This window comes from Micromonospora sp. H61, assembly GCF_018070325.1.
Classification (GTDB): domain Bacteria; phylum Actinomycetota; class Actinomycetes; order Mycobacteriales; family Micromonosporaceae; genus Micromonospora; species Micromonospora salmantinae.
The window spans coordinates 1-55,506 of sequence record NZ_JAGPXY010000029.1 but is presented as its reverse complement, the minus strand read 5'-3'; the positions used below and the strand labels follow the sequence as shown (position 1 = coordinate 55,506).

General features: G+C 70.7%; 58 protein-coding genes (1 of these 58 only partly in view). 28 read left to right on the top strand and 30 right to left on the bottom strand.

Features of this window, described 5'->3' with window-relative positions:
- A protein-coding gene (locus KBX08_RS34745) for a GNAT family N-acetyltransferase (protein ID WP_210784449.1) crosses the window boundary here: on the top strand, positions 1-766 show its 3' portion. The gene continues 194 nt to the left of window position 1, outside the view; the window shows 766 of its 960 coding nt (coding positions 195-960); its start codon lies off the left edge, out of view; its stop codon occupies positions 764-766.
- A gap of 75 nt (positions 767-841) precedes the next feature.
- On the opposite strand, the gene KBX08_RS16930 is transcribed toward KBX08_RS34745, so the two are convergent.
- Positions 842-1,297: a gamma-glutamylcyclotransferase gene (locus KBX08_RS16930; RefSeq protein WP_112588201.1), complete on the bottom strand. Its 456-nt coding sequence runs from the start codon at positions 1,295-1,297 to the stop codon at positions 842-844.
- A gap of 106 nt (positions 1,298-1,403) precedes the next feature.
- On the opposite strand from KBX08_RS16930, the gene KBX08_RS16925 reads away from it, so the two are divergent.
- Positions 1,404-2,807, top strand: a complete 1,404-nt coding sequence (locus KBX08_RS16925) for an NAD(P)H-quinone dehydrogenase (protein WP_210784448.1) — start codon at positions 1,404-1,406, stop codon at positions 2,805-2,807.
- Here KBX08_RS16925 and KBX08_RS16920 read toward each other — a convergent pair.
- The 4 genes from KBX08_RS16920 to KBX08_RS16905 all read right to left on the bottom strand — a co-directional run bounded on the left by KBX08_RS16920 (position 2,785) and on the right by KBX08_RS16905 (position 4,929).
- Entirely contained in the window at positions 2,785-3,405 is a 621-nt protein-coding gene (locus KBX08_RS16920; RefSeq protein ID WP_210784447.1) for a DUF998 domain-containing protein, read from the bottom strand. The genes KBX08_RS16925 and KBX08_RS16920 overlap by 23 nt on opposite strands.
- 152 nt (positions 3,406-3,557) lie before the next feature.
- Positions 3,558-3,890 carry a helix-turn-helix domain-containing protein gene (locus KBX08_RS16915; RefSeq protein WP_124823083.1) on the bottom strand — a complete coding sequence of 111 codons (333 nt, stop codon included), beginning with the start codon at positions 3,888-3,890 and terminating at the stop codon, positions 3,558-3,560.
- Positions 3,887-4,255, bottom strand: coding sequence for a type II toxin-antitoxin system RelE/ParE family toxin (locus tag KBX08_RS16910; RefSeq protein ID WP_210784446.1), 369 nt, complete (start codon positions 4,253-4,255; stop codon positions 3,887-3,889). Before KBX08_RS16910 ends, KBX08_RS16915 begins: the two co-directional genes overlap by 4 nt.
- Positions 4,256-4,299: 44 nt before the next feature.
- Entirely contained in the window at positions 4,300-4,929 is a 630-nt protein-coding gene (locus tag KBX08_RS16905; RefSeq protein WP_210784445.1) for a DedA family protein, read from the bottom strand.
- A 508-nt stretch (positions 4,930-5,437) separates the two neighbouring features.
- Between KBX08_RS16905 and thrS the strand changes: the two genes are divergently transcribed.
- A complete protein-coding gene (gene thrS / locus KBX08_RS16900) occupies positions 5,438-6,655 on the top strand; it encodes a threonine--tRNA ligase (protein WP_210784444.1) in 1,218 nt (405 codons plus the stop codon).
- Positions 6,656-6,694: 39 nt separating this feature from the next.
- Here the strand turns inward: thrS and KBX08_RS16895 are convergent, their stop codons facing one another.
- Genes KBX08_RS16895 through KBX08_RS16880 form a run of 4 tightly spaced genes read right to left on the bottom strand, consistent with a single transcriptional unit; the run spans position 6,695 to position 11,478 of the window.
- On the bottom strand, positions 6,695-8,800 hold the full coding sequence (locus KBX08_RS16895; RefSeq protein WP_372494909.1) for an ABC transporter ATP-binding protein: 2,106 nt from the start codon (positions 8,798-8,800) through the stop codon (positions 6,695-6,697).
- Complete coding sequence (locus KBX08_RS16890; RefSeq protein ID WP_210784443.1) at positions 8,797-10,530, bottom strand: ABC transporter ATP-binding protein; 1,734 nt, start codon at positions 10,528-10,530, stop codon at positions 8,797-8,799. Before KBX08_RS16890 ends, KBX08_RS16895 begins: the two co-directional genes overlap by 4 nt.
- On the bottom strand, positions 10,524-11,006 hold the full coding sequence (locus tag KBX08_RS16885) for a MarR family winged helix-turn-helix transcriptional regulator (RefSeq protein ID WP_210784442.1): 483 nt from the start codon (positions 11,004-11,006) through the stop codon (positions 10,524-10,526). The genes KBX08_RS16890 and KBX08_RS16885 overlap by 7 nt, the downstream gene beginning before the upstream one ends.
- Before the next feature lie 25 nt (positions 11,007-11,031).
- Entirely contained in the window at positions 11,032-11,478 is a 447-nt protein-coding gene (locus KBX08_RS16880; protein WP_210784441.1) for a DoxX family membrane protein, read from the bottom strand.
- 83 nt (positions 11,479-11,561) lie between these two features.
- Here KBX08_RS16880 and KBX08_RS16875 point away from each other — a divergent pair, with 83 nt between their 5' ends.
- Positions 11,562-12,122: a TetR/AcrR family transcriptional regulator gene (locus tag KBX08_RS16875; RefSeq protein ID WP_210784440.1), complete on the top strand. Its 561-nt coding sequence runs from the start codon at positions 11,562-11,564 to the stop codon at positions 12,120-12,122.
- Positions 12,123-12,228: 106 nt separating this feature from the next.
- On the opposite strand, the gene KBX08_RS16870 is transcribed toward KBX08_RS16875, so the two are convergent.
- The gene (locus tag KBX08_RS16870) at positions 12,229-13,668 is read right to left on the bottom strand and encodes a GuaB1 family IMP dehydrogenase-related protein (RefSeq protein ID WP_210784439.1); all 1,440 of its coding nucleotides are present in this window, start codon (positions 13,666-13,668) and stop codon (positions 12,229-12,231) included.
- A 99-nt stretch (positions 13,669-13,767) separates the two neighbouring features.
- Positions 13,768-14,364, bottom strand: a complete 597-nt coding sequence (locus tag KBX08_RS16865) for a LysE/ArgO family amino acid transporter (protein ID WP_210784438.1) — start codon at positions 14,362-14,364, stop codon at positions 13,768-13,770.
- A gap of 70 nt (positions 14,365-14,434) precedes the next feature.
- Here KBX08_RS16865 and KBX08_RS16860 point away from each other — a divergent pair, with 70 nt between their 5' ends.
- Positions 14,435-15,328 (top strand): LysR family transcriptional regulator ArgP, encoded by an 894-nt coding sequence (locus tag KBX08_RS16860; protein ID WP_210784437.1) that lies wholly within the window; start codon positions 14,435-14,437, stop codon positions 15,326-15,328.
- A 41-nt stretch (positions 15,329-15,369) separates the two neighbouring features.
- On the opposite strand, the gene KBX08_RS16855 is transcribed toward KBX08_RS16860, so the two are convergent.
- Positions 15,370-17,118 (bottom strand): biotin carboxylase N-terminal domain-containing protein, encoded by a 1,749-nt coding sequence (locus KBX08_RS16855; protein WP_210784436.1) that lies wholly within the window; start codon positions 17,116-17,118, stop codon positions 15,370-15,372.
- Positions 17,119-17,268: 150 nt separating this feature from the next.
- Here KBX08_RS16855 and KBX08_RS16850 point away from each other — a divergent pair, with 150 nt between their 5' ends.
- The 3 genes from KBX08_RS16850 to KBX08_RS16840 all read left to right on the top strand — a co-directional run bounded on the left by KBX08_RS16850 (position 17,269) and on the right by KBX08_RS16840 (position 19,735).
- A complete protein-coding gene (locus KBX08_RS16850; RefSeq protein WP_210784472.1) occupies positions 17,269-17,880 on the top strand; it encodes a PadR family transcriptional regulator in 612 nt (203 codons plus the stop codon).
- Between the two features lie 121 nt (positions 17,881-18,001).
- A complete protein-coding gene (locus KBX08_RS16845) occupies positions 18,002-18,961 on the top strand; it encodes an ATP-binding cassette domain-containing protein (RefSeq protein WP_112601935.1) in 960 nt (319 codons plus the stop codon).
- An 18-nt stretch (positions 18,962-18,979) separates the two neighbouring features.
- Complete coding sequence (locus KBX08_RS16840) at positions 18,980-19,735, top strand: ABC transporter permease (RefSeq protein ID WP_124823257.1); 756 nt, start codon at positions 18,980-18,982, stop codon at positions 19,733-19,735.
- A 71-nt stretch (positions 19,736-19,806) separates the two neighbouring features.
- On the opposite strand, the gene KBX08_RS16835 is transcribed toward KBX08_RS16840, so the two are convergent.
- From KBX08_RS16835 to KBX08_RS16815, 5 genes are all read right to left on the bottom strand, one after another.
- Positions 19,807-20,460, bottom strand: a complete 654-nt coding sequence (locus KBX08_RS16835; RefSeq protein WP_210784435.1) for an O-methyltransferase — start codon at positions 20,458-20,460, stop codon at positions 19,807-19,809.
- On the bottom strand, positions 20,457-21,125 hold the full coding sequence (locus tag KBX08_RS16830) for a nucleoside triphosphate pyrophosphatase (protein WP_210784434.1): 669 nt from the start codon (positions 21,123-21,125) through the stop codon (positions 20,457-20,459). Before KBX08_RS16830 ends, KBX08_RS16835 begins: the two co-directional genes overlap by 4 nt.
- 124 nt (positions 21,126-21,249) lie before the next feature.
- Positions 21,250-22,377: a S8 family serine peptidase gene (locus tag KBX08_RS16825; RefSeq protein ID WP_374101948.1), complete on the bottom strand. Its 1,128-nt coding sequence runs from the start codon at positions 22,375-22,377 to the stop codon at positions 21,250-21,252.
- Positions 22,378-23,761: 1,384 nt separating this feature from the next.
- Entirely contained in the window at positions 23,762-24,220 is a 459-nt protein-coding gene (locus KBX08_RS16820) for a hypothetical protein (protein WP_210784432.1), read from the bottom strand.
- Between the two features lie 91 nt (positions 24,221-24,311).
- Entirely contained in the window at positions 24,312-24,506 is a 195-nt protein-coding gene (locus tag KBX08_RS16815; protein WP_210784431.1) for an acyl-CoA carboxylase subunit epsilon, read from the bottom strand.
- A gap of 90 nt (positions 24,507-24,596) precedes the next feature.
- Here KBX08_RS16815 and KBX08_RS16810 point away from each other — a divergent pair, with 90 nt between their 5' ends.
- Both KBX08_RS16810 and KBX08_RS16805 read left to right on the top strand, forming a co-directional pair.
- Complete coding sequence (locus KBX08_RS16810; RefSeq protein ID WP_210784430.1) at positions 24,597-26,615, top strand: serine/threonine-protein kinase; 2,019 nt, start codon at positions 24,597-24,599, stop codon at positions 26,613-26,615.
- 65 nt (positions 26,616-26,680) lie between these two features.
- Complete coding sequence (locus KBX08_RS16805; RefSeq protein ID WP_210784429.1) at positions 26,681-26,908, top strand: hypothetical protein; 228 nt, start codon at positions 26,681-26,683, stop codon at positions 26,906-26,908.
- 82 nt (positions 26,909-26,990) lie between these two features.
- Here KBX08_RS16805 and KBX08_RS16800 read toward each other — a convergent pair whose 3' ends face one another.
- A complete protein-coding gene (locus KBX08_RS16800; protein WP_210784428.1) occupies positions 26,991-27,743 on the bottom strand; it encodes a GH25 family lysozyme in 753 nt (250 codons plus the stop codon).
- 126 nt (positions 27,744-27,869) lie between these two features.
- Positions 27,870-28,415 (bottom strand): Uma2 family endonuclease, encoded by a 546-nt coding sequence (locus tag KBX08_RS16795; protein ID WP_210784427.1) that lies wholly within the window; start codon positions 28,413-28,415, stop codon positions 27,870-27,872.
- A 100-nt stretch (positions 28,416-28,515) separates the two neighbouring features.
- On the opposite strand from KBX08_RS16795, the gene KBX08_RS16790 reads away from it, so the two are divergent.
- The 4 genes from KBX08_RS16790 (at position 28,516) to KBX08_RS16775 (ending at position 31,782) form a co-directional block, all read left to right on the top strand.
- Positions 28,516-29,259, top strand: coding sequence for a M50 family metallopeptidase (locus KBX08_RS16790; RefSeq protein ID WP_210784426.1), 744 nt, complete (start codon positions 28,516-28,518; stop codon positions 29,257-29,259).
- A 124-nt stretch (positions 29,260-29,383) separates the two neighbouring features.
- On the top strand, positions 29,384-30,367 hold the full coding sequence (locus tag KBX08_RS16785; RefSeq protein ID WP_210784425.1) for a ketopantoate reductase family protein: 984 nt from the start codon (positions 29,384-29,386) through the stop codon (positions 30,365-30,367).
- Positions 30,368-30,428: 61 nt separating this feature from the next.
- Positions 30,429-30,929: a SigE family RNA polymerase sigma factor gene (locus KBX08_RS16780; RefSeq protein ID WP_210784424.1), complete on the top strand. Its 501-nt coding sequence runs from the start codon at positions 30,429-30,431 to the stop codon at positions 30,927-30,929.
- Positions 30,922-31,782 carry a hypothetical protein gene (locus KBX08_RS16775; protein ID WP_210784423.1) on the top strand — a complete coding sequence of 287 codons (861 nt, stop codon included), beginning with the start codon at positions 30,922-30,924 and terminating at the stop codon, positions 31,780-31,782. Before KBX08_RS16780 ends, KBX08_RS16775 begins: the two co-directional genes overlap by 8 nt.
- A 33-nt stretch (positions 31,783-31,815) precedes the next feature.
- Here the strand turns inward: KBX08_RS16775 and KBX08_RS16770 are convergent, their stop codons facing one another.
- The gene (locus tag KBX08_RS16770; protein WP_210784422.1) at positions 31,816-33,399 is read right to left on the bottom strand and encodes an acyl-CoA carboxylase subunit beta; all 1,584 of its coding nucleotides are present in this window, start codon (positions 33,397-33,399) and stop codon (positions 31,816-31,818) included.
- A gap of 84 nt (positions 33,400-33,483) precedes the next feature.
- Here KBX08_RS16770 and KBX08_RS16765 point away from each other — a divergent pair, with 84 nt between their 5' ends.
- Together KBX08_RS16765 and KBX08_RS16760 are read left to right on the top strand one after the other, a co-directional pair.
- Positions 33,484-34,359 (top strand): biotin--[acetyl-CoA-carboxylase] ligase, encoded by an 876-nt coding sequence (locus tag KBX08_RS16765; RefSeq protein ID WP_210784421.1) that lies wholly within the window; start codon positions 33,484-33,486, stop codon positions 34,357-34,359.
- 107 nt (positions 34,360-34,466) lie between these two features.
- On the top strand, positions 34,467-35,039 hold the full coding sequence (locus KBX08_RS16760; protein ID WP_210784420.1) for a PH domain-containing protein: 573 nt from the start codon (positions 34,467-34,469) through the stop codon (positions 35,037-35,039).
- 44 nt (positions 35,040-35,083) lie between these two features.
- Here KBX08_RS16760 and KBX08_RS16755 read toward each other — a convergent pair whose 3' ends face one another.
- From KBX08_RS16755 to KBX08_RS34900, 3 genes are all read right to left on the bottom strand, one after another.
- Positions 35,084-35,776: a MaoC/PaaZ C-terminal domain-containing protein gene (locus KBX08_RS16755; protein WP_210784419.1), complete on the bottom strand. Its 693-nt coding sequence runs from the start codon at positions 35,774-35,776 to the stop codon at positions 35,084-35,086.
- Positions 35,773-36,480 carry a GtrA family protein gene (locus tag KBX08_RS16750; RefSeq protein ID WP_210784471.1) on the bottom strand — a complete coding sequence of 236 codons (708 nt, stop codon included), beginning with the start codon at positions 36,478-36,480 and terminating at the stop codon, positions 35,773-35,775. Before KBX08_RS16750 ends, KBX08_RS16755 begins: the two co-directional genes overlap by 4 nt.
- Before the next feature lie 63 nt (positions 36,481-36,543).
- Positions 36,544-37,080, bottom strand: a complete 537-nt coding sequence (locus KBX08_RS34900; protein WP_210784470.1) for a GtrA family protein — start codon at positions 37,078-37,080, stop codon at positions 36,544-36,546.
- Positions 37,081-37,520: 440 nt separating this feature from the next.
- Here KBX08_RS34900 and KBX08_RS16740 point away from each other — a divergent pair, with 440 nt between their 5' ends.
- The 4 genes from KBX08_RS16740 to KBX08_RS16725 all read left to right on the top strand — a co-directional run bounded on the left by KBX08_RS16740 (position 37,521) and on the right by KBX08_RS16725 (position 42,577).
- Entirely contained in the window at positions 37,521-39,365 is a 1,845-nt protein-coding gene (locus KBX08_RS16740) for a phosphoenolpyruvate carboxykinase (GTP) (RefSeq protein ID WP_210784418.1), read from the top strand.
- A 37-nt stretch (positions 39,366-39,402) separates the two neighbouring features.
- Positions 39,403-40,272, top strand: coding sequence for a hypothetical protein (locus tag KBX08_RS16735; RefSeq protein WP_210784417.1), 870 nt, complete (start codon positions 39,403-39,405; stop codon positions 40,270-40,272).
- Positions 40,273-40,632: 360 nt separating this feature from the next.
- Positions 40,633-41,775 (top strand): geranylgeranyl reductase family protein, encoded by a 1,143-nt coding sequence (locus KBX08_RS16730; RefSeq protein WP_210784416.1) that lies wholly within the window; start codon positions 40,633-40,635, stop codon positions 41,773-41,775.
- Between the two features lie 31 nt (positions 41,776-41,806).
- Complete coding sequence (locus KBX08_RS16725) at positions 41,807-42,577, top strand: isoprenyl transferase (RefSeq protein ID WP_091394347.1); 771 nt, start codon at positions 41,807-41,809, stop codon at positions 42,575-42,577.
- Between the two features lie 42 nt (positions 42,578-42,619).
- Here KBX08_RS16725 and otsB read toward each other — a convergent pair whose 3' ends face one another.
- The 3 genes from otsB to KBX08_RS16710 all read right to left on the bottom strand — a co-directional run bounded on the left by otsB (position 42,620) and on the right by KBX08_RS16710 (position 44,471).
- Positions 42,620-43,444 carry a trehalose-phosphatase gene (gene otsB, locus KBX08_RS16720; RefSeq protein ID WP_210784415.1) on the bottom strand — a complete coding sequence of 275 codons (825 nt, stop codon included), beginning with the start codon at positions 43,442-43,444 and terminating at the stop codon, positions 42,620-42,622.
- A gap of 67 nt (positions 43,445-43,511) precedes the next feature.
- A complete protein-coding gene (locus tag KBX08_RS16715) occupies positions 43,512-43,865 on the bottom strand; it encodes a hypothetical protein (protein ID WP_210784414.1) in 354 nt (117 codons plus the stop codon).
- 162 nt (positions 43,866-44,027) lie between these two features.
- Positions 44,028-44,471, bottom strand: a complete 444-nt coding sequence (locus KBX08_RS16710; RefSeq protein ID WP_091394342.1) for an XRE family transcriptional regulator — start codon at positions 44,469-44,471, stop codon at positions 44,028-44,030.
- A gap of 264 nt (positions 44,472-44,735) precedes the next feature.
- On the opposite strand from KBX08_RS16710, the gene KBX08_RS16705 reads away from it, so the two are divergent.
- From KBX08_RS16705 to KBX08_RS16680, 6 genes are all read left to right on the top strand, one after another.
- Positions 44,736-45,080 carry a hypothetical protein gene (locus tag KBX08_RS16705; RefSeq protein ID WP_030328857.1) on the top strand — a complete coding sequence of 115 codons (345 nt, stop codon included), beginning with the start codon at positions 44,736-44,738 and terminating at the stop codon, positions 45,078-45,080.
- A gap of 31 nt (positions 45,081-45,111) precedes the next feature.
- Positions 45,112-45,447 carry a hypothetical protein gene (locus KBX08_RS16700; RefSeq protein ID WP_210784413.1) on the top strand — a complete coding sequence of 112 codons (336 nt, stop codon included), beginning with the start codon at positions 45,112-45,114 and terminating at the stop codon, positions 45,445-45,447.
- A 414-nt stretch (positions 45,448-45,861) separates the two neighbouring features.
- Positions 45,862-47,277, top strand: coding sequence for a PhoH family protein (locus tag KBX08_RS16695; RefSeq protein ID WP_210784412.1), 1,416 nt, complete (start codon positions 45,862-45,864; stop codon positions 47,275-47,277).
- Positions 47,278-47,554: 277 nt separating this feature from the next.
- Entirely contained in the window at positions 47,555-48,232 is a 678-nt protein-coding gene (locus KBX08_RS16690; protein ID WP_210784411.1) for a lytic transglycosylase domain-containing protein, read from the top strand.
- 106 nt (positions 48,233-48,338) lie between these two features.
- Positions 48,339-48,992, top strand: a complete 654-nt coding sequence (locus tag KBX08_RS16685; protein WP_210784410.1) for a rhomboid family intramembrane serine protease — start codon at positions 48,339-48,341, stop codon at positions 48,990-48,992.
- Between the two features lie 107 nt (positions 48,993-49,099).
- Positions 49,100-50,068, top strand: a complete 969-nt coding sequence (locus tag KBX08_RS16680) for an NAD(P)/FAD-dependent oxidoreductase (RefSeq protein ID WP_210784469.1) — start codon at positions 49,100-49,102, stop codon at positions 50,066-50,068.
- 53 nt (positions 50,069-50,121) lie between these two features.
- On the opposite strand, the gene KBX08_RS16675 is transcribed toward KBX08_RS16680, so the two are convergent.
- Together KBX08_RS16675 and glpX are read right to left on the bottom strand one after the other, a co-directional pair.
- Positions 50,122-51,108 carry a DMT family transporter gene (locus tag KBX08_RS16675; RefSeq protein WP_307850567.1) on the bottom strand — a complete coding sequence of 329 codons (987 nt, stop codon included), beginning with the start codon at positions 51,106-51,108 and terminating at the stop codon, positions 50,122-50,124.
- On the bottom strand, positions 51,105-52,136 hold the full coding sequence (gene glpX / locus KBX08_RS16670; protein ID WP_091394313.1) for a class II fructose-bisphosphatase: 1,032 nt from the start codon (positions 52,134-52,136) through the stop codon (positions 51,105-51,107). Before glpX ends, KBX08_RS16675 begins: the two co-directional genes overlap by 4 nt.
- A 159-nt stretch (positions 52,137-52,295) precedes the next feature.
- On the opposite strand from glpX, the gene KBX08_RS16665 reads away from it, so the two are divergent.
- Complete coding sequence (locus tag KBX08_RS16665) at positions 52,296-52,943, top strand: DUF4245 domain-containing protein (RefSeq protein ID WP_210784409.1); 648 nt, start codon at positions 52,296-52,298, stop codon at positions 52,941-52,943.
- A 204-nt stretch (positions 52,944-53,147) separates the two neighbouring features.
- A complete protein-coding gene (locus KBX08_RS16660) occupies positions 53,148-53,993 on the top strand; it encodes a hypothetical protein (protein WP_210784408.1) in 846 nt (281 codons plus the stop codon).
- A 43-nt stretch (positions 53,994-54,036) separates the two neighbouring features.
- Here KBX08_RS16660 and KBX08_RS16655 read toward each other — a convergent pair whose 3' ends face one another.
- A complete protein-coding gene (locus KBX08_RS16655; RefSeq protein WP_030328827.1) occupies positions 54,037-54,258 on the bottom strand; it encodes an exodeoxyribonuclease VII small subunit in 222 nt (73 codons plus the stop codon).
- Between the two features lie 45 nt (positions 54,259-54,303).
- A partial coding sequence (xseA, locus tag KBX08_RS16650) for an exodeoxyribonuclease VII large subunit (RefSeq protein ID WP_210784407.1) occupies positions 54,304-55,506 on the bottom strand: 1,203 nt, incomplete at its 5' end.

Genomic DNA, 55,506 nt, shown 5'->3' with positions numbered 1-55,506 from the left:
CACGGTGGTCGGCTGGGCGACCGTGGACAACCCGACCGCTGTGGGCCGGGAGTTCGTGGAGGTCTACGTCGACCCGGTACGGGCCGCCGTCGTCCGCGCGCCGTTGCTGCTCCGCCAACTGGACCGGGTCGCCGAGCGCGCCGCCGAGCGAGGGCTGCCATCGCTCACCGTCCGTTGCGCGGTCTTCGCGCCGGAACGCGACTGGGAACGAACCCTGCGCGAGGTCGGGTTCACTCTCGTAAAGAGGTACGTCCGGATGAGCGGGCCGCTGGACGACCTGCCCGACGAGCCGGCCGGTCCATCGGCAGTGACGGTGCGGCAGGTCCGCCCGGACGACGAGGCCGACCTGCGGGAGTTCCACCGGATCACCGATACCGCCTTCGCCGACACCGCCGATCACGAGCCGCTGTCGTACGAGCGGTGGCGGGCCCGGATCGGTGACCTGACCGCCTGGGACGAGTGGTTCGTCGCCGAGGTGGACGGGGTGCCGGTCGGCGCGTTGCGGTCCTCGGACCAGGCGGTCGACCAGCAGCAGGGCTGGGTGAAGAGTTTGTCGGTGCTGTCCGCGTACCGGCGCAGGGGTGTGGGTGCGGCGTTGCTGCGCCGCGCCTTCGCCCGCTACGCCGAGAAGGGGCGGCGGACGGTCGGCCTGGGCGTCGACCTCACCAACCCGACCGCCCCGCTGTCGCTGTACGAGTCGGTGGGCCTGCGGGAAACCCTGTGGGCCGACATGTACGAGCTTTCCGTTCCGGCGGCCGGTGTGTGATTGACGACCCCGGCCCGGCCCGCCCGGCGCTCCGCTCGACAGCGGTAGCACACTGGAGGGGTGCGATACGCGCTGCTACGCCGAGGCGGTGCCGGTGGGGCGGGCCCGCAACTCGGTGACGTAGTCGTCCGGGGCGCCCGCCTTCTCGGCGGCGTTCGCGATCTCCGACAGATACCACGAGGTCGGCAGGCCACCCTCGTACCCGTTGAAGACGTAGATCCACGCGGTCACGTCGCCGTCGAGGGTGGAGACCCGCACGTGCAGCTTGCGGTACGTGCCGGCGGTCACCCCCTCGATCTCGTCGAGCTGGCCCGCGTCGTAGGGGTGGATGTCGTAGAGCGCCACGAAGACCCGGTCACCGGGAGACTCGACCAGGGTGCTCACCGCACCCTCCCAGCCGATCACGTCGGCCCCGGCGAAGGTCAGCCGCCAGCCCTCCAGCCAGCCGGTGCCCACCATCGGCGAATGCGGACAGTAGGCGCGCATCCGGGCGGGATCGAGATTTGAGCCGTAGGCGGCGTGATGACGCACGGCGATGACGATAGCCCGGCCGACGGGTGGGGGAGAATACGACAGTGCGTGTCGAATGCGCTCGGGAGAAGAAAGTCACTGTGACCATGGACGAAGGGCGAACGCTGTGAGCCGGATCGTGATCATCGGCGGGGGGCCGGCCGGGTACGAGGCGGCACTGGTCGCCGCCCAGCTGGACGCCGATGTCACAGTGGTGGAGGCCGACGGTGCCGGCGGTGCCTGCGTGCTCTCCGACTGCGTACCGTCGAAGACCTTCATCGCCAGCTCGGGGGTGGTCACCGGCTACCGGGACACCGAGGAGTTCGGGGTGCACTCGGACGGCCTGGAGACGGTCACCGTCGACGCGCGGGCGGTGCACGGGCGGGTCAAGCGGCTGGCCCTGGCGCAGTCCGCGGACATCCACGCCAAGCTGCTGAAGGCGGGGGTCACCTTCGTGGCCGGCACCGCCCGGCTCGGCGAGGACTCCCTCGGGCACACCCACCGGGTCGTCGTCACCCCCGCCGACGGCGGCGAGGAGTACTCCATCGACGCGTCCACCGTGCTGGTGGCCACCGGCTCGACGCCCCGCCAGCTGCCCACCGCCGTACCGGACGGTGAGCGCATCCTGACCTGGCGACAGGTGTACGACCTGCCGGAGCTGCCCGAGCACCTGATCGTGGTCGGGTCCGGCGTGACCGGCGCGGAGTTCGCCAGCGCGTACCTGGCGATGGGCGTCGAGGTGACGCTGGTCTCCAGCCGGGACCGGGTGATGCCGCACGAGGACGCCGACGCCGCCTCCGCCATCGAACGGGTGTTCCGCAACCGGGGCATGGAGATCCTCAACAACTCCCGGGCCGACGCGGTCCGGCGTACCGCCGACGGCGTCGAGGTCGAGCTCTCCGACGGCCGCAAGGTGACCGGCTCACACGCGCTGATCACCGTCGGTTCGATCCCGAACACCGCCAACCTGGGTCTGACCGAGTACGGGGTGGAGCTGGGCCGGGGCGGCTACCTGACGGTCGACCGGGCCTCCCGGACCAACGTGCCCGGCATCTACGCCGCCGGCGACTGCACCGGCGTGCTGCTGCTGGCCAGCGTCGCCGCCATGCAGGGCCGGATCGCCATGTGGCACGCCCTCGGCGAGGCGGTCCGCCCACTGCGGCTGCGTACCGTCGCGGCGAACGTCTTCACCGACCCGGAGCTGGCCACGGTGGGTGTCTCGCAGGACGAGGTGGACGCGGGCAAGGTGCCGGCCCGGCAGGTGATGCTGCCGCTGTCCGGCAACGCCCGGGCCAAGATGGACGACCTCTCCGACGGTTTCGTGAAGCTGTTCTGCCGTCCCGCCAGCGGTCAGGTGATCGGCGGTGTGGTGGTCGCTCCGAAGGCCAGCGAGCTGATCCTGCCCATCACCATGGCGGTGGAGAACAACCTCACGGTCAACGAGCTGGCCCAGACGATCACCATCTACCCGTCGCTGTCCGGTTCCATCACCGAGGCGGCCCGTCAGCTCATGCTGCACGAGCTGGAGTGACGGGCCGGGCTTGGATCAGCGCCACGGTGGCCAGGACCGCTACCTCGGTGAGGATCAGGAGGCGTTCGGCCAGGCCGATGAGCATCCGGTCGCCGGGGTAGGCGGACCAGATCATCGCCGCCGCCAGGGCCAGGCTCAGCAGGACCAGGGTGCGTAGCGTCCGGGCGGCGGGCGTCAGGTCAGGTCGGCGGGCGAGCAGCCAACCGGCCGCCGGCAACGCCAGGAAGGCGATCACCGACGCGTACCGGTGCAGGTAGGCCGCGGTGGTCATGGCGGTGCCCGGCTCGTTCGTCGGCACCAAGGCGGCCAGCAGCAGCCCACCCACCCACGCGCCGAGCAGCAGCTCGGCCGTTCGACCGGAGCGCGGTCGGGGTGGGCTGGCGCGGCGTAGTCCGTACAGCAACGCCACGGTGGCGAGCGCGAGCACCACCATGGCGACGTCGATGACGCCGCCCCGGTCGGAGACCGCGAAGTCGCTGATGGTCAACGCCCACGGGTTGAGGTCGTCGTTGACTTCGAGGTGGCCGATCACGGTGAGCAGCGCCGCCAGGGCGATCCCGCCCAGGGCCAGCAGGCCGGTACTCCGGGTAACAGGCATGCCTCAGCCTGTCGCCGCAGACACCCCACCCGAATCCGGGATGCCCACGGAAATCGCCCCCCGGGACCACCCCTAGAGGCCTTCCGCCATTGGCCGTCACGTGCTTCCGCGCGTCCGTGAACGTCCGAATGGTTGCGAAGACTTTCGCCAGGTCAGGCGACGTTCAGCTGGATGTTCCCAATGCGGGCGACGACGTCGAGATGACCACCCAGGCCGGTGACGTAGGCGCGGAGTGATTCCAGGCTGGTGTGCTCGCCATTCTCGATCTGGCTGATCCTCGCCTGCGTCAGCCCCGCCGCCTCGGCCAGTTGCACCTGAGTCATACCCAGGTGCTTGCGGATCTCCGCCAGCTGCGCCCCACTGACCGCTGCCAGCATCTGCTCACGGTGCTGAGCGCGCCGGGAGACCCGGTCCGGATCAGCCCAGGATGGATCGAGCGCACGGGCCTTCGCCTTGACGTCCTGCCAGTCAGCTCCATCGGTCATCTCTGTGTTTCCCTCAGCCTGGAGAGGTGCTCCTGAAACCGGTCGTCCGCCAACGGGACCGCCGTCTTGTACCAAGTCTGCCACTGGCCCGACTTGTCGCCAGCGACCAGAAAAACAGCTTCTCGAACGGGATCAAAAGCGAAGATCATGCGGACCTCCGTGGAGCCTGTCGACCCAGGCCGCAACTCCTTCATGTGGTGGAAGATGCTGCCTTTGAGGCGGTCAACCAGGGGACGCCCGAGCGCCGGCCCGTGTTCGGCGAGGAGGTCGATGGCCTCGCTGATGAGGTCGGCGCTGGCGGGATCCGTCTTGCAGAGGTTGAGGAACCACTCCTCGACCTCAGGATGAAGTTTGACGTCCCACATGCTGCCAATATAAGTGCAGCTTATACCCGCAGATTCAACGACACTCAGTCGATGGGGACGTCGACCGCGACCGCGGCGGCGGTGGCGCGGGCGTGGCGGGCGCTCACCACTGTCATCGCCCAGCCGGCCGCGGCGAAGCCGGCCGCCGCGGCGGTGGCGATGATGGCCAGCCGCCAGGCCGACTCGGTCAGTGCGGTGCCGCCCAGGTGCCCGACCAGCGCGCCGTAGGTGGCCCAGCCCAGCGCGGCGACCGCCTCGTAGAGCACGAACAGGCGGTACGGGTAGCGGCTGCGCCCGGCCGAGAAGCAGGCTGCCATCCGGCCACCGGGCACGAACCGGCAGAGCAGGATGACCAGCGGCCCGGGTTGTCGCAGCCCCTGGGTGACCCGGCTGGCCACCCGTCGGGCGCGGCTCAGCTCGGCGTGCCGGGGTGGCCGCCGGTCCGGTGCGCTGCGCCCGAGCAGGTAGCACGCCAGGTCGCCGACGAATACGCCGAGCGCGCCGACGGCGATGGTGACCGGCAGGCTCAGCCCGCCGTAGACGGTGAGCGCACCACTGGTGATCATGACGATCTGGGTGGGGATCACCGGTACGAAGGCGTCCGCGATCAGCAGCGCGAGCAGCACAAGGTACGCCCACGTCGGCGACGCGACGTCAGTCAGAAGTTCGGGCACGCCTGCCACCTCGCCGAATGCGGCCGATTGGGTGTCTTGAGCCTGACGTCGTGTCCGGCGTCACGGTGGACGGCCCCAGCCCGTCGTGACCGTCGACACGACTGGGCCACCCGGCTACAACGAGGCCGGTCGCTGCCGGGTGACGGGTCCGGAGGCTGTTCCACCCGTCCGAGGCGGGCGGCGGAACGACGTTCGTCGGCGTACCGTTGTCGGCGCGGCCATGCCCGTCGGGTCCCCCGTTCCTGACGATTCGGCCGCCAGGGCCGCCGGCGGGTCCCGCGCCGGCGGCCCACCCCTCCGCCGCAAATCCGGGTGCGTCCCCGAACGTCGCGCGGGTACGGTCGCCGTATGCGCAGCGCGGTAGTGATGACCACGACGCCGGGTGTCCCCGGCGCGCCGCTCTGACGTAACCACCGTCGACCAGGCCCCGGGGCGATCCGCCCCCGAGGGCAGCGCGCCGAACGGAGCTCAGGTCGCCTCCGGGTCGTACCCGATCCAGGAGCCCGACATGATCGACCACCGTAGGCTCGGCCGCGAGCTGGACCTCTTCGTCTCCGACCCGCTGGCCGGCGCCGGCCTGCCGATCTGGCTGCCGGCCGGCGCCGCCGCCCGGCACGCCGTCGAGGAGTACGTCCGGGAGTTGGAGCGCCGCTCCGGCCACCAGCACGTCTACTCGCCGCCACTTGGCAAGCGGGAACTCTTCGAACTCTCCGGCCATCTCGGCTACTTCGCCGACGACATGTTCCCGCCGATGCGGCTGAGCGCCGACGACGAGTTCGTGCTCCGGCCGGCGCTCTGCCCGCATCACGCGTTGGTCTTCCGGGCGCGGGGCCGTTCCTACCGGGAGTTGCCGTTGCGGATCGCGGAGCTGGGCGGGATGTACCGCTCGGAGCGCTCCGGTGTGCTCGGCGGGCTGTCCCGGGTGCGCGCCATCTCGCTCAACGACGCGCACACCTTCTGCGCCCCCGAGCAGGTCGGCGCGGAGGTCGTCGAGATCCTCGGGCTGATCCGTGCCGCGCACGCCGCGCTCGGTGTCCGGCCGGCCGGGTTCCGGCTGTCGCTGCGCGGGCCGGGCGAGAAGTACGTCGGCGACGACGTCCAGTGGGCTCGCGCCGAGGAGTTGCTCCGGGAGGCGCTGGCCGGGGTGGAGTACGTCGAGGCGCCGGGGGAGGCTGCCTTCTACGGCCCGAAGATCGACATTCAGATCGTCGACGCCGCCGGTCGGGAGTCGACCATCTCCACCATCCAACTGGACTTCGACAAGCCGGAACGGTTCGACCTGTCGTACACCGACTCGGACGGCAGCCGGCGTCGGCCGGTCATGGTGCACCGCAGCCTGGTCGGCAGCATGGAGCGGCTGTTCGCGTACCTCATCGAGGTGCACGAGGGGGCGTTCCCGGCCTGGTACGCGCCCGTCCAGTTGGTGCTGCTGCCGGTCGACGACGGCCAGGTCGACGCGGCGGCCGACCTGGCCCGGCGGGCGGGCGACGCCGGCCTGCGGGTCGAGGTCGACGCCGCCGGTTCGCTGGGCGCCCGGGTACGGGACGCGGCCCGCCGCCGCGTCCCGTACCTCGGGGTGTTGGGTGCCCGGGAGGTGGCCGACGGGCACCTCGCGCTGCGCCTGCGCGGCGGCCGCGCCCTGGCGCCGATGCCCGCCGGCGCGGCTCTCGCCCTGATCGGCGGGCAGGTCGCCGCCCGCGCGGCCGACCTGCTGCCGTCGGACTGACACGCCCACCGATCGTCTCGCGCGCACGGCCGTCCGACCTCAGACCGACGCCGGTTGGGCGGCCGGTTCCTCGTCGACCACCGCGCCGGTGAACTGCGAGCGGTAGAGCCGGTGGTACGCGCCCTGGGCGGCGAGCAACTGCTCGTGGGTGCCCTGCTCGACGATCCGACCGTCCTCCATCATCAGGATCAGATCGGCGTCGCGGATGGTGGAGAGCCGGTGCGCGATCACGAAGCTGGTCCGGTCCGAGCGCAGCGCGGCCATCGCCCGTTGCAGCAGCACCTCGGTGCGGGTGTCCACCGAGCTGGTGGCCTCGTCGAGGATCAGCAGTGACGGCTCGGCGAGGAACGCCCGCGCGATGGTGATGAGCTGCTTCTCGCCGGCGCTGACGTTGCTGCCCTCCTCGTCGATGACGGTGTCGTAGCCGTCGGGCAGGCTGCGCACGAACCGGTCCACGAAGGTGGCCCGGGCGGCGGCGAGGATCTCCTCCTCGGTCGCGTCCGGCCGCCCGTAGGCGATGTTGTCCCGGATGGTGCCGCCGAACAGCCAGGTGTCCTGGAGCACCATGCCGATCCGGCCGCGCAGGTCGTCGCGGCGCATCGTGGTGATGTCCACCCCGTCGAGCGTGATCCGGCCGGCGTCCAGCTCGTAGAACCGCATCACCAGGTTGACCAGGGTGGTCTTGCCGGCGCCGGTCGGGCCGACGATGGCCACCGTGTGTCCGGGCTCGGCGACCAGCGACAGGTCGTCGATCAGCGGCTTGTCCGGCTCGTAGCGGAACGAGACGTGCTCGAACTCGACCCGACCGTGCGGGTCGATGACCCGGGCCGGCGCTACCGGGTCGGGGGTCTGCTCGTCCGCGTCGAGCACCGCGAAGACCCGCTCGGCCGAGGCCACCCCGGACTGGAGCAGGTTGGCCATCGAGGCGAGTTGGGTGAGCGGCTGGGTGAACTGGCGGGAGTACTGGATGAACGCCTGCACGTCGCCGAGGCTCATCGTGCCGGAGGCGACCCGCAGCCCGCCGACCACGGCGATCGCCACGTAGCTCAGGTTTCCGATGAACATCATCGACGGCATGATGATCCCGGAGATGAACTGTGCCCCGAAGCTGGCCCGGAACAACTCCTCGTTCTTCGCGTGGAACGCGGCCTCCACCTCACGCTGCCGGCCGAAGACCTTCACCAGCTCATGACCGGTGTACGCCTCCTCGATCTGGCCGTTCAACTCGCCGGTGTGCGTCCACTGGGCGATGAACTGCTTCTGTGAGCGCTTGGCGATGCGCTGGGTGACCAGCACCGACAACGGCACCGCGACCAGGGCCACCAGGGCCAGCACCGGCGAGATCCAGAACATCACGGCCAGCACGCCGACGACGGTCAGCAGCGAGGTGAGCAACTGGCTGAGGGTCTGCTGGAGGCTGGTGGAGATGTTGTCGATGTCGTTGGTGACCCGGCTGAGCAACTCACCGCGCGGCTGCCTGTCGAAGTAGGGCAGCGGCAGCCGGTTGAGCTTCTCCTCCACCTCGGCGCGCAGCCGCAGCACCGTGCGCTGGACCACCCCGTTGAGCAGCCAACCCTGCCACCAGGACAGCAGGCTCGCCGCCAGGTAGAGCCCGAGCGCCAGCAGCAGCACCCGACTCAGGGCGCCGAAGTCGATGCCCACCCCGGGCACCACGTCCATCCGGGCCAGCATGTCGGCGAAGCTGTCGTTGCCGCTGGCCCGGGCCGCCGCGACGGCCTGTTCGGCGGTGCTGCCGGCCGGCAGTTGCCGGCCGATCACCCCGTTGAAGATCAGGTCGGTGGCGTGGCCGAGGATCTTCGGCCCGGCCACGCTGAACCCGACGCTCACCACTGCCAACGTGATGATCGCGGCCAGGTGCAGTCGGTGCGAGCGCAGCCGGCCGAGCAGACGTCGGGCCGACGGCCCGAAGTTCATCGACTTCTCGGCGGGCATTCCGGCGCTCATCCATCCCGGACCGCCCCCCTGACGGCCGGGCGGCAGCCGCTTCGGCGTCGCCGCGCCGCTGCCGGTCGCGGACGCGGTTTCCCCGCCGGGCTGCTGCGCCGGCTCATCCGACGTCCGTCCGTCGCCGGCCGGCTTCTGACTGGGTACGGCCGCGGTGCGCGGCTCGTCACGCTCGCTCATGCCGCCACCTCCGAGGTCTGCTGCGAGGCCACGATCTCGGCGTACGTCGGGCAGGTGTCCAACAACTCCGCATGTCGTCCCACTCCGACGACCCCTCCGTTTTCCAGGACGATGATCTGATCGGCGTCGATGATCGTGGAGACCCGCTGGGCCACGATCACCACCGCCGCCTGCGCGGTGACCGGCCGCAGGGCCGCTCGCAGCCGCGCGTCGGTGCCCAGGTCGAGCGCGGAGAACGAGTCGTCGAAGAGGTAGATCTCCGGTTGCCGGACCAGGGCCCGGGCGATGGCCAGGCGCTGCCGCTGCCCACCGGATACGGTGGTGCCGCCCTGGGCGATCGGGGCGTCCAGCCCGCCGGGCATCTGGGCCACGAAGTCCCGGGCCTGGGCGATCTCCAGCGCCGTCCACAGTTCCTCGTCGGTGGCGTCCGGGTTGCCGTAGCGCAGGTTGCTGGCGACCGTCCCGGTGAACAGGTACGGCCGCTGCGGCACCAGGCCGATGCGTCGCCACAGCTCGTCCGGCGCCAGCTCCCGTACGTCCACCCCGTCGACCAGCACCGCGCCGTCGGTGACGTCGACCAGGCGGGGGATCAGCGACAGCAGCGTCGTCTTGCCCGCGCCGGTGCTGCCGATGATCGCCGTGGTGGTGCCCGGGGTCGCCCGGAAGGAGATGTCACGCAGCACCGGCTCCACCGCGCCCGGGTACTGGAAGCGCACCCCGCGCAGCTCCAACTCGGCTCGGGTGGGCAGCTCGGTGACCGGCGCGGCGGCCGGGACCACCGAGGAGTCGGTGTCCAGCACCTCGACGATCCGCTCGGCGCAGACCGCCGCCCTCGGCACCATCATCAGCATGAAGGTGGCCATCATGACCGCCATCAGGATCTGCATCAGGTACTGCAGGAACGCGGTGAGCGCGCCGACCTGGATCGCGCCGGCGTCCACCCGCTGCGCGCCGAACCAGAGCACCGCCACGCTGGAGACGTTCAGCACCAGCATGACCACCGGGAAGATCAACGCCAGCAACCGACCGGTACGCAGCGCGGTGGCGGTCAGGTCGGCGTTGGCGACGCCGAAGCGGTCCGTCTCGTACGGCTCGCGGACGAACGCGCGGACCACCCGGATGCCGGTGATCTGCTCCCGCAGCACCCGGTTGACAGTGTCGATGCGGGTCTGCATCAGCCGGAAGCCCGGCACCATCCGACGGATGATCGCGCCGAGGGCGATGGCCAGCACCGGCACGCTGACCAGCATCAGCCAGGAGAGTCCGACGTCCTCACGCAGCGCCATGAACACGCCGCCGACGCTCATGATCGGTGCGGCGACGAGCATCGTGCAGCTCATCAGCACGAGCATCTGCACCTGCTGCACGTCGTTGGTGTTGCGGGTGATCAGCGACGGTGCCCCGAACCGGGCCACCTCGCGGGCGGAGAAGCGGTTGACGTGCCCGAACAGCTCGGCGCGTACGTCGCGGCCGAAGCCCATCGCGACCCGGGCGCCCAGGTAGACGGCGGCGATCGAGCAGACGATCTGGATCAGGCTGACCAGCAGCATCCAGCCGCCGGTGCGCACGATGTAGTCGGTGTCGCCCCGGGCCACCCCCTGGTCGATGATGTCCGCGTTCAGGCTGGGCAGGTAGAGCGAGGCCATGGTGCCCACGAACTGGAGCAGCACGACCGCCAGCAACGGTCTCTGATAGGTGCGCAGTTGGCCGCGCAGGAGTCGGATCAGCACGCCGCGTCCTTCGTTTCGGTGGGGCGTCCGGTCATCCGCGGGTCGTCTCCGCTGCCGATGACCTCAAGCAGGAACTCTCGGATCACCTGGGCCTTCGCCGGGTCGGCGTCGACCGAGGTGAGGGGCCGTCCGGAGTGCATGAGCGCGTCGAGTGCGGCCACCCGTTCCCGCCCGGTGGGGGTGATGGCGAGTCGGATGCTGCGTCGGTCGTTGTCGTCGCGCCGCCGCTCGACCAGACCGTCGCGCTCGAGTGTGTCGACGATGCCGGTCAGGGTCGCCGGGCGGACGAACCCCTTCTCGGCGACCGCCCGATGCGGCAACTCGCCGTGTCGGGCGAGCGTCATCAGGGTGATCATGCCGGCCTGGGTGAGGCCGTGCTCCTCGGCGAGGTAGCGGTTCCACCGCTGCCCGACCAGGTGCCCGGCCACCACCAGCAGCCGGCCGAGCGGCACGTCCTGGAGGGTCACGAGTTCCACGACAAGCAGGTTAGCTTCCTGATAGTCAGGGGCCAAACGAAATTGCCGCAGCGGTGGCAACGAACACGATCTGCAGGGCGGTTCGCTGGGCGAGCGGGGTGACCGGGCGGCCGGCGAGGGTCAGTTCGCGGCGGGCGGCCGAGACGTTGGCCGGGAACATGGCGAGCATGAGCAGGCCGAGCCCGGCCGCCGCGACCCGGGCGGTCGCTGGCACCAGGAGGCCGACCGCGCCGACCAGCTCCAGCACGCCGGTCACGGTGACCAGCAGGTCCGGCCGGGGCAGTCGGGGCGGGACCATCGCGATCAGGTCGGCGCGGCGCTGGCCGACGAAGTGCGCGACGGCGGTGAGCGCGAACATCACGGCCAGCCCGACGCGCAGCGCGGGATGCCAGCCGTCCAGTGCGGAGATGCCGGCAAGGCCGGCGATTCGGGCCAGCGCGGTGCCGACGATCAAGGCGATCAGGGGTGCCATCGGAATCCTCCTCCGTAAAACTTGTCAGTGACAAGATTGCGCTTCGAGGCTTCATCTTGTCAATGGCAAGATAGGATTCGTGCATGACCGACACCCGCGCCTACCATCACGGCGATCTGCGCCGCGCCCTGCTCGCCGCGGCGCTGGAGGCCGTCGAGGAGGTCGGCCCGGCCGCGCTGAGCCTGCGCGATCTGGCCCGCCGGGCCGGTGTCTCGCACGCCGCGCCCGCGCACCACTTCGGCGACAAGGCGGGCCTGCTCACCGCGCTCGCCGCGCAGGGCTTCGACCTGTTGGCCCAGACGTTGACCGAGGCGGATGACGACCTGTTGGAGGCCGGCGTCGCGTACGTCGACTTCGCCGTCACTCGCCGGGCGTACTTCGAGGTGATGTTCCGGCCGGAGCTCTACCGGGCTGACGACGCCGAGCTGATCGCGGCGCGGGGCCGGGCCGGCACCGCGCTCCGCTCCGGGGTGGCGGCGCTGTCCGGCGGCGGCGCACCCGCCGACACCGACCGGGACTCGCTCGCGGCCTGGTCGATCGCGCACGGCTTCGCCACGCTCTGGCTGGCCGGCGCACTGCCCGACCGCGTGGGCGACAACCCCCGCGAGGCAGCCCGCGCCGTCCTACGCCGACTCTCCACCTAACCCCACCCACCGGCCACCCCGGTTGATCATGAAGTTATTGCCATGACACGCCGAAGCGGAAGGCAATAACTTCATGATCAACGAGGTGGGTGGGTGGGTGGTGGGGTTACCAGCTGGTGGGGAGGGGCATTCCTTCGGTGAAGCCGGCGGCGCTCTGCACGCCGACGATGGCCCGCTCGTGGAACTGGGTCAGGTCCCGTGCGCCGGCGTAGGTGAAGGCGCTGCGTACCCCCGCGATGATCTCGTCGATCAGGTCCTCGACACCGGGGCGGGCCGGGTCCAGGTGCATCCGGGCCGAGGAGATGCCCTCCTCGAAGACCGCCTTGCGGGCCCGGTCGTACGGGCTGTCGTCGGCGGTTCGGGCGCTGACCGCCCGAGCCGAGGCCATTCCGAAGCTCTCCTTGTACCGCCGGCCGTCCGCGTCGGTGTAGAGGTCGCCGGGGGACTCGTAGGTGCCGGCGAACCAGGAGCCGATCATCACGTTCGACGCGCCGGCGGCGAGCGCGAGCGCCACGTCCCGGGGGTGTCGCACCCCGCCGTCGGCCCACACGTGCCGGCCCAGTTGGCGGGCGGCGGCCGCGCAGTCGAGCACGGCGGAGAACTGCGGTCGACCCACGCCGGTCATCATCCGGGTGGTGCACATCGCCCCTGGGCCGACGCCGACCTTGATGATGTCCGCCCCCGCCTCCACCAGGTCGCGTACGCCCTCGGCGGTGACCACGTTGCCGGCCGCCACCGGCACCCCCGGGTCGAGCTTCCGGACCGCCTGAAGTGCGGAGATCATCCGTGCCTGGTGGCCGTGCGCGGTGTCCACCACCAACGTGTCCACCCCCGCTTCCAGCAGCGCCGCGGCCTTGCCGGTCACGTCCCCGTTGATCCCGACGGCCGCCGCGATCCGAAGCCGACCCCGGTCGTCCACGGCCGGTGTGTAGAGGGTGGCGCGCAGCGCGCCCTGTCGGGTCAGCACCCCGATCAGCCGGCCCTCGGCGTCCACCACCGGGGCGAGTCGGCGACGGCCCGCCGAGAGCAGATCGAAACCGGTACGAGGATCCGCGTCCGCCGGGACGGTGTGCAGCTCGGTGGACATCACGTGACGCAGTTGCGCGAAGCGGTCCACGCCCGTGGTGTCCGCCTCGGTGACCACACCCATCGGCCGGCCGGCGTCGTCGACCACGATCACCGCACCGTGCGAGCGCTTGGGCAGCAGATGGATGGCATCGCCCACGGTCTCGGTCGGGCCCAGCGTGATGGGGGTGTCGTAGACGAGGTGCCGCTGCTTGACCCAGGCGACGACGTTCGCCACCACCTCGATCGGGATGTCCTGCGGAATCACCGTGATGGCACCCCGGCGGGCCACCGTCTCCGCCATCCGCCGTCCGGCGACCGCGGTCATGTTCGACACCACCAACGGAATGGTGGTGCCGGTGCCGTCGCCGGTGGAGAGGTCGACGTCGAGTCGGGAGCCCAGGTCGGAGCGGGCCGGCGCCATGAAGACGTCGGTATAGGTCAGGTCGTGCGCGGGAGCCGCGCCGTGAAGGAACCGCACCCGACAATCATTCCCGCTCGCGGCCGGTTCCACCGCCGGTGGTCGCGGAAAACACTCACATCAGGAGTGCCACGGCGAGCCCGGCCGGGCGCAGACCAGTCAGCCCAGCAGAAGTGCCACGGCGAGCCCGGCCATCACGACGGCGATGACAGCGTCGAGCACCCGCCAGGCGACGGCGCGGGCGAGCAGCGGCGCGAGGCGCTGCGCGCCGACGCCGAGCGCGCTGAACCAGACCACGCTGGCCAGGGCCGCACCGGCGCCGAAGACCCACCGGTGCGGGTGTTGTTGGGCCACGCTGCCCAGGAGCAGCACGGTGTCCAGGTAGACGTGCGGGTTCAGGTAGGTGAAGGCGGCGCAGGCGAGCAGGGTCGCCCCCAACGTGGCCGGCGGCCGCTCGGTGGGCAGCAGAGCGCCCTGACGCAGGGCGCGGCGGGCGGCGAGCGCCGCGTAGCAGAGCAGGAAGGCCGCACCGCCCCAGCGGATCGCCATCATGAGGCCGGGTCGGCCGGTCACCAGCGAACCGACCCCGGCCACTCCCGCCATGATCAGCAGCGCGTCCGACGCGGCGCAGGTCAGCACCACGGGTACGACGTGCTCGCGTCGCAGGCCCTGGCGCAGGACGAAGGCGTTCTGGGCGCCGATGGCGACGATGAGCGCGATGGAGATCGAGAAGCCGGCGACGGCGGAGATGAGCACGCAGTCGACGCTAGGACCGTGGACGGCCACCAGTCCAACTAAAGATTCTCACGCAACTTAAGCTGAGCTGATGGATGGTCTCGACTCGGCGCAGCTACGGACGCTCGCGGCGGTGGTGGCGGAGGGCAGCTTCGACGCGGCGGCCCGGCTGCTGCACGTCACGCCGTCGGCGGTGAGCCAACGGATCAAGGCGCTGGAGGAAACCGTCGGCCAGGTGCTGGTCCGCCGCGCCCGTCCGTGCGTGGCCACCGACGCCGGCCGCCCGCTGCTGCGCCTGGCCGGCCAGCTCGCGCTGCTCGAACGGGAGGCGCTGACCGATGCCCGTGGCCCGCTGGCCGGCGGTGGCCGGATCCGGGTCGCCGTGGTGGTCAACGCGGACTCGCTGGCCACCTGGTTTCCCGCCGCGCTGGCCCGGCTGCCGCAGCGGGCCGGGCTCTCGTTCGACCTGCGGCAGGACGATCAGGACCACACCGCCGAGCTGCTCCGCGACGGTTCAGTGACGGCGGCGGTCACCGCCCAGCGGGAGGCCGTGCAGGGCTGCCGGGTGCTGCGGCTCGGGGTCACGCGCTACCGCGCGTTGGCCACCCCGGAATTCGCGGCGTCTTACTTCGGCGAGGGATTCACCGCAGCCGCGCTGGCGAGCACCCCGCTGGCGGTCTTCGACCGGAAGGACCTGGTGCAACACCGGTTCATCCGGGCGGTGGTCGGCCGACCGCTCGACCCGCCGGTGCACTACGTGCCGTCGGTGCCGGCGTTCAGCGAGGCGATCCGTCTCGGGTTGGGTTGGGGTCTGGTACCGGAACAGATCGCCCAGGCCGACCTGACCACCGGTCGCTGTGTCGACCTCGCGCCGGGCCGACACCTCGACGTTCCGCTGTACTGGCAGCACTGGCGGCTGGAGTCGGACGTGCTGAACGCCCTGACCGCCGCCGTCCGCGCGGTCGCCGCCGAAGCCCTGCGCTGACCGCCCGCCGGGCGCTCAGGCGATGGTGCAGAGTCGGGCGCTCAGGCGATGGTGCAGATGGGGGCACCGGCCGTGATCACGGCGCCGACCTCGGCGCTGAGACCGCTGACCGTGCCCGCCTTGTGCGCGTGCAGCGGCTGCTCCATCTTCATCGCCTCCAGCACCACGACCAGGTCGCCCTCGGCCACCGTGTCGCCGTCCGCCACCGCGATCTTGACGATGGTGCCCTGCATCGGCGAGGCGAGCGCGTCGCCGCCGACCGGGGCACCGGCCTTGGCGCCGCCGCGCCGGGTCGGCTTGCGGGCGGCGGGTGCCGCGGTGGTCGTACTCCCGCCGAAGCCAGCGGGGAGGCTGACCTCGATGCGCTTGCCGCCCACCTCGACCACGACGGTGTCGCGTTCGGCCGGCGCGTCGGCGGCGCCGGCGGCGGCGGTGAACGGCGGCACGGTGTTGTGGAACTCGGTCTCGATCCACCGGGTGTGCACTGTGAACGGCTCGGCGGTGAACGCCTCGTCCCGCACGACGAGCCGGTGGAACGGCAGCGCGGTGGCCATCCCGTCGAGGACCATCTCGTCCAACGCGCGGCGGGCGCGCTCCAGCGCCTCGGTCCGCGTCTCACCCGTGATGATCACCTTGGCGAGCAGTGAGTCGAAGTTGCCGCCGATCACGTCGCCGGCCGAGATGCCGGTGTCGACCCGCACACCCGGCCCGCTGGGCAGGCGTAGCGCGGTGACAGTGCCGGGGGCGGGCAGGAAGTTGCGGCCCGGGTCCTCGCCGTTGATCCGGAACTCGATCGCGTGCCCGCGCGGCGTCGGGTCCTCCGTGATCCGCAGTTTCTCGCCGTCGGCGATCCGGAACTGCTCGCGGACCAGGTCGACGCCGGCGGTCTCCTCGGTGACCGGGTGCTCGACCTGAAGTCGGGTGTTGACCTCCAGGAAGGAGATGGTGCCGTCGACGCCGACCAGGTATTCCACGGTGCCGGCGCCGTGGTAGCCGGCCTCGCGGCAGATCGCCTTGGCGCTCTCGTGGATCTGCGCGCGCTGGGCGTCGGTGAGGAACGGCGCGGGCGCCTCCTCGACGAGCTTCTGGTGACGCCGCTGCAACGAGCAGTCCCGGGTGCCCACCACGATCACGTTGCCGTGCTGGTCGGCGAGGACCTGCGCCTCGACGTGCCGGGGCTGGTCGAGGTACCGCTCGACGAAGCACTCGCCCCGACCGAACGCCGCGACCGCCTCCCGGGTGGCCGACTCGAACAGCTGGGGGATCTCCTCCATCGTGCGGGCGACCTTGAGGCCGCGCCCGCCGCCACCGAAGGCGGCCTTGATGGCGACCGGCAGGCCGTGGTCGACGGCGAAGGCCATCACCTCGTCCGGGCTGGCCACCGGGTCCGGGGTGCCGGGGACCAGCGGTGCGCCGGCCCGCTGGGCGATGTGCCGGGCGGTGACCTTGTCGCCCAGGTCGCGGATCGCCTGCGGGGTGGGGCCGATCCAGGTCAGCCCGGCGTCGATGACGGCCTGGGCGAAGTCGGCGTTCTCACTGAGGAAGCCGTAACCCGGGTGTACGGCGTCGGCGCCGGCCCGAGCGGCGACGTCGAGCAGCTTGTCGATGCGCAGGTAGGTCTCGGTCGCGCTGTCCCCGCCGAGCGCGTACGCCTCGTCCGCGAGGGTGGCGTGCAGGGCGTCGCGGTCGGAGTCCGCGTACACGGCGACGCTGCCCAGGCCGGCGTCGCGGCACGCGCGGATCACCCGGACGGCGATCTCGCCGCGGTTGGCGATGAGTACCTTGCGCACCTTCGTGGCTCCTCCCGGGCAGGTTACTGACGGGGAGTGTATCGGCCACCCACGGCGGCCCTAACGATCGCTCAGTGTGGGATGCCGCACTGAGCCGGCCACGGTTTAGTCAAACTTGGCTATTACGCTTGTCGGGTGTCTTCGACTCGGATGATGATTCTCGGTCTGGTGCGGTGGATGCAGCCCGTGCACGGCTACGACGTACGCCGTGAGCTGCTGAGCTGGAGCGCCGACAAGTGGGCGAACGTACAGCCCGGATCGATCTATCACGCCCTGCGCAAGCTCACCGAGGAAGGGCTGCTCCGCGCCGTCGCGACCGAGCAGGTGGGGGCCCGTCCGGCACGGACCACGTACGAGGTGACGGTCAAGGGGGAGGACGAGTTCGAGACGCTGCTGCGCAACTCCTGGTGGACCATCAGCGAGCCCGTCGACCCGTTCGTGGCGGCCTTCTCCTTCCTGCCGGCCATGCCACGCGCCGAGGCGGCCGCCGCCCTGCGTAACCGGGCCAACCTGCTGCGCGCTGGCGTCGAGTCCATGCGCGCCTCGCTGGAGTCGGACTGGGTGCGCAACCGCAAGCCGGCGCACGTGGGCTGGATGTTCGAGTTGTGGTCGGCGCGGGCGGAGGCGGAGATGAGCTGGTGCGAGCGAATCGCGGAGCGGATCGATTCCGGAGTGTCGTACCTGCCTGCTGAGCTGGATGAAGCGCAGGGTTGGTCGGGGTGGAGGGACGGTCTGGAGCCGTCCGACACCAACGCGGAATAATCAACGTTGACTAAAAAAGCTATATCGCGTTAGCCTGCTGGCGGCACAGCGGGGGAGTGCGCCGTCCGGCGTCGTCCCACTCGACGGCCGGCCCGACCGGCCCGAACGACCAGGAGCAGAAATGATCGAGACCAGGGGGCTGCGGAAGTCGTTCCGCTCCCGCGCGGGTCGAGAGACGAAGACGGTGGACGCCGTGCGGGGCGTCGACCTTGACGTTGCCAAGGGCGAGATCTTCGGCTTCCTCGGCCCGAACGGCGCCGGCAAGACCACCACGCTGCGGATGCTCGCCACGCTGATCGAGCCGGACGGCGGCGAGGCCACCATCGCGGGCGCCGACCTGCGCAAGGACCCGGCCGAGGTGCGCCGCCGCATCGGGTACGTCCCGCAGGGCGGCAGCACCTGGGACGAGTCCACCGCCCGCGAAGAGCTGGTGCTGCACGCCCGGATGTACGGCATCAGCAAGGCCGACGCGCAGCGGCGTGCCGCCCGCGCACTGGACGCCTTCCAGCTCACCGAGTACGCGGACCGCAAGTGCAAGACCTACTCCGGCGGCCAGCGTCGCCGGGTGGAGATCGCCCTCGGCATCATCCACGAGCCGAAGATCGTCTTCCTGGACGAGCCGACCACCGGCCTCGACCCGCAGAGCCGCGCCCACATGTGGGACGAGATCCGCCGGCTCCGCGCCGACGGGATGACCGTCTTCATCACCACGCACTACCTGGACGAGGCCGACGCGCTCTGCGACCGGATCGCGATCATGGACAACGGCGAGGTGGTGGCCGAGGGCACACCAACCGAGCTCAAGCGGGAGATCTCCGGCGACGTGGTGCTGGTCGGTCTCGACCTGGCCGCCACCCCGCAGGCCGCCCAGACGCTCGACGGCGAGCCGTACGTCAACAAGCTGGAGACGGTCGACGAGGGCGGCCTGCGCCTCTACGTCGACGAGGGGGCCACCGCCATTCCGCAGGTGCTGCGCCGACTCGACCACGCCGGGCTGGAGCTGCGCTCGATCGAGCTGCACCGACCCAGCCTGGACGACGTCTTCCTCACCAAGACCGGCCGCTCGCTGCGCGAGTCCTGACCACCGGAGACGACTCTCATGAAATTCGCCCGTGACACGTGGCTGATCTTCCAGCGCCAGATCCAACTCCTGCTACGCAACCCGGTCTGGGTCTTCGTCGGCGTGTTCCAGCCGGTCATGTACCTGCTGCTCTTCGCCCCGCTGCTCAAGCCCGCACTGAACGCGCCCACCCAGGCCGCCGCCTACAAGATCTTCGTACCGGGTCTGCTGGTGCTGCTGGCCATCTTCGGTGGCCTGTTCCAAGGCTTCGGCCTGATCGCCGAGCTGCGAGCCGGCGTCATCGAACGCTCCCGGGTCACCCCGATCAGCCGGCTCGCCCTGCTGCTCGGCCGCTCGCTGCGCGACGTGGTCTCGCTCCTGGTGCAGGCGGTCATCATCACGCTCTTGGCGCTCATCTTCGACCTACGGGTGTTCATCGGGGACCTGCTGCTGGCGTACCTGATGCTCGCCCTGATCGCCCTCATGACCTCGGCCGTCTCCTACGGCGTCGCCCTCAAGGTCAAGAGTGAGGACGCGCTGGCCCCGCTGATGAACACCGTGGCGCAGCCGGTGCTGCTGCTCTCCGGCATCCTGCTGCCGCTGACCTTCGCACCCGGCTGGCTGCAGGGCATCGCCAACTGGAACCCGTTCTCCTGGGCGGTCGACGGCACCCGGGCACTGTTCGCCGGTGACCTGGGCAGCGACAAGGTCTGGCAGGGCCTCAGCATCACCGCGGTCCTCGCCGCGCTGGGCGTCTACTGGGCCGCCCGCCAGTTCGCCCGCAGCGTCCGCTGACGCTGGCTTTTGCTATTGGGGTGTCCCTGGGTGGGGACACCCCAACAGCCGTGTTCGGTGGTTGCCGACGGTCAGCGGACCCGGGCGAGGGTCAGGCCGTCCGCGATCGGCAGCATCACCGGGTCCACCCGCACGTCCGCGAGAACCTCGTCGTTGAACGCGGCGATGGCCCGGTCATTGGCGTCCTGCGGGGCGATGACCCGCCCGCCCCGCAACACGTTGTCGACGGCGATCACCCCACCCGGACGCATCCGGGGCACCAACTCCGCCCAGTAGATCGGGTAGCCGGTCTTGTCCGCGTCGATGAACGCGAAGTCCAGGTGCCGCTCGTGCGGCAACTCCCGCAGCCCGTCCGCGGCCGGGCCGATGCGCAGGTCGATCAGATCCTGCACGCCGGCCCGCGCCCAATAACGTCGGGCGATGCCGGTGAACTCCTCGGAGATGTCGAAGCAGGTCAGTCGCCCACCCTTGGGCAACCCGCGGGCGATCGCCAACGACGAGAGCCCGGTGAACGTGCCGACCTCGACGGCCTGCCGCACGTCGAGCAGCCGGGTGAGGAACGTCAGGAACGCGGCCTGCTCCGGTGCCACCTGCATGGTGGCGTGCTCCGGCAGCACCGACCGGGTCTCCTCGGCCAGGTCAAGGATGATCTCGTCCGGCGGGGAGCCGTGTGCGACCAGATAAGCGTGCAGCTCGTTGGTGAGCGGGATCGACTTGGTGGTCATGACCGGACGTTACCGAGCGGCTCGACCGTTTGGCCGCCCGGCGCGACAGTCGTCCACAGGTCGGTGATCCGCAGATCCAGCTCGGCGAGGAGCCGGCGCAGCAGCGGCATCGACAGCCCGACCACCGTCCCCGGGTCACCCTCGATCCGCTCCACGAACGGCCCACCCAGCCCGTCGATCGTGAACGCGCCGGCTACCGCCAGCGGCTCACCAGTGGCCACGTACGCGGCGATCTCGTCGTCACTGATGTCAGCGAAGTGGACAGTGGTCGACGCGACCGCCTCTGCGCGCCGGCCCGCAGCAACGTCGACCAGGCAGTGCCCGCTGTGCAGAACACCGCTGCGTCCCCGCATCCGCAGCCACCGCCGGGTCGCGTCAGCCGCATCCGCCGGCTTGCCGAGGATCTCCCCGTCGAAGGCGAGCACCGAGTCGCAGCCGATCACCAACGTCCGTTGATCGGCGGTCGGGTTCAGCCGGGTCAACACCGCCTGCGCCTTCAGGCGAGCCAACTCCAGGCACAACTCCTCGGCCCGCTCGGTCACCACCAGGGACTCATCCACCCCACTGACCAGCACCTCCGGCTCGACGCCAGCAGCCTGGAGCAACTTACGACGGGCAGGGCTCGCCGATGCGAGCACGAGGCGGAGCGGCAAAGTCTCAGACACCAACCCGACGTTACCGCCCAGCCCCCCACCAAGACCGACACCCCGCCCAGCGCGGCCATGTGGTCGGGCAGTCGAGCGGGCGCGGTTTCCTGAAAGTCGAGTGGACCACCGCTTCGCTGATCAATCAGCGACTGATCCTGGGCGGCGGATCATCACCACGCCGGCGTCGCCGCGCTATCACGGCCCACCCAACCCCGGCAGCCACGAGCACACCGAGGGTGGCCAGGCCACGCGCGGTCGCGCCATCGCTCTCATCACCCGGTTGAGCGCCAGCCGTCGTGGTCGGGCCAGCACCGGCCGGAGCGCTCACCGATTCAAACCCGAGCGGCGGTACGTCTGCCGTCAGCGCCGCCACAAGATCGATTACCCCGTAGCCGTACTCGTCGTCACGCCCAGGAGGGCCCTTGTCGACGGCGGTGGCCGTGAGCCGGTGCGCCACCTCCCGGGCCGGCAGATACGGGTACTTGGACCTGATCAACGCAGCCGCGCCCGCAACGATCGCCGTCGCGCTCGAGGTGCCAGTCCCCTTCGAGTATTTCCCGCCGTAGCTGGTGCTGTAGATGTCAACCGCAGGAGCGACCACATCGATATTCGGTCCGGTGACCGAGATGGCGGCATGCTGTCCGACGCGATCGACACCTCCAACCGCGATAACACCCTCTTCGCTGGCCGGATAGCGCACACCCGTGTCAGAAGGTGCATTACCTGCTGCGGCAACCACTACGATGTCAGCATCCTGGGCCGCCCTGATCGCTCGCTGAAGTCGTATGCTGGCACCGGCGACCGCTGAAATACTGATAACGTCGGCACCGCCAGCGATGGCGAATTCAATGCCGGACGCTAGTGCGTCGGGATTGCCCACGCCATTAGGTGGGGTGTCGAGGATTGGAAGGACCTTTGCTCTTGGTGCAATACCCAGGGCGCCTTGGTTGTTCGTCCTTCCATGCGCGACGATCAGGCCTGCCATTGAAGTTCCATGACTATCCCGATCTTGGTGCCCGTCACCGTTCCCCCCAGGAATTACGTCGGCCCCTGGTAGCAAATTCTCGCGCAGGTCGGGATGGGGGTCAACTCCAGTGTCCGGCACTGCGACGATCACGCCGGCCCCTTGACTGAATTTATGTACCTGCTCGATTCGCAGGAATGGTAGATGCCATTGATCGGCTCGTATTAGGTCCGCATCTTGTGGCGGGGCGGCAAGGCTTGCAGGAAACAAGGCTCCAACCAGAGCTAGTCTGGAAAAGCCCGCCAGGGTTGACTCAATCACCTGTCGAAACCAATTGCCGGACCGGGGTCGATCGGATTGTCTCTGTCTGGTGGGCGAACCACCGGAGGGACGCCCTGGTCGGTCTCCCATGGGTTATCCGGATCCCAGTAGCGAGAGTGCTCCTCGCCCTCTGTCCCAAGCCTTGGGCGGCCACCGGTTCCAGGTAGACCGGGTGCACCGCCAATCGGGAAACCGTTTGCACCTCCATTGAGGCTGCGTCCCCCGCCCGGCCGACTTCCAGCCGAACCGGTGGGCGCTGTCCCAGCGCCGCCGCCGCCGATGACCCCGCCTACCGGATTGACCCTTCTAGGGGCGCCAGAGTTGTTGACCGGATGGCCTAGGGCTGAGCCCGGGACGCCTCCGATTAATCCTCCGGCGGAAGGGGTCGGGCGGGTCGGCGTTGCGGGATGTGCGGTGTTTGCCTCGGGGCCGCCGTTAACTGGCTTTGACAGGCTCCCAGGTTGTGGTATTCGCATGGGAAGCGCTGGAGGCGAGCCAATGGAAGCAGAGGGCATCCTTGGCGTAATGCCAGGGCCAATGGCAATTGGCGGGCCTCCCGCTCCCGGTGCTTGACCGGTTGGCGGCGTCGTCCCAGCGGGCGGTGAGGAGATTCCAGGGGGCGCACTCCCGAGAACTGGACCGACTCCCGACATCACGGGGGCAGCGGAACTCGCCGGCCGAGCACTTGCGCCACGAGGGTGAGTGGCGGAGGTGGGCAAGGGCACGGGAAATATCGGCGGAATAGCGGGTGCCGAATAACCGCCATATACGTCGGGGTCGTCCGGCTGCCGCACATTCCTGGGTGCCGCGGGTGGTTTTTGTAGGGTTGCTTGGGCTTGTTGGAGTTCGCCGCTCAGGTTGAACATCATGGATCGGGCCTGCACGTTCAGCCGTTCCAGGTCCCCATCAGCAACAGGCGGCGTGGTAGCCCGGTTGCCCATCACCGCTTTCGGGTCGGCGACCATCGACTCGTACGCCTGCTTCTGCTGGAACTTGGTCGCGTACTCCTCGTAGATCTTGCGGAGTGCGGCGCGGGTGGTGCCGATGGCCTGGGTCGCGGCGGAGAGCGCGGTGTAGTTCGCGGCGGCGGCGTCGTGGGTGCGCTGCACCTTGTCGATGAGTTCGTCGAGTTCGGCGAGGTACGTTCCGGAGGCGGCGCTGGTTTCGGGGGGCCATGCCTCGGCGAGTCCGCGTCGGTACTGCTGGAGGCGGCCGAGGTGGGTTTGCGCCAGGTCGCAGACCTTGCGCCAGCCGGCGACCTGTTTCCAGTGGTTGGCGGTGTCGTGGTCCTGGAGGCAGGCCCACATGCTGTTGACGTCCATGAGGTGCCAGTCGGTGAGGCCGGAGGTGCGGCCGGAGCCCCGTTCGATCACGGCAGCACCACCGGCCCTTCGGCGTCGGGGCTGGTCGGGTCGGTCAGGGTTGGCGTCGGGCCGCCGGACAGGACGCTGGCCGGGTTGGCGAGGGCTCGTTGCACGTCGACCACTCGGGCGGCGGTGAAGGCGTCGCTGTCGGCGTAGTGGGTGGCGACCTGATCGGCGGCGGCGGCCAGGTGGCCGGTGGCGCCTCGGACTGCGTACACCATGTCGGCGGTGGCCTGCTGCGTCTCGTGGTGGGCGTGCAGGAAGGTGACCAGTTCGATGAAGGCGTCGCAGGGGTTGGGCAGCTTCGCGGACATGTCTTCGGCGATGTACGACAGGTGCGGCGCGTAGTTGCTCTCGACCTCGGCGGCGAGCCGGTCGGCGAACTCTCTGAGCTGGCTGATGTCGGCTTCGATGCCGCCGTAACCGCGCAGCCAGGGTGCTGGCCGGTCCTCTTCGGGGATCATGGATCCTCCCTACCCGTAGCGGCACCGTTTCCCTGAGTGAGGTTAACGGCTCAACGCCACCCTGACAGCCCCCGTACCGGTAGGTCTCGGGTCAGCGGGGCAGGCCGGCGGCGCGCCACCCACGGGAGCCGCCGGGTCGACCGCTGCGCGCCCAGGCGGATTTCGTCGCCGGCGTGGGAGCGGCGGCCGGACGGGTTCGGACGATGATCGCCCCCACCAGAGCGGCCAACTCCTCGGCGGTGGGCACGCCGCGGACGACCCGGAACAGCGGCTCTTCGGCAGACATGCCGCCAGGGTACGCGGCGCGAAGTTACCCGAAGCGCACAGTGGCGTGCCGGCGGTGTGAGCGTCGGCGGGTCCGGGTACCGTCTCACCGATGTCGAACGCGCTTCCCCAACTCGTCGCTGACCGATACCGGCTTCTGTCGCCGCTCGGCCAGGGCGGCATGGGCCGGGTGTGGAAGGCGCGCGACGAGGTGCTGCATCGGGACGTCGCCATCAAGGAGTTGGTGCCGCCGCCCGGCCTCACCGATGAGGAGCGCCGCGAGATGCGTGAGCGCTCGCTGCGGGAGGCGCGGGCCATCGCCCGGCTCAACCACGCCAACGTCGTCCGCATCTTCGACGTGCTGCGCACCGACGGCGATCCGTGGATCGTCATGGAGTACGTGGCGTCGAAGTCGCTGCAGGACACTCTCGCCGAGGACGGCCCGGTGTCGGTGGCCCGCACTGTGGAGATCGGCCTGGGCGTGCTGGGCGCGCTCAGCGCCGCGCACAAGGCGGGTGTCATGCACCGCGACGTGAAGCCCGGCAACGTGTTGCTCGGCGACGACGGTCGGGTGGTGCTGACCGATTTCGGTCTCGCCACGATCCCCGGCGACCCCAACGTGACCCGCACCGGCATGGTGCTCGGCTCACCCGCGTACATCTCGCCGGAGCGCGCTCGGGACGGCACTGCCGGGCCGGAGGCCGACCTGTGGTCGCTGGGCGCGACGCTCTACGCGGCGGTCGAGGGCAAGTCGCCGTACGCCCGGCCGTCGGCGATCGGCACCCTGGCCGCGTTGGCCACCGAGCCGATTCCGCCGCCGAAGAACGCCGGTCCGCTCAAGGCCGTCCTCAACGGGCTGTTGCGCAAGGACCCGAACGAGCGGATCACCGCCGAGGTGGCGGAGCGGTTGCTGCGCCGCGCCGGGGGCAAGCGGTCGCGCGGCATCTCCCTGCTCGATGGCGTACGCCGGCCTGGGCCGAACGGTCCGCGCGAGCCGCGCCTGCCGGTGGTGCCGGCCCCGCGGCCGGCCGAGAGTGTCGACCGGCCGGTGTCGCCGCCGGCCGCCGCCGCGAGCACCTCGGCGGCCACCTCTGCTGCCGCCGCGACCCCCGCCGCCGATGCCACGCCGACGGCCGTCGTTTCCTCCGGTGCGGTCGCCGACCCGACCGCGGTGGTGCCGGCCGACCCGACCGCTGCGGCGCAGGCCGACCCGACCGCTGCGGTCGACCGTCCGTCCGATGCCGACCCGTCCGATGCCGAGCCGACCGCGAAGGTCACTGCCGCGCCCGACACGAGCGGCGACGGTACGACGAACGTCGACGACGAGCCGACGGTTGTCGACGGTCCGCCGGTGGCTCCGGAGCAGCGCAAGCCGACCACGCCGACGTCGCTCATGCCGCCGGTGAGTCCGGCCGGGCGCGCGGCGGTGCCGCTGTCGGATGGCACGAAGCCGAACAACACCCGGCGTAACCTGCTGATCGGTGCCGTGGTGGCGCTGCTGCTGATCGGCCTCGTGGTGGTCGTGCCGATGCTGACCACTGACAACGACAAGACCCCGCAGGCCAACCCGACCGGTGGTGCCGCGACCTCGGGCGCCGCACCGACCACCGCTGCGGCGCCTCCGCCGCCCACCAGCGGTGCCCCGAGTCCGTCCGCCTCGGCCACCCCCTCGGTAGACCCGAACGCGCTACCGGCGGGCTGGAAGCTGCACCGGGACCCGGGCGGCTTCGCCCTGCCGATTCCCGACGGTTGGGTACGGCGCAGCGCGGGCCGCAACACCGTCGTCTTCGACCAGTCCAACGGCCCGGGTGAGCTGCTTGTGCAGTGGACCGACAGCCCGCTGAAGAGCGCGGTCGACGACTGGCGGGACCAGGAGCCGAACCGCAAGAACCTCGTCAACGACTACAAGTACATCAGCATCAAGGAATGCGACTTCTGGAAGGTCTGCGGCGACTGGGAGTGGCTGGAAACTCGTGACGGCACCCGGATCCACGTCCGTAACCGGGGTTTCGTGACGGCCAGCAACCGGGGCTACGCGATGCGGTGGGAGATCGCGGACAAGGACTGGCAGGCCAACCTGCCGAACTTCGACCGGATCGCCGCCGGTTTCGTGCCCGACCGTCAGGACTGAAACTCATTCGCATGACCTTGCGTCGTCGTGGGTACTTGACCTTCGACGACGGAAGGAGGCACGACATGGGTTACCGACGGAGGGACACTCGGCCCCGGCTGGCACTGTGGATGCTCGTGGCGCTCGGCGACGCGATCCTGCTGCTGGTCAGCGCGGGGGTTTCGGTGCTCGTCGCACTGCTCGGCGTCGTGATCGTTGCCGGCTTTGGCGTGGCTGCCTGGCGGTTGACTCGCCGGGGTGCGCTGGCTCGTGAGGATGCTGTGGTGCCGGCCCTGAGCCGGCGGCGGGCCTGACCCGTACCCGGTGGTGTGGCGGCAGCCGGACCGATTGTCGACCGTGTGGTGACCGTCGATCCCGCTGCCGCCAACGGCCCGGTCAGGTGTTGTTTGCCAACGCGATCAGGCGGCTCCGGTCGCCGTTCCAGTAGTTGCGGTCCACGTCGCCGCTGATCCCGGAGACGCGGCCGGTGGCGGTGTACTGCCAGAAGCTCCACACCGACGCGCCGGCCGGCAGGGCACCGGGGGTGCTCGACCAGCGGGCCAGCCAGAGCGGGTGGTTCGCCCACGGGCCGGTCCAGCTGCCGGTGCACTGGTTCCACCAGCTCGTGGTGGTGTAGATGACCGCGTACCGGCCGGTGCGGGAGCGGTAGGTGTTCAGGAAGTCCTGCACCCAGTTGCGCATCCCGGTCGTGCTGAGCCCGTAGCAGTAACCGCCGCTGTACGGGTTGCCCTCGATGTCCAGCGCGGCCGGGAGGGTGCGGCTGTCCGCAGACCACGCGCCGCCGTTGGAGGCCAGGTAGTTGGCCTGGGTGGAGCCGGCGGAGATGTTCGGGCGGGCGAAGTGGTACGCCCCGCGGATCACCCCGGCGTTGTACGAGTTGACGTAGTTGGCGTTGAAGTTCGGGTCCTTGTAGCTGGTGCCCTCGGTCGCCTTGATGAACGCGAACTGGATGCCCGCGTTGCGGACGCTGGTCCAGTTGATGGTGCCCTGGTAGCGGGAGACGTCGACACCGGGTGTGGTGGCGGCGGCCGCCGGTCCGGCGGTCGCGACCAGGGCCGCCGCCGCGGTGGCGAGGACGGTGAGGCCGGCCGCGAGCGCGCGGCGCAGCGATGATCGGGTACGGGCCATGAGTGCCTCCAAGGACGTCGCTCTATCGACACCCATCTTTGGAGGTAAGTGCCCTAGATCACAAGAGTGACCGGAAAAAAGCTTCATCGGCGGGGCGTGGAGATCCGCTGGCCGGGGCGGGACGGATCAGCGCAGTGTGGCCGGGTCGAGCTGCCAGCGGAACGGCTCCACGACGGTCAGCGTCTCGCCGGGCTTGGCCACCTGGTCCTCGACGTAGTGCTCACCGTCCAACCGGAACAGCCGCAACGAGTGAGCATCCCCATCCTGCTCGACCAGCAGATACCAGGGGATTCGCGCAATGGCGTAGAGCTGCATCTTGACCAGCCGGTCGGCAGCGGCGTTGCCGGGCGAGACGATCTCGCAGACGAGCACCACCTCGGCGGCCTCTACCGCCGTGCCCTCGTCGTCGGTGTCCGCGACGACCACATCGGGGATGACGATCCGATCCACCCCGAGCCGCACGTTGACCGCCCCGAAGACGGCGAGGCCGTCTGCCGCGCACTCGACATGGTCGGCCAGCCGGCGCGACACCAACTGGTGGCGCTTACTCGGAACCGGGCTCAGAAGCAGGCTTCCGTCGAGCAGCTCGATCCGGTCCGGGGTCTCACCCAGGGCGAAGTAGTCGACCTCGGTCCAGAGCCCGACATGGTGTTCCAACGGCAACAACCTCATCTGCAATCACCTCTGCTTTCGTTGGCCACCGACCCGCCTCAGGTGATACGAGGCGGTGCCTCGGGAGCGACACGGAACGCCGCCGGTAGGCTCGCGCCCCATGATGTCGATCGACGGGCTGGGCGACCTGTGGGACACGCTGTTCGGCGCGCAGCCGGACCCGCCCGCGCTGCTGGTGCTGATCACCGGGGCCGTGGCGCTTGTGGTGGTCTCCACCCGGCTGCCGTGGCGGATCGCCCGTAACGCCATCACCATCGCGCACGAGGGCGGGCACGCCCTGGCTGCCCTGCTCACCGGCCGCAAGCTGCACGGCATCCGGTTGCACTCGGACACGTCGGGGCTGACGCTCTCCGCCGGCCGCCCCACCGGGCCGGGCATGATCCTCACCCTGCTCGCCGGATACGTCGCGCCGCCGCTGGTGGGGCTGGCCGGTGCCTGGCTGCTCGGCGGTAACCGGATCACCCTGCTGCTCTGGGTGGCCGTGGGGCTGCTGCTGGCCATGCTCGTCATGATCCGCAACGTCTTCGGCGTGGTGTCGTTGCTGATCACCGGCGCGCTGGTATTCGCCGTCTCGTGGTACGCGACGCCGCAGGTCCAGGCCGCTTTCGCGTACGCCGGGGTGTGGTTTCTGCTGCTCGGTGGGGTACGGCCGGTGGTCGAGCTCCAGCGGCTGCGCTCGCGCGGTCGGATGCCCGCCTCCGACGCCGACCAACTCGCCGGGCTCACTCCGTTCCCGCCGCTCTTCTGGGTGAGCCTTTTCGCCCTCGTCAACCTGGCCGCCCTGCTAGCCGGTGCGCTCCTGCTCGCCGGCCCGATCCTCACCGACGCCGGCCTGACGCTCTGACCCCGCCTCCACCCGGGTCGATCAAGGAGTTGTGGTAGACCGCGAAAGCCGCAATACATCCCCAGCCAGGCACCACAACTCCATGATCGACGGCCGGAGGGGCGCGGGCGGGCAGAATGAGGCCATGCGATACGTGATCATCGGGGCGGGTGCGGTCGGCGGGACGATCGGCGTACGGCTGGCTCAGGCCGACCGGGACGTGACAGTGGTGGCCCGCGGCGCCCACCTGGACGCGATCCGCGCGCGGGGTCTGACACTGCGGCAGCCCGAGGGTGAGGTCACCGCCCGGCTCGCGGCGGTGGACCGGCCCACTGACCAGCCGCTGCCGGCGGACACCGTGCTGATCCTCACCGTGAAGTCGCAGGACACCGCCGTCGCGTTGGCCGCCTGGGTGGACGCGCCGGTGGCCGGTGGCGGCACGGCGGGCGAACGTCTGCCGCTGGTGACAGCGCAGAACGGGGTGGCCAACGAGCGGGCCGCGCTGCGCCTCTTCGCCGACGTGCACCCGGTCTGCGTCTGGCTGCCGGCCACCCACCTGGACCCGGGCGTGGTGGTCGCCAACGGGTACCCGCATCCCGGCATGCTCCACATCGGGCGGTACCCCGACGGCGCCGACGACACCGACCGGGCGATCGCCGCCGACCTGACCGCCGCCGGCTTCGTCGCCCCGGTCCGCACCGACGTGCTGCGCTGGAAGTACGGCAAGCTGCTCAGCAACCTCGGTAACGGCCTGCAGGCGTTGCTCGGCCGGGACATCCCGGACGCGCTGATCGAGCGGGTACGCGCCGAGGGCGTCGCCGCGCTCGCCGCCGCCGGCATCGCGCACACCTCGCCGGAGGAGGAGAAGGCCGAACGCGGCGACCTGGTCGGGCAACGCCCGGTCGACGGCGAGGCCCGCTCCGGCGGCTCGACCTGGCAGAGCCTGGCCCGGGGCACCGGCTCGACCGAGGTCGACCACCTCAACGGCGAGATCGCGCTGCTCGGCCGGTTGCACGGCGTACCGACGCCGGTCAACGTCGCCGTGCAGCGGGCCGTACGCCGGGCGGTCCGGGAGCGGATCGGGGCCGGCGCGTTCCCGCTCGCCGAACTGGAAAAGTCGATCGCCTGAGCGGGCAACCAACGCCCCGTGCCGGTGCGTGTTCCCAGCGACCGACACGGGGAGGTAGCGGGTGCCGGACGTCGACGGGTTCGACGAGTTCTACCGGGGGAGTCGGCAACGACTCCTCGGGTTCGTCTACGCCCTCACCGGCGATCGGGGCGAGGCGCAGGACGCCGTGCAGGAGGCGTACATCCGGGCGTGGCAGCGCTGGTCGACGGTCAGCGGGTACGACGACCCGGAGGCGTGGCTGCGGGTGGTGGCCAGCCGGATCGCGGTCAGCCGGTGGCGCAGCCTGCGGAGCCGGGCCCGCGCGTACCTGCGGCACGGTGTGACCGAGACGGTTCCCGGGCCGGGCACCGACACCGTCGAGGTGGTCGCCGCGTTGCGTCTCCTGCCCGAGGAGCAACGTGTCGCGATCGCCCTGTACTACCTGATGGGGATGCCGGTCGCCGACGTGGCGCGGGAGACGGCAGCCCCGGTGGGCACGGTCAAGGCTCGACTCTCCCGGGGGCGTGCCGCGCTCGCCGGTCTGCTCGCCGTCTCTGATCTGGAGGAGGCCACCGATGCGTGACGACCCGACATTCGTCGAACAGATCCAGCGGGACCTGCGGGACGTGCGCTGGCTCGCCCCGGAGGAGATCCGCTCCCGGGGCCGTCGCCGCAGCCAGCGCAAGATCGTGGTGGCGACCGTCGTGCTGGCCTTCGCCGGGGTCTCCGCCGTGGCGGTCGCCGCGCCGAGGACGTCCCCGCCATTGGTTCAGCCGGCCGCCGCGCCGTCCCCCTCGCCGACCCGGCACGAGATCACCACCGACGCCCTGTTGCAGCCGGCCGACCTGCCGCAGCCGGTTTATGTGCAGCTCAGCCAGGCAGGGCTGGGCGAGCCGGTGCGGCTGGAGGACACGCTCGGCCACTGCCGGACCAGCCAGGGACTGCCGGACGGCTGGCAAATGTCCATCCTGTCCCGTTCACAGACCCTCATGCGGAAGCCCACTCAAGGCGTCCTCGTGCCGGGCGACGCACTGGTCATGCAGGATCTCTTCAGGTTGGTGCCCGAGACGGCTCGACAGCTCTTCACCAGTCTGGACGACCTGGTCGCGCCGTGCGCCGAGTGGCGAAGCGTCGAGCAGTGGCAGACGGTGGACGGCACCCATACCATGGAGGTGATCCACCGGTGGGCGGTGGTGCAGCGGGGCTTCGCGGGGGACGACGCCGCCATCCTGCGGGACACGCTCACGGCCCCTCGGGACGTGCAGACCGGGCAGACGTTCGGCAATGCACCGCCGCCGACCTTCCTGGCCGTCGTCCGGGTCGGCGACGCTGTCTCGTTGCTCCGCATCGCAGATGACGGCACCGAGGCGAAACTCCGCCAGCTCGCCGTGGCGGCGGCAGCCCGGATGTGCGCTGCCGCCAACCCAGCCTGCTGACCCCCGGCTCGGGGTCAGCAGGCGGCGGCGAGATCAGAGCGGGATGTTGCCGTGCTTCTTGGGCGGCAGGGTCTCCCGCTTGGTCCGCAGGACGCGCAGCGCCCGGACGATCTGGGTGCGCGTCTCGTGCGGAGCGATCACCGAGTCGATGTACCCGCGCTCGGCGGCCACGTACGGGTTGGCCAGGGTGTCCTCGTACTCGGCGATCTTCTCGGCCCGGACCGCCGCGGGGTCCTCGGCGCCGGCCAGCTCGGAGCGGTAGAGGATGTTCACAGCGCCCTGCGCACCCATCACCGCGATCTGCGCGGTCGGCCAGGCGAAGTTCAGGTCCGCGCCGAGGTGCTTGGAGCCCATCACGTCGTACGCCCCGCCGTACGCCTTGCGGGTGATCACGGTGACCTTGGGGACGGTCGCCTCGGCGTACGCGTAGATGAGCTTCGCGCCCCGGCGGATGATGCCGTCCCACTCCTGACCGGTGCCGGGCAGGAAGCCGGGCACGTCCACGAAGGTCAGCACCGGGATGTTGAACGCGTCGCAGGTGCGAACGAAGCGGGCGGCCTTCTCCGAGGCGGCGATGTCCAGGGTGCCGGCGAAGTGCATCGGCTGGTTGGCCACCACACCGACCGGTCGCCCCTCGACCCGGCCGTAGCCGACCACGATGTTCTGCGCGTAGAGCGGCTGGACCTCCAGGAACTCCCCGTCGTCGAGGACGTGCTCGAGGACTGTGTGCATGTCGTACGGCTGGTTCGCCGAGTCCGGGATCAGGGTGTCCAACTCCCGGTCCTCGTCGCTGATCGCCAGCTCGGCGGGGGCGTCGACGACGACCGGCTCGTCGAGGTTGTTCGACGGCAGGTACGACAGCAGCGCCTTGACGTAGTCGACAGCGTCCTCCTCGTCACTGGCGAGGTAGTGCGCGTTGCCGCTGCGGGAGTTGTGCGTACGCGCGCCGCCCAGCTCCTCCATGCCGACGTCCTCGCCCGTCACCGTCTTGATCACGTCGGGGCCGGTGATGAACATGTGCGAGGTCTGGTCGACCATCACTGTGAAGTCGGTGACCGCCGGGGAGTAGACCGCGCCGCCGGCGCACGGGCCCATCACCAGTGAGATCTGCGGGATGACGCCGGAGGCCCGCACGTTGCGGAAGAAGATCTCGCCGTAGAGGCCGAGCGAGACGACGCCCTCCTGGATGCGCGCGCCGCCGGAGTCGTTGATGCCGACCACCGGGCAGCCGATCTTCATGGCCAGGTCCATCACCTTGACGATCTTCTCGCCGAAGACCTCGCCGAGCGAGCCACCGAAGACAGTGAAGTCCTGCGCGAAGACGCACACCTGCCGGCCGTCCACCGTGCCGTAGCCGGTGACCACACCGTCGCCGTACGGGCGGTTCCGCTCCAGCCCGAAGGCCGTGGACCGGTGCCGGGCCAGCTCGTCGAGTTCGACGAAGGAGCCCTCGTCGAGCAGCATCTCGATCCGCTCGCGGGCGGTCTTCTTGCCGCGCGCGTGCTGCTTCTCCACGGCGCGGGCCGACCCGGCGTGCACCGCCTCGTCGACCCGGCGCTCCAGGTCCGCCAGCTTGCCCGCGGTGCTGTGCATGTTGGTCCCGGTCTCGGTAGTCACCCAGGGAATATAACGATGGTTCAGGTGGGTGCCGCTGTGCAGTACGCCTCAGTGTCGACCGGAGCACCGCCGTAGGCTGGCGGAATGTCGGGCTCCCCGTACACCGATCTGGACCGGCCGCCGCTGTCGGCGGCCCGGCTGCGCCGCGCGTTGACAGCGCCGAACGGGCCGTGGGCCCGGCTGGAGCTGCGTGCCGAGACGGGCTCCACCAACGCCGACGTGGCCGAGGCCGCCCGGGCCGACGAGCCTGAGGGCCTGGTCGTGGTCGCCGAGCGGCAGACCGAAGGGCGTGGTCGGCGCGGTCGGGTCTGGCAGTCGCCGGCGCGGGCCGGCATCGCGACGAGCGTCCTGCTGCGGCCGGGCGAGGCCGTACCGGACCGCGGCTGGCTGCCGGCGACACCCACTGGGTACGGGTGGCTGCCGTTGCTGGCCGGCGTGGCGCTGGTCGAGGCGGTGGCCCGGCTGGCCGAGCTGGAAGCCACCCTCAAGTGGCCGAACGACCTGCTGATCGACGACGCGAAGTGCGCGGGCGTGCTGGCCGAGGCGGTGCCCGGACGGGCGCCGGACCAACCGCCGGCGATCGTGCTGGGCATCGGGCTCAACGTGACGTTGCGCGCCGACGAGCTGCCGGTGAATCCGACCGGGCTGCCGGCCACCTCGCTCCAGTTGGCCGGCGCTGTGGCCACCGATCGGGATCCGCTGCTGCGGGCGCTGCTGCGGGCGGTCGCCGACTGGTACGACCGTTGGCGGTCGGCGGGCGGCGACGCGGTGGCCAGCGGCCTGCGCGACGCCTACCTGGCGGCCTGCGCGACGATCGGCCGCGAGGTACGCGTCCTGCTCCCCAACGGTGAATCCCTGACCGGCACCGCCACCGGAGTGGACCCGGACGGCCAACTGATGGTCACCACGTCAGCCGGCACCCGAACCCTGGCCGCCGGCGACGTCCTGCACCTCCGCTGAGGACCGGCAAGATCACGAAGAGCCGAGTGGGCCCGCGCGGCGGATGTTGTGGTGGGGCTTGGGGGGTTTACCGTCTGCGCGTCTAGAAAATCGCGTTGGAGGTTCCCGTGGCGTTTCCTGAAGACGTGCTCACCGAGGACGAGCACGTCGTGCTGCACCTGCATCCGCACTGGAAGGCGTTGATCCGGCCGATCGCGGTGCTGGTGCTGGCCATCGCCGCGGTGGTGGTCGGCGTGCTCCTGTTGCCCGAGAGTGGTGGCGGTTCGATCGCGCTGGCCGTGATCGGGGCGATCGCCCTGGTCGCGGTGCTCTGGCTCGGCCTGTGGCCGTTCCTGGTCTGGCGCACCACCCACTACCTGTTCACGAACGAGCGAGTCCTGCTTCAGCAGGGTGTGTTCTCCCGGGACCGGCGGGACCTTCCGCTCGCCCGGGTCAACGACCACTCGATGAACCAGCGTTTCGTCGAGCGTCTGCTCGGCTGCGGGACGCTCACCATCGAGTCGGCCGGTGAGCGCGGCCAGTCGGTGCTCGCCGACGTGCCGGACGTCGGGAAGGTGCAGACCACCCTGTACGAGCTGGTCGAGGCACAGCACGACAAGCACTCGCTGGGCGATGGCGAGATGCGCGACATGCTCGCCGACATGCAGGACGGCAAGCCGTTGCGCGACACCACCACCTGAACCGGCCGGTTGGGACCCGCCCCTGCCGCACTGTCGGGGGCGGGTCAGTCGGGTCGTCGGGCCTCGGGTGAGCCGCTGCTCTGCGTCGGGTCGCCGTCGGACGGCCCGACGGTGGACGGGTCCGCTGCGGTCGGGCCGCCGTCGGGCTGGTCAACCCCGCGCCGGTCAGCGTCGGGCTGGTCAGCGTCGGTCGGGGCGGCTTCGGTGGCCTCGGCCTCGACCTCGGCGGGGTCGGCCTCGACCGGTCGCACGGCGAACCAGCCACGGAAGCGGGTCCGCAGCACCTCCTGCTCGGGCCGGTCGTCCGGGCCGAGGCGCAGCATGGTGCCGGTGAGGCTGACGGTGCCGAGCCCGGGGCGGGCGGTCGACGGCCGGGCGCCCATCACGTCGACCCGGACGGCGAGCCGGTCGCCGGCCCGCACCGGGGCGAGCCAGCGCAGCTCCTCCAGGCCGGGGGAGGCGTCAGCCGCGGCCCGGGACAGCAGGTGGTCGACGTACGCGCGCATGAACAGGCTGACCGTGTAGAAGCCGCTGGCGATCAGACCACCGTGCCGGCTCGCGGCGGCCAGGTCGGGGTCGACGTGGTACCACTGCGGGTCGAAGCGTCGGGCGAAGGCGACCATCTCGTCGGCGTCCACGGTGACCACGCCGAGGTCGACGGTAAGCCCCGGGACGAGATCCTCGAAGAACAGCTCGGCCGGGCGCCCCGTGCCGGAGCGGGCGTCGGGTGTCGTCACCGGCGGGGCGCGCGACGGGTGCTGACGTGCAGCTCCGCGGCGAGTTCCGCGTCCAGGTCGACGGCGGGGCTGACGCTCAACCGCGGGAGCCGGCCCTGAGTCGGTGCGCCGGCCGGGGAGTCGAGGCGGTGCGCGGACTCCGCCTCCTCCAGTTCGGACACCGATTCCGCCAACTCGGCGACCGGGTCCATCTCCGCCATGGTGTCCCACTCGTCGCGCGGAATGCCGTGCCAGGTGGAGTCGGGCTTCGTGGCCTCGTCCTCGGCCGGTGCGACGGGTTGGAAGACGAAGGTGCGGTACGACCAGAACCGGAACAGCGTGGCCAGCATGACGCCGACGGTCTTGGCCAGATTCAGCGCCAGCAGCCCGTTTACGCCGAGACCGTACTTGGCCGCCGCCACGGCCCCCAGCTCAATGAGCAGGCCAGCGCCGTTGAAAAGGAAGAAAAGGAGATATTCCCTGCGAAGCGCCGATTTCGGGCGATCGCTGTACGTCCAGTGCCGATTCATGAGGTACGACGTGATGGTGGCGACGATCGTCGCGATCACTGTCGCCTTCAACTGACCATTGACGAAAACGGTCAGTGCAAGGGCATTGAACACCGCGTAATTGATGACGGTGTTGATGCCGCCGACGATGCCGAACTTGAGCGCCTCGTGGATGAACTTCTGCCAGCGCTCAGGCAGCAGGCGGACAAGACGCATGCGAAACACCTTAGGGCAGTCGGTGCGGCCGGCGATCACCGGCCGAACGAGGTGGGCGGCAGGTCACGCCCCGTGGTCTCGGTCGGGATTCACCTGCGGAAGGGTCGGGGTTCCCGCTTCGACGAAGACGAACCGCCGGTACGACCAGAATCGAAACAGCGTGGCGAACCCCGTGCCGACGATGTAGCTGGCGAGATTGTCCGCCAGGCGCGTCTGGAACACGGCCGGCCAGATGGCTCCGAGCCCGTAGCGGCTGAGCGCGAGGCAGGCCACAGTGATGCCGAGACCGACAGCGTTGAAGAAGAAGAAGAGCGCGTACTCGCGGGCCGCGTTGTTGCGCTGTCGGTGCCGCCACGTCCAGAACCGGTTGCCCACGAAGGCGACGGACGCCGCGATCACCGTGGAGATCGTCTTCGCCGTCAGCTCTTCGACGCCGTACTTGCTCGTCAGGTAGTTGAAGAGCGCGAAGTCGACGAGGAAGGCGAAACCACCCACTGTGGCGAACTTGCCCATCTCGTGGATGAGGTGACCGAAGCGGTCGAGGAGTAAGCCGACGAGACCCCGTCGGGTCTGCCGGGGACCCGGTTGTTCCCCGGTCATCGTGGCGGCCACGGAGGGAGCCTACCGGCTGCCGTCCAGTCAGAGGGGTAGCAACGGCAAGCGGGCGTGGTCTCCCGGAGGGGCCCAGCGCCGCGTACGTGACCACCGCACAGAGCGTAGCCAATTGGGAGGACTGAGCCGCCGCGGAACGGGAATCACCGCACCGGTCGGCGGGGGCAGGTCCACGGCCCGACCGCAACAAGCGTCCGCCGGGGTGCACAACAAGATTTGCGTGAAACTGCGCGGGAAAGCGGGTATCAGCTCGTGATGCCGCAGCGATGCCGTAGCTTGTGCAGTTCTTCACAACCTGTCCCACTGACTCGGAAGGCTGCCCGGTTTACGCTGAGGCCAATCCCAGGTTTCCACGAAGGCGACGCATCGCGCCGCTGAGTCTCGTGCATCCCATAGATCGGTCAGCGTCGACCACAAGGAGATGTGTCATGGTTGCTCCGGCTGTTGTGCGGGGTATCGATCAGGCCCCGACGTCCCATCCGAAACTGCTCGCCTGGGTCCGTGAGGTCGCGGAACTGACCACCCCCGACCGTGTCGTCTGGGTGGACGGGTCCGACGAGGAGTGGCGCCGCCTCACCGATGAGCTGGTCGAGGCCGGCACCCTGATCCGGCTCAACCCGGAGAAGAAGCCCAACTCGTTCTACGCGCGCACCGACCCGACGGACGTCGCCCGGGTCGAGGAGCGCACCTACATCTGTTCCGTCGACGAGGCGGACGCCGGCCCCACCAACAACTGGATGGCGCCGGCCGAGATGAAGCGGACGATGACGGACTTGTACCGGGGCTCCATGCGCGGTCGCACCATGTACGTCATCCCGTTCGTCATGGGGCCGGTCGAGGCCGAGTCCCCGATGTTCGGTGTCGAGATCACCGACAGCCCGTACGTGGTCGCCTCGATGCGCATCATGACGCGGATGGGCGCCCGGGTCCTCGAGGCAATGGGCGACGACGCGGATTTCGTGCACGCGCTGCACTCGATCGGCGCCCCGCTCGCCCCCGGCCAGCAGGATGTCGCCTGGCCGTGCAACGAGACCAAGTACATCTCGCACTTCCCGGAGAGCCGGGAGATCTGGTCGTACGGCTCGGGTTACGGCGGCAACTCGCTGCTGGGCAAGAAGTGCTACTCGCTGCGGATCGCCAGCGTGATGGGCCGGGACGAGGGCTGGCTCGCCGAGCACATGCTGATCCTCAAGATCACCTCGCCGGAGGGCAAGACCTACCACATCGCCGGCGCGTTCCCGTCTGCCTGCGGCAAGACCAACCTCGCCATGGTGGAGCCGACGATTCCCGGCTGGAAGGTCGAGACCATCGGCGACGACATCGCCTGGATGCGCTTCGGCCCGGACGGTCGCCTCTACGCCGTCAACCCCGAGTACGGCCTGTTCGGCGTCGCGCCCGGCACCGACTGGAAGACCAACGCCAACGCGATGCGCACGCTGGACCGGGGCAACTCCGTCTTCACCAACGTCGGCCTCACCGATGACGGCGACGTCTGGTGGGAAGGCATGGGCGAGCCGCCGGCACACCTGATCGACTGGAAGGGCAACGACTGGACGCCGGAGAGCGACAGCCTGTCCTCCCACGCGAACAGCCGGTTCTGCACCCCGATCACCCAGTGCCCGATCCTCGCCGACGAGTACTTCGACCCGAACGGCGTGCCGATCGACGCGATCCTCTTCGGCGGACGCCGCAAGGACACCGTCCCGCTGGTGACCGAGGCCCGCGACTGGGTGCACGGCGTCTACATGGGTGCCACGCTCTCCTCGGAGACCACCGCCGCCGCGTCCGGCGCCGTCGGCGTGGTCCGGCGGGACCCGATGGCGATGCTGCCGTTCATCGGCTACCACGCCGGGGACTACTTCCGGCACTGGATCGAGATGGGCAAGGGCGCCGACGGCGACGAGGCGAAGCTGCCGAAGATCTACTACGTCAACTGGTTCCGCAAGGACCCGGACGGCTCGTTCCTCTGGCCGGGCTTCGGGGAGAACTCCCGGGTGCTCAAGTGGGTCGTCGAGCGGATCGAGGGCACCGCCGACGCGGTCGAGACGCCGGTCGGCATGGTCCCCGCGCCGGACGCCCTGGACGTCGAGGGCCTGGACATGACCCCGGAGGATGTTCGGATCGCGCTGAAGGTCGACCCGGACGAGTGGCGTAACGAGCTGCCGATGATCACCGAGTGGTTCGAGAAGTTCGGTGACAAGCTACCCGGCGTGCTCTGGGCCGAGTTGGACGCGCTGCGCGCCCGCCTGGACGCCGCGCAGCCGCAGCGGTAGGTGTGAACGAGGCCCTTCGCGGGCAACATCGGATTTCATGAGGACGGCCGCCGAGACCCAGGTCCGGCGGCCGTCCGCCGTCCGGGTACTCACCACCCTGCTGGCGACGACGGCGGCGGCCACCGTCGTGGTCGAGCTGCTCAACTGGTGGTACGCCCCGGAGCAGGGATTCGGGCTGGCCGTACGGACCGGCTGGGCCATGCTGCGCTCGTTCGGCTTCCTGCTGCTGATCGGGCACGTGCGACGGGGTCGTACGGTGGCCCGCCCGTTCGGGCTGATCCTCGCGGTCACCACGATCTTCGCGGTCGGCCGGCTCATCGTGCCCCGGCAGGGGGTGCCGCCGGTGCCCGGCCTGCTCGGCTTCGCCATTCTCACGGCGCTCTGTGTCGCGGTGGTCTGGTTGCTCTACCGCTCGTCGGCGTTGGCCGGGCACCTGGTCCGGCACCGTCCACGCCTCGTCATCGACCGGGACGGCATCTCCTGGCGGGAGACCCCTCCACGCCGACCACAGTCCAGTGCCTGGTTGTTGACCAGCCGGGTGGCGGCCTTCACCTACAGCCCGCTGATGTTGGTGCCGGCCCTGGTGGCCGGGGGTTCCATCCTGGATGGTCGACTGACGGCGGTGCCCGCCGTGCTGTTCTGGTTCGGTGCGGGCATCACGGCCAGCTACGCGGTGCTGTTCTGCACCGCGTTCCTGATGCGGGGCAAGGACTGGGCGCGTGGCCTGCTGGTCGTCGTCACGGTTGCCGTACTCGCCGTGGATCTGCCGCTGTGCTGGTGGCTGTTGGGCGTGGACGGCCTGATCCGCGACGGCGCCCCTCTGCTCGCCGCCGCCGGGCTGGCGCTCTACGGCCTGCGCCGCGCCGCCCGCACCCCCGACGCGGCCCAGCCTGAACCCCAACCCTGACCGGGGTGGGCCCCGCGCCGACGCCGCTGGGTGCCGACCCGGCGGCCGACCACGACCCAGTCCACGCCCATCCCCCCTTTGCTCTGCACCCCGATAGGCGACAGTCGCGGACGGTAACCGTCGCGTCCGCGGGTGCAGAGCAAAGGAGGGTGGGTGGGACCGGCTGGCCCGGTGCGGGAGCGGTCTTCGAGGGCGGGCAGGGGGCAGGATGGCGGGTGGCGTCGGTCACAGCGGCCGGCGTCGGGGCGGCTGCGGAGATGGTCGGCGCGGCTGCGGAGATCGTCGGGCGGCCGGCCGCAAGGCCGACCGGGTCGCCCGGCGGGAGCGGCCGCGCCGCGTCGGACTGGAGGGAGGCGCGCGGTGGACGACGAGTTCGACGTGGTGGTGGTGGGGGCGGGGCCGGCCGGGGCGGCAGCCGCGCTGACGGCGCGCCGGGCCGGTGCCAGCGTGCTGCTGCTGGACCGGGCCGATTTTCCCCGGGACAAGGCGTGTGGTGACGGGATCGCCGCGCACTCGGTGGACGTGCTCGCCGAGCTGGGGGTGACCGAGGCGGTGGCGGGTTACGCGCCCCTGCCGGCGCTGCGCATGATCTCGCCGGGCGGCGGTGCGGTGGCTCGGGCGCTGCCCCGACCCGCGTACACGGTGCCCCGGGAGGTCTTCGACGCGCGGCTGGTGGCGGCCGCGGTGGCCGCCGGCGCGCAACTGCGCCGGCACACGGTGCGCCAGGTCGAGCCGCGCGCGGACCGGGTGGTGCTCGACGGGCAGGTGTCCGGCCGGGTGGTGATCGGCGCGGACGGCGCCGGCTCGGTGGTACGTCGGGCGCTGGGCCATCCGCAGAACCCCGACCGGCACCTCGCGCTGGCCATCCGGGGGTACGCCCCGGCTCTGCCTGGCCCGTCCGAGCAGCTCATCGTCACCTCGAAGGCGCGTTGGCCGGCGTACGCCTGGTCGTTTCCGATCGGTGACGGACGGGCGAACGTCGGGTACGGGGAGGTCCTGCGCGGCGAGCCGCTGAGCCGCGCGTACCTGCTGGACCGGCTGGCCGCGCTGCTGCCCGGCACCGATCTGGCGACCGTCACCGCGTTGCGCGCGCATCACCTGCCGCTCTCCACCCACCGGCCGTCGCCGGGGCGAGGGCGCACGCTGTTGGCCGGGGACGCCCTGTCACTGATCAATCCGTTCACCGGGGAGGGGATCTTCTACGCGTTGCTCTCCGGCGCGCTCGCCGGGTCGGCGGCGGCCAGGTCGCCCGAGGGCGCGGCTGGCCGCTACGCCGACGGGTTGCGTCGCCGCCTCGGCACCCACCTGCGGCACAGTTCGGTAGCGGCCTGGTTGGCCCGGCGACGCCGGGTGGTGGACGCGGCGGTCCGGGCCGCCCGTCGGGACGACCGGGTGTTCTACGACGTGGTCGAGTTGGGACTGGGTGACGGACGCCTCACCGCTCGTACGCTCGCGCTGATCGGCGCCGGTCTGGGCGGCGGGGATGGGGCTCCGAGGCAGTGAACTGGCTGAAGGGTCGCTACGCTGCTAGGTGATGACGCTGCGGAACCTTATCTACTCCGTGTACGAGCGCCGGCTCACGGCGAAGCTCGCGGGTAAGCCGGTGCCCCGGCACGTCGGGGTGATGTGCGACGGCAACCGCCGATGGGCGAGGGAGATGGGCTTCGTCGACCCGAACGACGGGCACCGGGTCGGCGCGGCGAAGATCAAGCATGTCCTCGGCTGGTGTGACCAGGCCGGCGTCGGGCACGTGACCCTCTATCTGCTGGCCACCGACAACCTGCGCCGTCCGGCCGCCGAACTGGACCCGCTCCTCAAGATCATTGAGGACCTGGTGGTGGAGCTCTCCGAGGAGGGCAACCCCTGGCGACTGCGCATCGTCGGGGCGCTCGACCTGCTGCCGGCGCAGACGGCGGCGGCGCTCAAGGGCGCCGAGGAGCGCACCCGCGAGCGCACCGGCGGCGCGGAGGTCAACATCGCGGTGGGCTACGGCGGCCGCCGGGAGATCACCGACGCGGTCCGTTCGCTGCTGCTGGAGCATGCCGCCACCGGAGGCACGATCGAGGAGTTGGCCGAGGTGCTGGACGTCGAGCACATCGCCGAGCACCTCTACACCCGGGGCCAGCCCGACCCGGACCTGGTCATCCGCACCAGCGGCGAGCAGCGGCTGTCCGGTTTCATGCTCTGGCAGTCCGCGCATTCGGAGTTCTACTTCTGCGAGCTCAACTGGCCGGATTTCCGGCACATCGACTTTCTGCGGGCCCTGCGCTCGTACGCCACCAGGCAACGCCGCTACGGCGCCTGAGCCGGCGGCGACGCCGTCGGTCGCCGCCGGAGTCAGGTCAGTTCAGGGCAGGTGGGTCAGCGCCCGGGTGAGGAAGTCGCCCAGGGCGGCCGGCGACTCGATGGTCAGGTCGGCGGCGTTGGCCACCTCGTGCCCGGTCTCCGGGTTGGCCACCGCCACGCAGACACCGAGGAAGTCCGGGTCGGCGGCGGCGCGAGCGCGCAGCGCGGCGAAGGCCTTGATGTCGGAGACGTCGTCGCCGAAGTACCAGGCGCCGGTGGCACCCTTGATCGCCTCGCCGATCACCATGCCCTTGTCCCGGTCGACAGGTGGCTTGAGCTCCAGCACCATCCGCCCGGCCTGCGAGCGCAACCCCAGACGGTCGGCCTGCGCCTGCCCCCACTGCTGCACCGTCGCGCCGAGTCGCGGGGCGGTACGCCAGTGCAGCGCGACCGAGAGCCGCTTGTACTCGACAAGCGTGCCGGGTGGCAGTTCTGCCCGAGCCAGGTCGGCCAGCTCCGCCATTGTCGGCACCCAGGGCAGCGCGGCAGGTTCGGTGACCGTCTCGCCGCCGGAGTGGCTGTGCTCCAGGCCGTAGAGGCCGTAGAGGTCCACACCGACGAGCCCGCCGAGCTGATCCCGAAGGAACTCGACGGGTCGGGCGGACACGATCGCGACCCGCTGCACGACCGGGGCGAGCGCCTCGATCGCTGCCAACGCCTTGGGCGCCGGGCGTACCGCGGTCGGATCGTCGTCGACGGGCGCGAGCGTGCCGTCGAAGTCGAAGAAGAGCACGGTCCCGGCCGCCCGGCTGGCGGTTATCCGCCAGGCCTGGTCGGCGTTCAACGGGGTTCTCGGCTGCTGATTGCCCAGATTCAACGGCGGCACGCGCGTCAGCGTACCCCGGCGATCCAGGCTCATTCCTGGCCGAGCGGACCCATTGAGCGGTACGCGATCAGCGTTCGGCGGCTCCTCGTCCGCGCCGGCCGAACGGCACCACCGCCGCCTCCTGGCCGTGGCTCAACAGGTAGCCCTCCACGAACCCGGTGTTGCGATCGCCGGTGTGGTTGTCGATCTCGTTGAGCCGTGCCACCAGGAACTCGGTGAGCGCGCTGATTCGGTTGTTCAGACGCTCGTGCAGCTCGGCGACGACGGCCAGGACGACCGCGGTGCCGGCGGTGATGAGCGCAAAGAGGTTGACGAGCAGCGGCAGCTGCCCGCCGTCGACCGCGAGGGTCACCGTGTTGCCGGTCGCCCACAGTGTCACCGACACCGTTGCGACCACGACTGCCAACCACTTCAGGGTCATGGACAGACCCCTCCTTCTGTCCCGCAGGGCTGGGTTCGGCCTTGTCCCGTCCCCCCGCCGATGACGAGCCCAAGCAGTACGAATAGGGACGCTAGCGTGCCCGTTCCAGCCCCGGAGGCAAACGAATGAACCTGACCAGGCGTTCTTTCGCTATCTGAGGAACTAGCCTGCCTGATTGCCCCTTTTTCGGACATCGACCGGCAACGTTGGGCGGTATGCGAGGTATCTGATGGTTTCCCGGATGTGGAACTTCTCCGCGTCCGACACCTGCGGATCGACCAGACGGCGCAGCAGCGCCTCCACGTCGGGGTCCATCGGAGGGGCGGCCTGGCCGGTGCGAGGGCCGGCCGCAGCGCGGTCCCAGCCGAGTGCGGCGAACGCGGCGGCCGGGTTCAACCCCAGGCCCTCGCAGAAGGCGACCACCCGCTCGGCCTCCGGGTCGCTGGCCCAGTCGCCCCGGACCCAGCGGTTGATGGTCTGCCGGGAGACGCCGGTGCGCCGGGACACCTCGGTGCCGCTCCAGGCTCGGGTCGCCCGTGCCTCGTCCAGAGCCCGCCGGACGAAGGTGGCGAAGGCGATCTTCCGCGCATTGGCCGTCTCGGTCACTCCGTGACGGTACGGCCAGCCGGCCGAGGGTGCGCGCCCCGGCTCGCCACTGTCACGCAGACGTGACGAGGAGTTCGGATTTCCGGTAAACGAGTCAGTGCCACTGTTGAGGGGTGTCACGCGGGCAGAATAGATGAACGTAGTGGCAAACGTAAGCGTACGAAAAGCTGATACTGTCACGCCCATGGGACAATCTACGGTGTGTCACGTGCATGAGACGATTGGTGCTCACATGCGTCACGCCCCCGGTGCCAGGGGGTCGTGGTGACCGAGCTCGCCACCCGCGCCCAGGCCTTCGGGCTGATCGCCGAGGGGGTCGCCGCAGGGCTGACCGCCCCCTGGCGCCTCTACCTGGCCCGAGGCTGCCGCTACCTGTCGCTGAGCGTCGGTGATCGTGCCGAGTGGAACGCCTGGCGTACCCATCTCGGCTGCCCGGAGCTGAGCGTCCGGGTCTACGACGCCGGCGGCGAGATCCGCCGGTCCTCGGTGGCCGAAGTCGTGCTGGACGGCTGCCGGATCAGCGTCGAACTGGTCGAGGAGGTCAGCACCGACGACCTGGACCGGCTGCTCGTCGCCGACCCCACCACGATCGAGCCGGAGGAGCGATGACCTGGCGTCCCGGCTGGGCCGGAGCTGCCCGATGAGCCCGTTTCTCGCGGTGTTCCTCGTCCTGGTGCTCGGTGCCACCAGTTACGCGGCCGGCCGGCTGCACGGGCAGCTCAGCTACCGCATCGGCTACCGCTTCGGTTACCGGCAGGGCTACTTCGACGGTGACCGGGGCGCCTGGAACCGGCGTCGGCGGGACGCCCAGGCGGCGATCGCCTCGGCCCTGTCGGTCTCGCCCGCGGGCGTGGCCCGCTCCGCCGGCGCTGTCGAACGCCCCGGCACCACGTACACCGGCTCGTCGTTCAGCGCGCCGGCCGCCCCGATCACCGGGCGGCACCCGACCGGCACGCTCGTCCGACGTACCGGTTGAGGTCGGTCGGCGGGGCTGCCCCGCCGACCGGCGCCACGAGCGCGGTGCGTCGTCCGCGGCGGACACGCACCGTCGGGGTCACGTCAGACCGGTGACGGTGGCCCCACCCGGCCGGGATGCGCGCAGGGGGCATGCATCCCGGCCGGTTCCGCCGCGTTCGCGACAATGCCTTTCGGCTGGTGCGGGCGTCGACGGAGCCCTGTTCATGAGCGCGGCCTGGGAGATCCACGTTCGGCCCCTAGCCGGGAGGGTCCGGCGGGGCTAGCGTCTAGGCATGGCACGGGGTTCTCCCGCGCCAGCCGGTCCGCCCGGATCTGCGACCTCGCGCATGGGGTTCCGCATCCGACCCCGTGTCCCCGGGCACCGGAGGAGGCGGAACACGGGTGGCGGGTGCCCATCCGTCGGAGCAGGCCTGTGACGACTCGCCGTACCACCGCCGGTGCCGACCAGACCCCGGCCGCGACTGCCACGCCCCGCCGAGCCACCAGGAGCCGCCGTTCGGCGGCCGCCGCGCCGGCCGACCCCAAGGAGCCACGACCAGCCGGCCAGGCATTTGTCCTGGACACGTCGGTGCTGCTCTCCGATCCGGCGGCGTTCCACCGGTTCGCGGAGCACGAAGTGGTGCTACCTCTGGTGGTCATCACCGAGTTGGAAGGCAAACGGCACCATCCGGAGCTGGGCTGGTTCGCCCGGCAGTCGCTGCGGATGCTCGACGACCTGCGGGTTCGGCACGGCCGACTCGACCGCCCGGTGCCCGCCAACGATGTCGGCGGCACCCTGCGGGTGGAGCTCAACCACACCGACGACGGGGTCCTGCCGCCCGGTTTCCGCACCGAGAGCAATGACGCCCGGATCCTCTCCGTCGCGCTCAACCTCGCCGCAGAGGGGCGGGAGGTGACCCTGGTCAGCAAGGACATGCCGTTGCGGGTCAAGGCGGCCTCGGTGGGTCTGCGTGCCGACGAGTACCGCCACGGCCAGGCCAGCGACCCGACCTGGACCGGTATGTCGGAGATGGAGTTGAGCGAGGAGCAGATCGGCCAGCTGTACGCCGGCGAGACGCTCGACCTCGACGAGGCGGCCGGGCTGCCCTGCCACACCGGTCTGGTGCTGCACTCGGGGCGTGGTTCCGCGCTCGGTCGGGTGCTGCCGGACAAGTCGGTGCGTCTGGTCCGGGGCGACCGGGAGGCGTTCGGGCTGCACGGCCGCTCGGCCGAGCAGCGGATCGCCCTCGACCTGTTGTTGGACGAGTCGATCGGGATCGTCTCGCTGGGTGGCCGGGCCGGCACCGGCAAGTCGGCGCTGGCGCTCTGTGCCGGGCTGGAGGCGGTGATGGAGCGCCGCCGCCACAAGAAGGTGATCGTGTTCCGCCCGCTGTACGCCGTCGGTGGCCAGGAGTTGGGCTACCTGCCGGGCTCGGAGTCGGAGAAGATGTCGCCGTGGGCCCAGGCGGTCTTCGACACGCTCGGCGCGGTGGTGCACGAGAACGTGCTGGAGGAGGTCACCTCGCGGGGCATCCTGGAGGTGCTGCCGCTGACCCACATCCGCGGACGCAGCCTGCACGACGCCTACGTGATCGTGGACGAGGCCCAGTCGCTGGAGCGCGGGGTGCTGCTGACAGTGCTGTCCCGGATCGGGCAGGGCTCCCGAGTGGTGCTCACTCACGACGTGGCCCAGCGCGACAATCTGCGGGTCGGCCGGCACGACGGGGTGACGGCTGTCATCGAGGCGCTCAAGGGTCATCCGCTCTTCGCGCACGTCACCCTCAGCCGTTCGGAGCGGTCTCCGATCGCCGCGATGGTCACCGACCTGCTGGAGGACATCCCGATCTGACGGGTATTATGTGGGCCTTTGTCCGCATTTTTAGTGTGGCGCAGGTCACAAACGGCCTGGTTGGTTTCCCATCAGCCTCACTGTGCGCAATCGTGTCCCACGAGCGTCCACGCACCACCGGAATCGTTGGCGATCGTTCGTCCCGAGACGGACGACATCGGCGAAGGTCGGTGCGTCGGCGCGGCCGGCAACCGGTCGGGGCGCTCGTGGCACGGCTGACGGCCCACCTGTGGTCTGCGCCGCGCCACGTCCTTGCTCCCGACGAAGGGACCACTTCGTGAGTCGGCTGTGGAGCCGGTTGGGCGCCCGTACGGCTGCTGTAGCGCTGCTCTCCGTGGGCGTTGCCGGTGGCTTCTACCTGGGCGAAGACCGGGAAACCCAGCAACAGGGTCTGACCGAGCAGGTCAGTCTCGAGGTCGACCGGGCCGACCTCGCGTACCAGCGCGAGCGGCAGGCCGCCCACCAGGTGCAGTTCTCCAAGCAGCGGGCCGCCGAGTACCAGGCCAAGCTGCGGGCGAAGCAGGCCGCCAAGGAGGCCGCCGAGCGGGCCCGCCGGGCCGAGGCCGCCGCGGCGTCCCGCAAACGCGAACGCGCGGCCGCCAACGCGCCAGCCAAGCCGTACGACGGGCCCATCCCGGCGTCCTGCGCGGAGTACAGCGGCAACCGCAAGACCGGCTGCGCGCTGATGATCGCCGCCGGCTTCGGCATCGCCGAGTTCCCGTGCCTGGAGAAGCTCTGGACCAAGGAGAGCGGCTGGAACCACAAGGCCAACAACTCCTCGTCCGGTGCGTACGGCATCCCGCAGTCTCTGCCGGGCAGCAAGATGGGCTCCGTCGCGTCCGACTGGCGGACCAACCCCGCCACGCAGATCAAGTGGGGATTGGGCTACATCAAGGGCAGGTACAAGACGCCCTGCGGTGCCTGGACCTACTTCCAGAACAACAACCACTACTGACGGCTGTCGAAGGCGGGGCAGGTGGCTCTCCACCGCCCCGCCTTCGCGCGTACTCCGGACGGGACGTGAGTGGCGGTCGGCCGCTTTTGCTGATAGCAGTTGTGGAGTGACCCTGCACCCGTCAAGCGGCGACCCCTATCAGTTCGGCACCGAGGCGTTCTACGCCGCGCTCGGCCGGGCGTTCGTCGCCATGTGCGCGGTGGTCCCGTTCCTCTTCCTCATCGAGGCCGTCGACCAGGGGCTCGCGTTCGGCCTGGACGCCACCGCCGGCATCATCCCGCAGCGCATCGACGGGCTGGACGGGGTCTTCTTCTCCCCGTTCCTGCACCACGGTTTCGACCACCTCTACAGCAACAGCATCCCGCTGATCCTGCTGGGCACCTTCGTCCTCGCCGCCGGCGCCCGCCGGTTCCTCTGGTCGACCCTGGTCATCATCCTGGTCAGCGGGCTCGGCGTGTGGTTCACCGGCTCACCCAACTCGGTGGTGGTCGGCGCCAGCGGTGTCATCTTCGGCTACCTGGGCATCCTGCTCACCCGGGGCATCGTCGAGCGCAGCTGGTGGAACTTCGCGGTCTTCCTCCTTGTCGGTCTGCTCTACGGCTGGCAATTGGTCGGCATCCTCCCCACCGACGAGCGGATCTCCTGGCAGGGGCACCTGTTCGGCCTGCTCGGCGGGGTGGTGGCGGCGATCCTGTTCCGCCGCCGACGACCCGCCGTGGGCGGCCCGGACTACTCGGGCTCCACGCTCAGCCTGCCCTGAGGCGATTCTCCGGCGCGGCCTCTGGGACGTGCTTGCCCGGCCGTCGCCGCCCGCTTACGGTCGAGATCAGCACGCGTTGATCCGTGAGCGGAAAGCGACGGTACGCCATGCGCGAGGTTGATGTCGCCGTGATCGGGGCCGGTCCGGCCGGCCTCTTCGCCGCGTACTACGCCGGGTTCCGAGGGCTGTCGGTGGCGGTGATCGACGCGTTGCCCGAGCCGGGCGGTCAGATCACCGCCATGTACCCGGAGAAGCTGATCCTCGACGTCGCCGGCTTTCCCGCGGTCAAGGGCCGCGACCTGGTGGCCAACCTGGTGGCCCAGGCGGCACCGTTCGGTCCGGAGTACCTGCTCGGCACCCGGGCGGAGAAGCTCGCCTACGCCGACGGCCGCCCGGTGCTCGGCCTGGCCGGTGGCGAGCAGCTCGCGTGCGGCGCGATAGTGGTCACCGGCGGGCTCGGCAGCTTCAGCCCTCGGCCGTTGCCGTGCGCCGACGGCGCCCCCGGCTCGGGGATCGTCTACTTCGTGACCGAGCCGACCGAGCTGACCGATCGGGACGTGCTGATCGTCGGTGGCGGCGACTCCGCGTTCGACTGGGCGCTGGCGCTGCAACCGCTGGCCCGGTCGGTGACTCTGGTGCACCGCCGGGAGAAGTTCCGGGCCCACGCGTCGACGGTCGCCCGGGTGCTGTCCCTGCCGGTGCGGGTGGTGGTCAACGCCGAGGTCACCAGGCTGCTCGGGGACGGCGCGGTGACCGGTGCCGAGGTGACGGTGCGCGGCGGCGCGACCGAGACGCTGCCGGTGCACACCGTGGTGGCCGCCCTCGGCTTCACCGCCGACCTGGGCCCGCTCGCCGAGTGGGGGCTACGGCTGGACCGCCGGCACATCCTGGTCGACAGCGCGATGGCCACCAACCTGCCCCGGGTCTTCGCGGCGGGTGACATCACCGAGTACCCGGGCAAGGTCCGGCTGATCGCCACCGGCTTCGGTGAGGCGGCGACGGCGGTCAACAACGCGGCAGTGGCCATCGACCCGAGCGCACACCTCTTCCCCGGGCACTCCTCCGACGCCGGTTGACATTCGTCGTCGATGGCGGAGCGACGGTCACTGACGAGGTCGGATCTCTGCCGTCACACTCGGGACTCACGTCGGCGCGCGGGTGGCGCCAGCGCGGCGATCAGCACCGCCACCATGGTCAGCGCCGCCCCGAGCAGAGTGTTCACACCCGGATGCGAGGCCGCTGTGGGGAGGATCAGGTCCAGCAGGACGGCGCCCACGATCTGCCCGGCGATGGTGGCCAGGCCGAGCAGCAGCACACCGGTGAAGCGGACGATCGCGGCGGCGATCGCGATGAACACGATGCCGATCGGACCGCCCAGGTAGAGCCACGGCTCGGTCGGCAGGTGGCCGCCGGGCCAGCCGCGTACGGCGATGTCGATCGCGAACGTGACGAGCAGGGTGACAGTGCCGACGGAGAAGTTGACAAGCGTGGCGGTCAACGCACTGTCGGCCGCCGCTCGGACCCGGCCGTTGACGGCCTGCTGCCAGGCGATACCCACCCCGGCGAGCAGCGGTAGCAGGGCCAGCGCCAGCGCGCCCGGTTCGCCAAGACGGTCGCCGACCGCCAGGCCGACCGCGAGCACTGTGAGCACCGCGCCGGCCAGCCGCTGCCGGGTGATCGGCTGCCGGCCGGTCGGCCCGATCCCGGCCCGGTCCACGGCGAGGCTGCTGCCGGTCTGGCCGGCGACCACCGCCACGGTGAAGACCGCCACGCCCAACGTGCCGATGGTGAGGCCCTGGGTGGCCACCAGGAAGGCTCCGCACATCCCGCCGAGGCACTGCCACGGCCGCAGCGTGCCGGTCCGCAGGGCCCGCCGCGTCGCGGCCAGCCCTCGCCGACCACCGGGGGTGGCGGGCACCAGCACCAGCAGCAACAGCAGGCCGGTGCCGAACGAGACGACAGCGGCGGCGAAACCGTCGTCGAGGCGTACCCCCAGCTCGCCGTTGATGCGCGACTGCACCGCCACCGCGACCCCGGAGGCCGACGCCAGCGCGACGCCGGTTATCCGGCGGGCGGCCGACAGGGTCTGCGGGGTCGCCGTGTCGGCGGCTGTCACTCCTGCTCGGCCAGCGGACGACCGTCGAAGTCGACAGCGGAGTAGAGCGCCAGCTTCTCCAGCCGGTGGTACGAGTCGATCACCCGGATGGTGCCGCTCTTCGAGCGCATGACGATCGACTGGGTGTACGCGCCGCCGGCCCGGTAACGCACCCCGCGCAGCAGGTCGCCCGAGGTGACCCCCGTCGCCACGAAGAAGCAGTTGTCGCCGGTGACCAGATCGTCGGTGCCCAGCACCCGGTCCAGGTCGTGCCCGGCGGCGATCGCCTTCTCCCGCTCCTGCTCGTCGCGCGGCCACAGCTTGGCCTGCATCGCACCACCCATGCACTTCAGCGCGCACGCGGAGATGATGCCCTCCGGGGTGCCGCCGATGCCCATCAGGACGTCGACGTCCGACTCGCCCCGGGCCGCCGCGATGGAGCCCGCGATGTCGCCGTCGGAGATGAACCGGATCCCCGCCCCGGTTCGGCGGATCTGCGCGACCAGGTCGTCGTGACGGCTCCGGTCGAGCACGCAGACGGTCACCTCGGAGACGTCGGTGCCCTTGACCTTGGCGATCCGGCGCAGGTTCTCCGCCACACCGGCGTTGATGTCGATCACGTCGGCGTACGCCGGCCCGACGGCGAGCTTCTCCATGTAGAACACGGCGCTCGGGTCGAACATCGCACCGCGCTCGGAGACGGCGAGCACCGCCACCGCGTTCGGCATGCCCTTGCTCATCAGGGTGGTGCCGTCCACCGGGTCGACGGCGACGTCCACCTCCGGGCCGGTGCCGTCGCCGACGTGCTCGCCGTTGAAGAGCATCGGGGCGTTGTCCTTCTCGCCCTCGCCGATCACCACCACACCGCGCATCTGGATCGAGTTGATCAGCTTGCGCATCGCGTCGACAGCGGCCCCGTCGCCGCCCTCCTTGTCGCCCCGACCGACCCACCGGCCGGCGGCCATCGCCGCGGCCTCGGTGACCCGGACCAGGTCGAGGGCAAGGTTTCGGTCGAGATCCTGTGGGATCCGCGTCCTGGTGTTCGTCATGACGGCTACTCCTCCTCGCGACGGTGCGGGGACGACCGGCGGCGGGGTGGCCCTCACTGCCGGCTTTGTCGCTGATCCTCACACGATGGCCGACCGGGCGTCGGCGCGGGGCGGTGATGGCCCGGATACCGCCGGTCGGGCGGCTGCGAAGATAACGGGGTGGAACCCGCACAGCCAGCCGACCGCGTACCCGCCGACCGCACGCCGCCCGACGGCCAGCCGCCGGCCGACGTCCCCGCCGGCCGTGGCGGTGAGCCCGCCGCGACCGACCCGACCCCACCGCCGCCGGCGGTGTCCGGCAAGTCCGAGCGGTCGCCGAAGGACATGGCGATCTCGCTGCTGGTGCTGCTCGTCCCGATCGCGCTGCTGCTGGCGTTCTACCGGGGATTCCTCGGCGGCGACCAGGCCACCACGGTCGATCCGGCGCCCGCCATCGAGCAGGCACGTTCGGCGAACGTCTTTCCGGTGAGTCAGCCGCAGGGGCTCGGCGCCGACTGGAAGACGGTCAGCGCCCGCTACCAGACCGTCGAGGGCGGTGCGAACCTGCGACTCGGCTACCTCACGCCGGAGGGGCGGGGCGTCCAACTGCTGCAGAGCAGCGTCCCGGCGGACCGTCTGCTCCCGGCCGAGCTGACCAGTCAGGGTCAGCCGCAGGGCCCCACCGAGCTGGCCGGGCGCTCCTGGCAGCTCTACACGGCCCGGGGGAACCAGCAGGCGCTGGTCCTGCTGGAGCCGACCCGCACGGTGATCGTCGTCGGCGACGCCCGGGACAACGAACTCCGCGAACTGGCCGGCTCACTGCGCTGACCGGACCCGGTGGGGTGGCCCACTGGCGCCGAATCTGGGCAACAGGCCCGAAGGGTGATTGTCCGACCCGTCGACAGGGAACAAGGAGGGGGTGACCCGGGCGCGCTGCTCGGCCCGGGTCGCGCGACGCAGCCGACGGTGCTGCTGCGTCGCCCGGTTTCCGGCGCCGTCCAGGTCGTCGGGTGACCCCCTTGGGAGACACGTATGACTGTTCGACGACTCGGCGCCGGCCTGGTAGCCGCCGCTCTGATCACGCCCGCACTGGCCGCCTGCGCCAGCGGAACCGGCACCGCCGGATCGACGCCGTCCCCGACGGTGAGCGCGTCCGGCACGGCGAGCGCGTCCGGCGCCCCGGTGGCGGGTGACGCCAAGCAGGCCCTGCTCGACTCCACCAAGGAGATCAGCAACGGGAACTTCCGGTTCACCCTGGCCGGCGCCGGCTCGACGGCGGAGGGGCTGGTGCACCAGCCCAGCCAGAGCGCGGCGATGAAGATCGCGATCGGTGGCCCCTCGTCCGACCTGGCGATGAAGCTCGACGTGGTCCACTTCAAGCCGGACAGCTGGGTCAAGCTGGAGCTGACCGGCCCCACCGCCGACAGCCTGCCCGCCATCAAGCAGCTCAACCTCGGCAAGTACCAGCACCTGGACCAGAACCGGATCAAGGGCAACCGCAACCTCGGCTTCGACTTCGAGAAGGTCGACCCGGCCGGTAGCGCGGTGCTCACCCAGGGCATCACCGAGGTCCGCAGCACCGGCACCGGCGCGTACGCCGGCAGCATCGACGTCACGAAGGCCGCCGAGGCGGGCTCGTTGAACGCCGCCACGATCGCCGCGCTGGGCACCCAGGCGAAGACCGTCCCGTTCACCGCGAAGGTGGACCCGCAGGGCCGGCTCAGCGAGCTCGTGCTCCAGTTGCCGGCCGCCGGGCAGACCGCCGCCCAGGAGATCAAGATGACCTACTCCGACTACGGAGCCGCCACGGCCGCGCAGAAGCCGCCGGCGGATCAGGTCGTCGAGGCGCCGGCCGAGCTGTACAGCCTGTTCAACTGACGTGCCGAGGTGGGGCGGCTCCGGCCGCCCCACCGGCGGTCGGTCAGGAAGCGGGCTCCTGCCGGGCGGCGTCGATCCGCGCCCGCGCACCGTCCAGCCAGCGTTGACAGATCACCGCCAGCGCCTCGCCGCGCTCCCAGAGCGCCAGCGACTCCTCCAGGGACGTGCCGCCGGCTTCCAGTCGCTCCACCACCGAGGCCAGCTCGGCGCGGGCCTGCTCGTAACTGAGCCGCTCGTCCGGCCCGGCCTTCGTGTCGTCAGTCATCGCGTTCATCTCAGCACACCACTCCCCACCCCGCCGCGTCGCCACTCAGCCATCGACGGTGGCGGCCAGCTCGCCGTCGGCCAGTCGTACCCGCAGCGGGTCGCCCTTGCCGACCTCCGCCGCCGCGCGGACCACGTGGCCGTCCGCGCGCTGCACTATCGCGTACCCCCGGTCGAGGGTGGCGGCGGGGGAGAGCGCGCGCAGCCGCGCGAGGGTGTGCCGCAGGTCATCCTCGGCGGCCGCGAGCCGGTGCTCCAGGCAGCGGCCGGCCCGCTGACGCAACGCGGTCAGCTCGGTCGCCCGATGCTCCACCATCACCTGGGGCCGGGCCAGCACCGGCCGTGAACGCAGCCCGTCGAGCCGGTGCGTCTCCCGGTCGACCAGGTTGCGTACCGCCCGTTCGAGGCGGTGCCGGGCCTGACCGATGAGGCGTACCTCCTCGGTGAGGTCGGGAACGACCCGCTTCGCCGCGTCGGTCGGGGTGGAGGCACGGACGTCGGCGACGTAGTCGATCAGGGGCGCGTCCGTCTCGTGGCCGATCGCGCTGACCACCGGCGTACGACAGCCGAACACCGCGCGGCACAGCGCCTCGTCGGAGAAGGGCAGCAGGTCCTCGATGCCGCCGCCGCCCCGCGCGATGATGATCACGTCGATGCTCGGGTCGGCGTCCAGCACCTTGAGCGCGTCGACGATCTGTGGCACCGCGGACGGGCCCTGCACGGCCACGTTGATCGTCCGGAACTCCACCGCCGGCCAGCGCCGTCGAGCATTTGTCAGCACGTCCCGCTCCGCCGCCGACGCGCGACCGGTGATGAGCCCGATCCGGCCGGGCAGGAACGGCAGTCGACGCTTGCGGGCGCGGTCGAAGAGCCCTTCGGCGGCGAGCAGCTTCTTGAGCTTCTCCAGTCGGGCCAGCAGCTCCCCGAGCCCCACCTGACGGATCTCGTCGGCCCGCAGGCTCAGCGTGCCCCGGGCGGCGTAGAACTCCGGCTTGGCGTGCAGCACCACGCGCGCGCCCTCGCGTAGCTCCGGCGCTCCGGAGTCCAGGACGTCCCGGTTGGTGGTGACGGTCAGGCTCAGGTCGGCCGATGGGTCACGCAGGGTGAGGAAGACCGTGCTGGCCCCCGGACGGCGGCTGATCTGCGCCACCTGCCCGTCCACCCACACCCAGCCCAGCTTGGCGATCCAGGCCCCCACCTTCTGGCTGACCACCCGTACCGGCCAAGGCTCCTCAGCGCTGCTGCCCCC

Bases quoted from the DNA above. Each gene is read 5' to 3' on its own strand.
- KBX08_RS16725 (WP_091394347.1), top strand. From the start codon at position 41,807: ATGACGCTGCGGAACCTTATCTACTCCGTGTACGAGCGCCGGCTCACG.
- KBX08_RS16735 (WP_210784417.1), top strand. From the start codon at position 39,403: ATGAGGACGGCCGCCGAGACCCAGGTCCGGCGGCCGTCCGCCGTCCGG.
- KBX08_RS34900 (WP_210784470.1), bottom strand. From the start codon at position 37,080: ATGACCGGGGAACAACCGGGTCCCCGGCAGACCCGACGGGGTCTCGTC.
- KBX08_RS16660 (WP_210784408.1), top strand. From the start codon at position 53,148: ATGACTGTTCGACGACTCGGCGCCGGCCTGGTAGCCGCCGCTCTGATC.
- KBX08_RS16795 (WP_210784427.1), bottom strand. From the start codon at position 28,415: ATGAGGTTGTTGCCGTTGGAACACCATGTCGGGCTCTGGACCGAGGTC.
- KBX08_RS16835 (WP_210784435.1), bottom strand. From the start codon at position 20,460: ATGACCACCAAGTCGATCCCGCTCACCAACGAGCTGCACGCTTATCTG.
- KBX08_RS16820 (WP_210784432.1), bottom strand. From the start codon at position 24,220: ATGATCCCCGAAGAGGACCGGCCAGCACCCTGGCTGCGCGGTTACGGC.
- KBX08_RS16815 (WP_210784431.1), bottom strand. From the start codon at position 24,506: ATGTCTGCCGAAGAGCCGCTGTTCCGGGTCGTCCGCGGCGTGCCCACC.
- KBX08_RS16840 (WP_124823257.1), top strand. From the start codon at position 18,980: ATGAAATTCGCCCGTGACACGTGGCTGATCTTCCAGCGCCAGATCCAA.
- glpX (WP_091394313.1), bottom strand. From the start codon at position 52,136: ATGACGAACACCAGGACGCGGATCCCACAGGATCTCGACCGAAACCTT.
- KBX08_RS16750 (WP_210784471.1), bottom strand. From the start codon at position 36,480: ATGCGTCTTGTCCGCCTGCTGCCTGAGCGCTGGCAGAAGTTCATCCAC.
- KBX08_RS16860 (WP_210784437.1), top strand. From the start codon at position 14,435: ATGGATGGTCTCGACTCGGCGCAGCTACGGACGCTCGCGGCGGTGGTG.
- KBX08_RS16775 (WP_210784423.1), top strand. From the start codon at position 30,922: ATGCGTGACGACCCGACATTCGTCGAACAGATCCAGCGGGACCTGCGG.
- KBX08_RS16850 (WP_210784472.1), top strand. From the start codon at position 17,269: ATGATGATTCTCGGTCTGGTGCGGTGGATGCAGCCCGTGCACGGCTAC.
- KBX08_RS16875 (WP_210784440.1), top strand. From the start codon at position 11,562: ATGACCGACACCCGCGCCTACCATCACGGCGATCTGCGCCGCGCCCTG.
- KBX08_RS16785 (WP_210784425.1), top strand. From the start codon at position 29,384: ATGCGATACGTGATCATCGGGGCGGGTGCGGTCGGCGGGACGATCGGC.
- KBX08_RS16700 (WP_210784413.1), top strand. From the start codon at position 45,112: ATGAGCCCGTTTCTCGCGGTGTTCCTCGTCCTGGTGCTCGGTGCCACC.
- KBX08_RS16740 (WP_210784418.1), top strand. From the start codon at position 37,521: ATGGTTGCTCCGGCTGTTGTGCGGGGTATCGATCAGGCCCCGACGTCC.
- thrS (WP_210784444.1), top strand. From the start codon at position 5,438: ATGATCGACCACCGTAGGCTCGGCCGCGAGCTGGACCTCTTCGTCTCC.
- KBX08_RS16910 (WP_210784446.1), bottom strand. From the start codon at position 4,255: ATGTGGGACGTCAAACTTCATCCTGAGGTCGAGGAGTGGTTCCTCAAC.
- KBX08_RS16790 (WP_210784426.1), top strand. From the start codon at position 28,516: ATGATGTCGATCGACGGGCTGGGCGACCTGTGGGACACGCTGTTCGGC.
- KBX08_RS16880 (WP_210784441.1), bottom strand. From the start codon at position 11,478: ATGGCACCCCTGATCGCCTTGATCGTCGGCACCGCGCTGGCCCGAATC.
- KBX08_RS16915 (WP_124823083.1), bottom strand. From the start codon at position 3,890: ATGACCGATGGAGCTGACTGGCAGGACGTCAAGGCGAAGGCCCGTGCG.
- KBX08_RS16845 (WP_112601935.1), top strand. From the start codon at position 18,002: ATGATCGAGACCAGGGGGCTGCGGAAGTCGTTCCGCTCCCGCGCGGGT.
- KBX08_RS16765 (WP_210784421.1), top strand. From the start codon at position 33,484: ATGTCGGGCTCCCCGTACACCGATCTGGACCGGCCGCCGCTGTCGGCG.
- KBX08_RS16805 (WP_210784429.1), top strand. From the start codon at position 26,681: ATGGGTTACCGACGGAGGGACACTCGGCCCCGGCTGGCACTGTGGATG.
- KBX08_RS16920 (WP_210784447.1), bottom strand. From the start codon at position 3,405: ATGCCTGTTACCCGGAGTACCGGCCTGCTGGCCCTGGGCGGGATCGCC.
- KBX08_RS16810 (WP_210784430.1), top strand. From the start codon at position 24,597: ATGTCGAACGCGCTTCCCCAACTCGTCGCTGACCGATACCGGCTTCTG.
- KBX08_RS16655 (WP_030328827.1), bottom strand. From the start codon at position 54,258: ATGACTGACGACACGAAGGCCGGGCCGGACGAGCGGCTCAGTTACGAG.
- KBX08_RS16895 (WP_372494909.1), bottom strand. From the start codon at position 8,800: ATGAGCGAGCGTGACGAGCCGCGCACCGCGGCCGTACCCAGTCAGAAG.
- KBX08_RS16715 (WP_210784414.1), bottom strand. From the start codon at position 43,865: ATGACCCTGAAGTGGTTGGCAGTCGTGGTCGCAACGGTGTCGGTGACA.
- KBX08_RS16680 (WP_210784469.1), top strand. From the start codon at position 49,100: ATGCGCGAGGTTGATGTCGCCGTGATCGGGGCCGGTCCGGCCGGCCTC.
- KBX08_RS16800 (WP_210784428.1), bottom strand. From the start codon at position 27,743: ATGGCCCGTACCCGATCATCGCTGCGCCGCGCGCTCGCGGCCGGCCTC.